General features: G+C 45.5%; 43 protein-coding genes, 1 tRNA gene and 1 riboswitch (1 of these 45 running past the window's edge). Of the genes, 33 read left to right on the plus strand and 11 right to left on the minus strand.

Features of this window, described 5'->3' with window-relative positions; translation table 11 throughout:
- The first annotated feature begins 26 nt into the window (after positions 1-26).
- Positions 27-103: transfer RNA gene (locus NB504_RS07790), tRNA-Asp, on the plus strand.
- 533 nt (positions 104-636) lie between these two features.
- Here the strand turns inward: NB504_RS07790 and NB504_RS07795 are convergent.
- Complete coding sequence (locus NB504_RS07795; protein ID WP_081265549.1) at positions 637-1,917, minus strand: sodium:proton antiporter; 1,281 nt, start codon at positions 1,915-1,917, stop codon at positions 637-639.
- A gap of 182 nt (positions 1,918-2,099) precedes the next feature.
- Here NB504_RS07795 and metH point away from each other — a divergent pair, with 182 nt between their 5' ends.
- A complete protein-coding gene (metH, locus tag NB504_RS07800) occupies positions 2,100-5,777 on the plus strand; it encodes a methionine synthase (protein ID WP_258428595.1) in 3,678 nt (1,225 codons plus the stop codon).
- A gap of 66 nt (positions 5,778-5,843) precedes the next feature.
- On the opposite strand, the gene lysC is transcribed toward metH, so the two are convergent.
- Complete coding sequence (lysC, locus tag NB504_RS07805) at positions 5,844-7,196, minus strand: lysine-sensitive aspartokinase 3 (protein WP_017043419.1); 1,353 nt, start codon at positions 7,194-7,196, stop codon at positions 5,844-5,846.
- Between the two features lie 109 nt (positions 7,197-7,305).
- Positions 7,306-7,481, minus strand: a riboswitch (Lysine riboswitch).
- 183 nt (positions 7,482-7,664) lie between these two features.
- On the opposite strand from lysC, the gene NB504_RS07810 reads away from it, so the two are divergent.
- From NB504_RS07810 to mgtE, 3 genes are all read left to right on the plus strand, one after another.
- Positions 7,665-8,786, plus strand: a complete 1,122-nt coding sequence (locus NB504_RS07810; protein ID WP_258428596.1) for an alanine--glyoxylate aminotransferase family protein — start codon at positions 7,665-7,667, stop codon at positions 8,784-8,786.
- Between the two features lie 852 nt (positions 8,787-9,638).
- Positions 9,639-10,034 (plus strand): hypothetical protein, encoded by a 396-nt coding sequence (locus tag NB504_RS07815; RefSeq protein WP_017046639.1) that lies wholly within the window; start codon positions 9,639-9,641, stop codon positions 10,032-10,034.
- Between the two features lie 166 nt (positions 10,035-10,200).
- Positions 10,201-11,577 (plus strand): magnesium transporter, encoded by a 1,377-nt coding sequence (mgtE, locus tag NB504_RS07820; RefSeq protein ID WP_088731551.1) that lies wholly within the window; start codon positions 10,201-10,203, stop codon positions 11,575-11,577.
- 114 nt (positions 11,578-11,691) lie between these two features.
- Here mgtE and NB504_RS07825 read toward each other — a convergent pair whose 3' ends face one another.
- The 4 genes from NB504_RS07825 to NB504_RS07840 form a co-directional block, all read right to left on the minus strand.
- Positions 11,692-13,452, minus strand: coding sequence for a PglL family O-oligosaccharyltransferase (locus NB504_RS07825; protein ID WP_199871756.1), 1,761 nt, complete (start codon positions 13,450-13,452; stop codon positions 11,692-11,694).
- Positions 13,453-13,519: 67 nt separating this feature from the next.
- Positions 13,520-16,342 carry an excinuclease ABC subunit UvrA gene (gene uvrA, locus NB504_RS07830; protein WP_258428625.1) on the minus strand — a complete coding sequence of 941 codons (2,823 nt, stop codon included), beginning with the start codon at positions 16,340-16,342 and terminating at the stop codon, positions 13,520-13,522.
- A gap of 166 nt (positions 16,343-16,508) precedes the next feature.
- Positions 16,509-17,378, minus strand: coding sequence for a UTP--glucose-1-phosphate uridylyltransferase GalU (galU, locus tag NB504_RS07835; RefSeq protein WP_013857894.1), 870 nt, complete (start codon positions 17,376-17,378; stop codon positions 16,509-16,511).
- A 117-nt stretch (positions 17,379-17,495) separates the two neighbouring features.
- Complete coding sequence (locus tag NB504_RS07840; RefSeq protein ID WP_026027842.1) at positions 17,496-18,143, minus strand: LuxR C-terminal-related transcriptional regulator; 648 nt, start codon at positions 18,141-18,143, stop codon at positions 17,496-17,498.
- Between the two features lie 285 nt (positions 18,144-18,428).
- Here NB504_RS07840 and NB504_RS07845 point away from each other — a divergent pair, with 285 nt between their 5' ends.
- From NB504_RS07845 to tldD, 26 genes are all read left to right on the plus strand, one after another.
- Entirely contained in the window at positions 18,429-18,965 is a 537-nt protein-coding gene (locus NB504_RS07845) for a single-stranded DNA-binding protein (RefSeq protein WP_064624271.1), read from the plus strand.
- 129 nt (positions 18,966-19,094) lie between these two features.
- Positions 19,095-21,083 (plus strand): RNase E specificity factor CsrD, encoded by a 1,989-nt coding sequence (gene csrD, locus NB504_RS07850; protein ID WP_258428597.1) that lies wholly within the window; start codon positions 19,095-19,097, stop codon positions 21,081-21,083.
- Between the two features lie 12 nt (positions 21,084-21,095).
- Positions 21,096-22,538 carry an MSHA biogenesis protein MshI gene (locus NB504_RS07855; protein ID WP_258428598.1) on the plus strand — a complete coding sequence of 481 codons (1,443 nt, stop codon included), beginning with the start codon at positions 21,096-21,098 and terminating at the stop codon, positions 22,536-22,538.
- Positions 22,535-23,179 (plus strand): type II secretion system protein GspM, encoded by a 645-nt coding sequence (gene gspM, locus NB504_RS07860; protein WP_258428599.1) that lies wholly within the window; start codon positions 22,535-22,537, stop codon positions 23,177-23,179. The genes NB504_RS07855 and gspM overlap by 4 nt, the downstream gene beginning before the upstream one ends.
- Positions 23,169-23,495, plus strand: coding sequence for an MSHA biogenesis protein MshK (locus NB504_RS07865; protein WP_258428600.1), 327 nt, complete (start codon positions 23,169-23,171; stop codon positions 23,493-23,495). The genes gspM and NB504_RS07865 overlap by 11 nt, the downstream gene beginning before the upstream one ends.
- Before the next feature lie 14 nt (positions 23,496-23,509).
- Positions 23,510-25,138 (plus strand): pilus (MSHA type) biogenesis protein MshL, encoded by a 1,629-nt coding sequence (mshL, locus tag NB504_RS07870; RefSeq protein WP_258428601.1) that lies wholly within the window; start codon positions 23,510-23,512, stop codon positions 25,136-25,138.
- Between the two features lie 5 nt (positions 25,139-25,143).
- Entirely contained in the window at positions 25,144-25,989 is an 846-nt protein-coding gene (locus tag NB504_RS07875) for an ExeA family protein (RefSeq protein ID WP_026029164.1), read from the plus strand.
- The gene (locus NB504_RS07880) at positions 25,986-27,131 is read left to right on the plus strand and encodes a lipopolysaccharide assembly protein LapB (RefSeq protein WP_258428602.1); all 1,146 of its coding nucleotides are present in this window, start codon (positions 25,986-25,988) and stop codon (positions 27,129-27,131) included. The genes NB504_RS07875 and NB504_RS07880 overlap by 4 nt, the downstream gene beginning before the upstream one ends.
- Positions 27,121-28,845, plus strand: a complete 1,725-nt coding sequence (locus NB504_RS07885; protein WP_064624286.1) for a GspE/PulE family protein — start codon at positions 27,121-27,123, stop codon at positions 28,843-28,845. The genes NB504_RS07880 and NB504_RS07885 overlap by 11 nt, the downstream gene beginning before the upstream one ends.
- Before the next feature lie 12 nt (positions 28,846-28,857).
- Positions 28,858-30,075: a type II secretion system F family protein gene (locus NB504_RS07890; protein ID WP_013857883.1), complete on the plus strand. Its 1,218-nt coding sequence runs from the start codon at positions 28,858-28,860 to the stop codon at positions 30,073-30,075.
- Between the two features lie 10 nt (positions 30,076-30,085).
- Positions 30,086-30,547: a hypothetical protein gene (locus NB504_RS07895; protein WP_017046652.1), complete on the plus strand. Its 462-nt coding sequence runs from the start codon at positions 30,086-30,088 to the stop codon at positions 30,545-30,547.
- Between the two features lie 95 nt (positions 30,548-30,642).
- Positions 30,643-31,218: a prepilin-type N-terminal cleavage/methylation domain-containing protein gene (locus NB504_RS07900; protein ID WP_013857881.1), complete on the plus strand. Its 576-nt coding sequence runs from the start codon at positions 30,643-30,645 to the stop codon at positions 31,216-31,218.
- A 37-nt stretch (positions 31,219-31,255) separates the two neighbouring features.
- A complete protein-coding gene (locus NB504_RS07905) occupies positions 31,256-31,723 on the plus strand; it encodes a type II secretion system protein (protein WP_258428603.1) in 468 nt (155 codons plus the stop codon).
- A 145-nt stretch (positions 31,724-31,868) separates the two neighbouring features.
- Positions 31,869-32,369 (plus strand): prepilin-type N-terminal cleavage/methylation domain-containing protein, encoded by a 501-nt coding sequence (locus NB504_RS07910; protein WP_258428604.1) that lies wholly within the window; start codon positions 31,869-31,871, stop codon positions 32,367-32,369.
- Positions 32,359-32,916: a prepilin-type N-terminal cleavage/methylation domain-containing protein gene (locus NB504_RS07915; RefSeq protein WP_258428605.1), complete on the plus strand. Its 558-nt coding sequence runs from the start codon at positions 32,359-32,361 to the stop codon at positions 32,914-32,916. The genes NB504_RS07910 and NB504_RS07915 overlap by 11 nt, the downstream gene beginning before the upstream one ends.
- Positions 32,916-33,686 carry a PilW family protein gene (locus tag NB504_RS07920; protein WP_258428606.1) on the plus strand — a complete coding sequence of 257 codons (771 nt, stop codon included), beginning with the start codon at positions 32,916-32,918 and terminating at the stop codon, positions 33,684-33,686. Before NB504_RS07915 ends, NB504_RS07920 begins: the two co-directional genes overlap by 1 nt.
- A complete protein-coding gene (locus NB504_RS07925) occupies positions 33,658-34,116 on the plus strand; it encodes an MSHA biogenesis protein MshP (RefSeq protein WP_258428607.1) in 459 nt (152 codons plus the stop codon). The genes NB504_RS07920 and NB504_RS07925 overlap by 29 nt, the downstream gene beginning before the upstream one ends.
- The gene (locus NB504_RS07930) at positions 34,113-38,525 is read left to right on the plus strand and encodes a DUF6701 domain-containing protein (RefSeq protein WP_258428608.1); all 4,413 of its coding nucleotides are present in this window, start codon (positions 34,113-34,115) and stop codon (positions 38,523-38,525) included. The genes NB504_RS07925 and NB504_RS07930 overlap by 4 nt, the downstream gene beginning before the upstream one ends.
- Positions 38,526-38,695: 170 nt before the next feature.
- Positions 38,696-39,739, plus strand: a complete 1,044-nt coding sequence (locus NB504_RS07935; RefSeq protein ID WP_013857874.1) for a rod shape-determining protein — start codon at positions 38,696-38,698, stop codon at positions 39,737-39,739.
- A 51-nt stretch (positions 39,740-39,790) separates the two neighbouring features.
- A complete protein-coding gene (mreC, locus tag NB504_RS07940; RefSeq protein WP_013857873.1) occupies positions 39,791-40,678 on the plus strand; it encodes a rod shape-determining protein MreC in 888 nt (295 codons plus the stop codon).
- A complete protein-coding gene (mreD, locus tag NB504_RS07945; protein ID WP_013857872.1) occupies positions 40,668-41,156 on the plus strand; it encodes a rod shape-determining protein MreD in 489 nt (162 codons plus the stop codon). The genes mreC and mreD overlap by 11 nt, the downstream gene beginning before the upstream one ends.
- Positions 41,153-41,719, plus strand: coding sequence for a nucleoside triphosphate pyrophosphatase (locus NB504_RS07950; RefSeq protein WP_029189914.1), 567 nt, complete (start codon positions 41,153-41,155; stop codon positions 41,717-41,719). The genes mreD and NB504_RS07950 overlap by 4 nt, the downstream gene beginning before the upstream one ends.
- Before the next feature lie 22 nt (positions 41,720-41,741).
- Entirely contained in the window at positions 41,742-43,211 is a 1,470-nt protein-coding gene (gene rng, locus NB504_RS07955) for a ribonuclease G (RefSeq protein WP_019281135.1), read from the plus strand.
- Between the two features lie 10 nt (positions 43,212-43,221).
- Complete coding sequence (locus NB504_RS07960) at positions 43,222-47,106, plus strand: YhdP family protein (RefSeq protein WP_258428609.1); 3,885 nt, start codon at positions 43,222-43,224, stop codon at positions 47,104-47,106.
- A gap of 10 nt (positions 47,107-47,116) precedes the next feature.
- Positions 47,117-47,950, plus strand: a complete 834-nt coding sequence (locus tag NB504_RS07965; RefSeq protein WP_258428610.1) for a carbon-nitrogen hydrolase family protein — start codon at positions 47,117-47,119, stop codon at positions 47,948-47,950.
- Positions 47,947-49,392, plus strand: coding sequence for a metalloprotease TldD (tldD, locus tag NB504_RS07970; protein WP_013857867.1), 1,446 nt, complete (start codon positions 47,947-47,949; stop codon positions 49,390-49,392). Before NB504_RS07965 ends, tldD begins: the two co-directional genes overlap by 4 nt.
- A gap of 117 nt (positions 49,393-49,509) precedes the next feature.
- On the opposite strand, the gene arcA is transcribed toward tldD, so the two are convergent.
- Positions 49,510-50,730, minus strand: a complete 1,221-nt coding sequence (arcA, locus tag NB504_RS07975; RefSeq protein ID WP_170901019.1) for an arginine deiminase — start codon at positions 50,728-50,730, stop codon at positions 49,510-49,512.
- A 686-nt stretch (positions 50,731-51,416) separates the two neighbouring features.
- Between arcA and rraB the strand changes: the two genes are divergently transcribed.
- The gene (gene rraB, locus NB504_RS07980) at positions 51,417-51,851 is read left to right on the plus strand and encodes a ribonuclease E inhibitor RraB (RefSeq protein WP_199867796.1); all 435 of its coding nucleotides are present in this window, start codon (positions 51,417-51,419) and stop codon (positions 51,849-51,851) included.
- Between the two features lie 163 nt (positions 51,852-52,014).
- Positions 52,015-52,818 (plus strand): glycosyl hydrolase 2 galactose-binding domain-containing protein, encoded by an 804-nt coding sequence (locus tag NB504_RS07985; protein ID WP_258428611.1) that lies wholly within the window; start codon positions 52,015-52,017, stop codon positions 52,816-52,818.
- A gap of 11 nt (positions 52,819-52,829) precedes the next feature.
- On the opposite strand, the gene NB504_RS07990 is transcribed toward NB504_RS07985, so the two are convergent.
- The 4 genes from NB504_RS07990 to NB504_RS08005 all read right to left on the minus strand — a co-directional run.
- Positions 52,830-53,222 (minus strand): DUF2061 domain-containing protein, encoded by a 393-nt coding sequence (locus tag NB504_RS07990; RefSeq protein ID WP_258428612.1) that lies wholly within the window; start codon positions 53,220-53,222, stop codon positions 52,830-52,832.
- A gap of 168 nt (positions 53,223-53,390) precedes the next feature.
- Positions 53,391-53,828 (minus strand): universal stress protein, encoded by a 438-nt coding sequence (locus NB504_RS07995; protein WP_013857847.1) that lies wholly within the window; start codon positions 53,826-53,828, stop codon positions 53,391-53,393.
- Positions 53,829-53,912: 84 nt separating this feature from the next.
- Complete coding sequence (locus NB504_RS08000) at positions 53,913-56,486, minus strand: TRAP transporter permease (protein WP_258428613.1); 2,574 nt, start codon at positions 56,484-56,486, stop codon at positions 53,913-53,915.
- A gap of 287 nt (positions 56,487-56,773) precedes the next feature.
- On the minus strand, positions 56,774-57,671 hold the 3' portion of the coding sequence (locus NB504_RS08005; protein ID WP_026027829.1) for a TAXI family TRAP transporter solute-binding subunit. The gene runs 71 nt beyond the window's last position; only the last 898 of its 969 coding nucleotides appear in the window; its start codon lies off the right edge, out of view — the gene reads right to left on this strand; the stop codon is at positions 56,774-56,776.

Consider the following 57,671-nt stretch of genomic DNA (forward strand, 5'->3'; position numbering starts at 1 on the left):
GAATATTGTCTAACCAGACACGCTGCGGAGCGGTAGTTCAGTTGGTTAGAATACCGGCCTGTCACGCCGGGGGTCGCGGGTTCGAGTCCCGTCCGCTCCGCCACTTATTAAGAAGCCCTGCTAGTAATAGCAGGGCTTTTTTCGTTTGAGCAAAAGAGCATTTTATTTTTTATCACTCTCACTGCCGTCTTCTAAAAATCAATTCCACACATACTTACATATTCACTCCTTGTAATCCGTAACACTCTGATTAGCTAGGGCTCGCTTACCGGTCCGTAATTTTACTTGGCGCCCTTCTTCAATAATCATTGAACCTGTTTGTTCAAACTTGTTCGGTTGACTTTAAGCTATTGTGTGATTATTTGTGTATGTGAATGACTTTCTTTGGGGTGTGCGAGAGCCATCATCACACCTTCATTTGAATAGGGTTCGCCAGCTTTTTAAATAGGTGTTACTAAAGCTATTCATAGTGATATTTCACCATAGTTCAACAGCCTTAATTAGATCATATTTTTTGAATTGGTATTACAGTAGATATAGAGAGGAGCAACAAAGTAAAGATAGCAAAAGCCGATGTTCTAGAACATCGGCTAGGGATAAAATTGATTTGATCAGTTATTACTGACAGTTTTCTTTCTACACTGACGACTTTTCAGCTTGTTTTGCTTTGTCTATCAATGGGGTAATTGTTGAACCTTGAATAAGTATTGAGAACACCACGACAGCGTATGTCATAACAAGGATTATCTCTTTTACATCAATAAGCTTGTCTGGGATAACTAATATGCCAGATGGGATAGAAAGTGCCATTGCTAGTGCTAGCCCACCTCGTAGCCCTCCCCAAGTTAGTATCTTTATTGACCATGGGTTGTAGGAGCGGTAACGCTTGAAGCCGATGTAAGAGAAAAAAACGCTTAGATAGCGAGCAGATAAGACAAGAGGAATGGCGAAAGCCATCAATATCCAGTCCTCTTCATGGAATTTGAAGAGTAGCATCGACATACCGATAAGTAGAAAGAGCACACCATTCAAAAATTCGTCAACCAATTCCCAAAAGTGGTCAAGGTGTTCTTCACTTTCTTTTGAAAAGCCAATGAAGCGTGTCCAGTTGCCGATCATTATCCCTGATACAACCATAGCTAAAGGCCCGGAAACATGAATAACATCTGCAAAAACATAGCCAGCAGTCGGTATACCAATGGTTAAAAGCAGTTCCATTGAGTGATCATCGGTGGCGCTGATGAGGTAGTGGAATAATAGCCCAAGAGCTAGGCCATACAGGATGCCCCCCATTGCCTCTTGAATAAACAACATAGTTACACTACCTATGGTTGGTGCTTCTGTACCAAATGCAATAGTGAAAATAGTGACAAAGATAACCAAACCAAAACCATCATTAAAGAGCGATTCTCCCTCGATTTGGGTTGAAATACGTTTTGGTGCATTTAACTTTTTAACAATAGCTAATACGGCTATTGGGTCTGTTGGTGATATGAGTGCACCAAATAGTAGACAGTAAACGAGATCGAAGTGAATACCGATAAATTGACAGAAGGCGTATAGCCCAAAACCGATGAAGAAGGTTGAAAATAGCGTTGCGCCTAGCGCAAGAACCGCGATTTCCCATTTCTGATCTTTTAGGTTGGGTAATTTGATGCCTAGGCCGCCAGCGAAAAGTAGAAAACCGAGTATTCCTTTGAGCAGAAAATTTTCAAAGTTAATACTGTTGACGGTTTCTGTCGCTATTTGAGTTAGATGAAACCAATCATTTTGACCTGCAACTAAGATCAATAATGACAACATCATCGATCCTGCTGTAATGGCGATAGTGGTTTGCATATTGCCTATCTTACTGTTTAGAAAGGCAATCAACATTGCTGCTCCTGATAGGAAGCATAAAGTGTAATAGACAGACATTGTTTTCTCGTCGTGTAACAAAATATGAATGAAATTCTCCTTGGATGATGTACAAATAGCAAACACTTTTTGGCCATGATTGTAGATGTATCAAACGATAATTAAAGTGAAGTTTAGACGTCTAGATTTCTAATGGTTATATGATAGGATGAGCGAATAACCAAAAGGAATGAGGCTGTACTGTGGGAAGAGAAGTTAAAAGTCAAATTGAAGCTCAATTGCAACAGAGAATATTATTGATTGATGGTGGCATGGGCACCATGATTCAGAGCTATAAATTGGAAGAGCAAGATTATCGCGGAGATCGCTTTGCCCATTGGCCAAGCGATCTGAAAGGAAATAATGACCTTCTCGTCTTGACGCAGCCTCAGTTAATCAAAGAAATTCATAGTGCTTACTTGGAGGCCGGTGCTGATATTCTCGAGACGAATACCTTCAACGCGACGAGCATCGCAATGGCCGACTACGATATGCAAGCCATTAGCGATGAGATCAATTTCGCTGCTGCAAAACTTGCACGCCAAGCTGCTGACGAATGGACGGCGAAAACGCCTGATAAACCTCGTTACGTGGCGGGAGTGCTAGGGCCAACAAACCGCACTTGCTCGCTCTCCCCTGACGTGAATGACCCTGGTTTTCGAAATATCAGCTTTGAGCAATTAGTTGAAGCTTACTCAGAATCAACACGTGCTTTAATTCGTGGTGGCAGCGACTTAATTTTGATTGAAACCATTTTCGATACTTTAAATGCTAAAGCCTGTGCCTTTGCGGTAGATTGTGTGTTTGAAGAGTTGGGTTACAAACTGCCCGTGATGATCTCGGGGACAATCACCGATGCCTCTGGTCGAACGCTTTCTGGGCAAACAACCGAAGCCTTTTATAATGCACTGCGACACGTTGAGCCTATCTCATTTGGTTTGAACTGTGCACTCGGTCCGGATGAATTGCGCCAATACGTTGAAGAGCTATCACGTATTTCCGAATGTTATGTCTCGGCTCATCCCAATGCGGGGTTGCCTAACGCATTCGGTGAGTATGATCTTGAAGCCGATGAGATGGCGCAGCACATCGGGGAATGGGCGCGAGCAGGATTCTTGAACCTTGTTGGTGGTTGTTGTGGAACCACTCCTGAGCACATTAGACAAATGGCAAAAGTGGTCGAAGGTGTGAAACCAAGAGCGTTACCCGATATTCCAGTGGCTTGTCGTCTATCCGGTCTAGAGCCGCTGACGATTACCAAAGAGAGCTTATTCATCAACGTAGGTGAGCGAACTAACGTCACTGGTTCTGCGCGTTTTAAGCGTTTAATCAAAGATGAGCAGTATGATGAGGCGCTGCATGTTGCTCGAGAGCAGGTCGAAAACGGTGCACAAATCATCGATATCAATATGGATGAAGGGATGTTGGATGCGCAAGCTTGCATGGTCCGCTTTCTCAATTTATGCGCTTCTGAGCCGGATATTTCCAAAGTACCAATCATGGTTGATTCTTCTAAGTGGGAGGTAATTGAAGCAGGTCTCAAATGCATTCAAGGCAAAGGGATTGTGAACTCGATTTCCCTCAAGGAGGGAAAAGAGAAGTTTGTTGAACAAGCTAAACTCATTCGCCGCTATGGTGCTGCTGTGATCGTGATGGCGTTTGATGAAGTAGGCCAAGCGGATACCCGTGAGCGAAAACTTGAAATTTGTACCAAAGCTTATCGAATTTTGGTTGATGAGGTTGGTTTCCCTGCTGAAGATATCATTTTTGATCCGAATATTTTCGCGGTTGCGACTGGTATTGATGAGCATAATAATTATGCTGTGGACTTTATCGAAGCCGTGGCTGATATCAAACGTAATTTACCCCATGCGATGATTTCCGGCGGGGTTTCCAACGTCTCTTTCTCTTTTCGCGGTAACAACTATGTGCGTGAAGCGATCCATGCTGTATTCCTTTATCACTGTTTTAAAAACGGCATGGACATGGGTATCGTCAATGCCGGTCAGCTTGAGATTTACGATAACGTGCCAGAGAAACTGCGTGAAGCAGTCGAAGATATCATTCTCAATCGCCGCAGCGATGGCACTGAACGCTTACTGGATATTGCGGCTGAATATGCGAACAAAGGTGTCGGTAAGGAAGAGGATGCCAGTGCGCTTGAATGGCGTTCATGGCCAGTCGCAAAACGTTTAGAGCATGCGTTGGTCAAAGGTATCACCGAGTATATTGTTGAAGATACGGAAGAAGCTCGTCAAAATGCCACTCGCCCATTGGATGTGATCGAAGGGCCTCTAATGGATGGAATGAACGTGGTCGGCGACCTCTTTGGCGAAGGGAAAATGTTCCTGCCGCAAGTAGTGAAATCGGCGCGCGTTATGAAGCAAGCCGTTGCGCATTTAGAGCCCTACATCAACGCGCTTAAGCAAGCGGGTTCCAATAATGGCAAAATCCTTCTTGCCACAGTTAAAGGGGATGTACACGACATCGGCAAAAATATCGTTGGCGTCGTTTTGCAGTGTAATAACTACGAAATCATTGACCTCGGCGTTATGGTGCCATGCGAGCAGATCCTCAAAGTCGCGAAAGAACAGAATGTCGACATCATTGGGTTATCCGGCCTCATCACTCCCTCTTTAGATGAAATGGTGCACGTCGCCAAAGAAATGGAGCGACAAGGGTTTAAATTACCGCTTTTGATTGGCGGAGCAACCACCTCTAAAGCACATACCGCAGTTAAAATTGAGCAAAATTATCACCAGCCTGTTGTGTATGTGAACAATGCTTCGCGCGCAGTAGGCGTTTGTTCTTCGCTTCTTTCTGATGAGTTACGTCCTGCTTTTGTTGAAAAATTAAACCTCGATTATGAACGCACGCGTGATCAACATCACCGTAAAACCCCCCGTACTAAACCCGTCTCATTAGAAGTGGCAAGGGCAAATAAAGCGGTTATCGATTGGGATAACTATACGCCGCCAGTTCCGGCTAAATTGGGCGTACATGTGTTTGATGATTTTGATGTGGCTACCCTTCGTCGTTACATCGACTGGACACCATTTTTCATGACATGGTCATTGATGGGTAAATATCCGACGATTTTTGAACACGAAGAGGTGGGAGAGGAAGCACAAAGTTTATTCCATGATGCTAATGCATTGCTTGATAGAGTTGAGCGAGAAGGGCTACTCAAGGCTCGCGGTATTTGCGCTTTATTCCCAGCCGCGAGTGTGGGGGATGATATCGAAGTGTATCGCGATGAATCGCGCACCGAGGTTGCTCATGTTCTGCATCACTTACGCCAACAAACCGAAAAGCCCAAAGGTTATAACTACTGCTTGTCCGATTACATTGCACCAAAGGAGAGTGGTAAACGAGATTGGATCGGCGCATTTGCCGTGACAGGCGGAATTGGTGAGCGAGAATTAGCAGACCAATATAAAGCGCAAGGCGATGACTACAACGCCATCATGATCCAAGCGGTAGCTGATCGTCTTGCTGAGGCTTTTGCGGAATATTTGCATCAGCAAGTTCGTAAAGAAATTTGGGGCTATGCTGCTGACGAAGAGTTGTCGAACGATGATTTGATCCGTGAGAAATACCAAGGTATACGCCCAGCGCCGGGCTATCCAGCGTGTCCTGAGCATACGGAAAAAGGCACCTTGTGGGAGATGTTACAAGTTGAGCAAACCATCGATATGTCTTTAACCACCAGTTACGCTATGTGGCCGGGTGCTTCGGTGTCGGGTTGGTACTTCTCGCATCCTGACTCTCGTTATTTTGCCATTGCACAAATTCAACAAGATCAGATGCAAGATTACGCACAACGTAAAGGCTGGAATGCGCAAGAAGCGGAAAAATGGCTTGGGCCGAATTTAGATTAAGTAATAAAAAACAGGTTGGCTAAGCCAACCTGTTTTTTATTCAGCGTGTTACTACTCAATGTGGTTTTATCGTTCAAACAAGTCTTGATGAAGTTTCTGAATTGCCGCTTTAGAAACCGACTCGTGTAATAAAAAGCAGAGGTTGTGCGGGCTGGCACCATAGCAAATCATACGCAAATTGAAATCTTCTAAGGTGCTAAAAACTTGTTTTGCATAGCCTTTGCTTTCACTCATGTTATTGCCGATCAGCGCAACTAAACACAGATTATGTTCGACTTCAACTTTACACAGCTCTTCTAATTCTAAGCGCACCGCTTGAGGCAGTTCAGGCGCTCCACCTGAGGTATCGGTTTTATCTAATGTTAATGAGACGCTGATTTCAGAGGTGGTGATCAGATCCACCGAAATTTTGTGTTTGGCTAAAATTTCAAACACCTTCGAAAGAAAGCCGTATGCGTGAAACATGCTAGCGCTGCGTAGCGTAACCATGGTTTGATTGCAGCGTAGGGTCAAGGCTCTAAATAGAGGTGAGCTTTCCACACGTTTACGGATCCAAGTGCCGCCTTTTTCAGGCTCTTTTGAGGAGCCGACAAACACAGGGATATCGTGGCGAAGCGCGGGCAGCAACGTCGATGGATGCAAAATCTTAGCGCCAAAGTTTGCCATCTCCGATGCTTCGCTAAAGCTTATTTCCGCAATCGGAGCGGCTTTAGGCGCAATGCGTGGGTCGGTCGTATAAATCCCCGGTACATCAGTCCAAATTTCTAAGCCAGAAGCTTGTACTGCTTCGGCGATCAAGGCCGCAGAATAATCACTGCCGCCTCGGCCCAATGTGGTTGTATTCCCTTGTTCATCAGCGCCGATGAAACCTTGAGTTACCACTACGTGTTGCAGGCAAAGTGGTGTTAACTTCTCTTGGGCTAATTGCTGGATCTGCTCTAATTGCGGTTCCGCCCGACCGTAGTGGTCATCAGTACGCAGCACTTCTCGAATATCAAAACGGATCGCATCCATGCCACGTTCACGCAGTAATTGCGTCAGAATGAAGGTCGACATTAACTCGCCACAAGCAACTAAGTGATCGGTCAGCTTTTTACTCGCTTGAAAAGAGGCCGCTTCTGCGACACTGGCCACCATATCTAAAATTGAGTGTACCTCTTTTTCAACTTGTAGCGGGTCGGCAAGTTTATCAATAATCGCATGATGAATATCAGCTAACTGTTTGATAATACTTAAGCGTTGATTGGCATCTTGTACGCCATTGGCTAATTCAACCAATAAATTCGTCACGCCAGAGCAGGCACTGCTCACGACTAATTTGGTCTCTGGATTATTTTCGATCACAGCGGCACAAAGGCTCATTGCTTCAAAGTTAGCAACGCTTGTTCCGCCAAATTTGGCGACATTGAATGCGCTCACGGCATTTCTCCCACGACTTCCTGAAATAAAAATAGTGTTGGTGTACCAACGTCCAATGTTTGAAGAGAGTTTTTCTAGAGCAAATAAAGAGGTGTTTTTATGATTGGTTTACCTCAGAAGCTCTTCATCAGGGTTGCTGATGACAGTTGAAGGGATTCAGCCCATTCAACCGATAAACCAAATCCACAACCTTGGTTTATCTCGGCACTGCTCCCCATTAATGTTTTGTATTGGAGTTGAGGCTCCACAAAACATCTGCCTGGGCAGTGCTCCTCTTCTGCTAGATAGCTCATTCATTGAACGTTTTTGAACTGTTAATGTCAATCGCTAATTAAGTCCAAATGTAAAATAAAATTAACCAGAGTGTGACACTGGTTTGACCTCTAGACTTCGGTCGAATTGTTGCTTCAGCGGATTTGTTTTACTCTGGGTATTCTATTCGCATTTGGCCACAAGCAAGGAGCAACTATGTCCATTACCAGTTTTAACCCACCTCAGCGAATTTTGATGGGGCCAGGCCCGTCAGATATTTACCCCCAAGTATTACAAGCGCTGAGCAGGCCGACCGTTGGCCACTTAGATCCGCTTTTTATCCAGATGATGGATGAGCTAAAGCAGCTGCTTAAATACGCTTTTCAAACGGAAAATGAGTTTACCATCGCGGTTTCGGCGCCGGGCAGCGCTGGTATGGAGGCGTGCTTTGTCAACCTGATTGAGCCAGGAGATAAGGTCATCGTGTGTCGCAATGGCGTTTTTGGCGAGCGTATGCGCGAGAATGTAGTGCGCTGTGGCGGAGAAGTGGTGCTGGTGGATGATGAGTGGGGAGCCCCCGTTTCGCTCGATAAAGTCGAGCAAGCCATACAGGCTAACCCTGATGCTAAAATTCTCGCATTTGTCCATGCAGAAACGTCAACTGGTGCATTGAGTGATGCGCAAGCATTAGGTTTGCTGGCTAAGCAAAACAACATGCTGAGTATTGTAGATGCGGTGACATCCTTAGGCGGCGTGCCACTTTATGTGGATCAATGGCAGCTCGATGCCGTCTATTCTGGGAGCCAAAAGTGCTTATCGTGCCCTCCGGGTTTATCGCCACTGACTTTTTCAGCGCAAGCGATTGAAAAAATTCAATCTCGCACAACCCCCGTTCAAAGCTGGTTTTTAGATCAAAGCTTAGTGCTTGGTTATTGGAGCGGCGCAGGCAAGCGCAGTTATCACCACACTGCGCCAGTTAACAGTTTGTACGCATTGCATGAAGCCTTGCTGGTGTTGAAAAACGAAGGTCTAGAGCAGGCGTGGGCACGTCATCGTGTGATGCATGACAAATTAAAGCAGGGCCTAGAAAAATTAGGATTTGAATTTGTCGTTGCTGAAGATTGTCGTTTACCGCAATTGAATGCGATCTATATTCCAGAGGGGGTTGATGAGGCTAAAGTGCGAGCGCATTTGCTCAATCAATACAACTTGGAGATCGGCGCAGGTCTTGGCACTTTAGCGGGTAAAGCGTGGCGTATTGGTTTAATGGGGTATGGGGCGCGCAGTGAAAACGTGGCCTTATGTTTGCGGGCGTTAGAAGAGTCATTAACAAATTAGCAAAAAAAACACATAAGGGAGCATTTGCTCCTTTTTTTGTGGTGCTGATGCCGAACGTTGTTCGTCTCAGCATCAATCATAAAATTCATTTTTATTGTTAGCTCTTCCCTAGCGTGAGTGGAATACTCGTGATTGATATCTTAAGATAAATTTTGTCGTTAATGGTTTAATTACTCGTATGAATAATAAGTGGCATTTTGTGTATTTATAATAAATATACGATGAAAAAGTTTGTGGCCTAAATATTAGAACCGGTTTGGATGCTACTTTTTATTGTCATGGTATTGTAAAAAATGAACATTGTTCGATTGTTTTTGTTGACCATTATTTTATCTGCGTTAGGATAACCGCGCTGAGAAAGCATACTTATTATTAACTTTTTAGAGGTGCAATAGAAATCTATGGACTCGTCGAGTAGTCGATTATCCAAGTGTGGTATTTTCTGGTTAGTAGAAAAGCCTACGTTTTGTTGCCAACTTTTCATTTAAAGCCTCGCTTTTGCTAAGTTGGTATTCATACTAACGAAGCTCCTTTTCTTGTTCTCTCCTGTCAATATCACACTCTTTTTATAGAGTATCGTGTTTGTTTAAGTCGATCATATGATTTATTCAATACAGCGTTTCTACTGGCTAGAGCGTGAATGCTTTTGAATTTCTTGCGTGTCATTTGTACACCGCTAGAACTTTCGCAAGTACACGGCTTCTCTATTTGACTGACTTTATCTTCTCCTAACTTGCTTGTTCAAGGCGGGGAATGCTTGAGCTTGATGGTATAAGCTTATTGCAGTTCAGTTTCGTGGATTTTCTGCATAATTTGGTTTCTTTGCCTTGATAGTTTCAAGGAGATACAAAGATGGTTATGTACAATACATCATTAGCTATGGGCAACCGGCTACCTGCTGCTCACTCTATTCAAACCGAAATGGATAACAACTTTATTTGTGTAGGCGCATCGCTATCTGTAGAAGCAGTGATTGCGATTCTACGCTCATCGTCCTTAACCGATAAGCGCTTAAACCTTATCTTTATCTCTGGTGATGCAGGTGAATACTTAGGATTTGTTTATTTAAGCAAGGTGGTGGTATCACAGATGAATATCATCATGAAAGATATTATGCACAAAAGCGATATTGCCATATCGGCCTTAATGGATAAGGTTCAAGCTAGAAAGTTATTATTAGACAGTCATTTGCCTATGATTCCTATCATAGATACTCGGAATCGAGTGATTGGCGCCTATTCTATATAATAAATATTAACAAACTTTAAAATAAGTCGCTCAACTTCACTAAATGAAATTTTAGTGAGATTGGAACAGTGTGCTTAAAATTTAAGTCATTCATTGAATACATTGATTATAGAAATAAGCTTTAAAATTATTATGTTTATTTTTAAAGTTAAATATCGGCTGAGATATGATAATGAAATTACAAAAAATAGCGTTAGAACTCGCTGCGATTAATTTTAATCGTGACCCATTAAACTTAAATCAATTAATGGAACAGTATCCCATCGCTGATATTGCTCAAGTCTTCGCTGAGCAGTTGGCTAATCAGACCTTGAGCGAAGAGGATGTCTTTGAGCTGGTGCAATTGATGCCAATCGCTCGTCAAGCGGCGCTATTGGGGTATTTTTCTGAGCCTATCAGAGAAAAAGTGGTGGAGAGAATGCCGCTCGAAGCGCTTGCGAAAGTGCTTCAAGTTATGCCCCATGATGAAAGGGCTGACTTATATGCTCACTTGGATGAGACGCGCCAACCGCCGCTACTTGCTCTACTGGATCAACAAGAGCGGCAAGATGTACAACAACTTGCAGCCTACCCTCAAGGCTCGGTCGGCTCTATCATGACGACAGATTATGCGACGTTAAACGCCGATGATGATGTGCAGCAGGCGATTGCGCGTTTACGTGAAATGGCCAACGAGAGGGAAACCATCTATCAAGCGTATGTGATTGATAAACAGAATCGCTTACTTGGTACACTTTCGCTTAAGGATTTAGTGCTGGCGCAACCGACCTCGCTTGTCTCTGATATCATGACCAAAGAGACAGTGTTTGTTCGAGCCGATGAAGATCAAGAGTGTGCAGCGCAAGCCATCAGTAAATACGATTTACTTGCGGTACCTGTTTTTGATGAGCAATTTCGTTTGGTCGGTATAGTGACTTATGACGATGCGATGGACGTGGCCGAGCAGCAAGCGGATATGGATTTTCATAAAGTCGCTGCGGTTGGTTTTACCGGTAACCTTAAAGAAGCCAGCGTATGGCTAATGTACAAGAAACGTGTGTTTTGGCTGGTGTTGTTAGTCTTTGGTAATCTTTTTTCTGGTGCCGGAATTGCGTACTTTGAGGAGACGATTCAAACCTATGTCGCCTTGGTCTTCTTCTTACCACTGTTGATTGATAGCGGCGGTAATGCAGGATCCCAGTCAGCAACGTTGATGGTTCGAGCCTTAGCCACTGGTGAAGTGGTGATGAAAGATTGGCTATCCATGTTGGTGCGAGAGTTAGGGATTGCGGCGTTATTAGGGGCAACAATGGCCATTGCTGTCTCTTTATTGGGTTTTTGGCGAGGCGGCAGTGATATCGCTTTTGTCGTTGCGGTAACGATGCAAATTGTGGTGATTATTGGCTGTATTGTTGGAATGCTCCTTCCGTTCATTCTGAATAAGTTTAAGCTCGATCCTGCGTCAGCCAGTGCTCCGTTGATCACGACCATTGCGGATTCTATCGGGGTGATCATCTATTTCAGCGTTGCTACCATGGTGTTGGATTTTCCACCAGTGACGTAAGCCACTCATCCGGTAGTGAGATCTACGGGTTGGAGTGTGAAATAAGCCCAACGGTCAGAAGCTTTCTCTATTTTTGGGAAAGCTTTTTTTATGAATAAGGCTCATATGCTCGATTTAATTGGCAGACGAACGATCAGCCGAACTGGTTGGCGGGCTATATTGCACCTCACTGAAATCCATATTGGGGAACAAAAATGCGGCTTCGGAGCGAATTTGCTCGGCGCGGCTTTCGTCACCAATGCCTTGGTAAGCCAAGATCAGATTATTGTAAAAAGCAGGACGCGGTTTATGTTTTATGATGGCCAATGACCAGTCGATGTATGGCGTAATCAATTTAGGATCTTGATTATACAGGCCAATGTTGAGGTAAGTGCTGTAGACATCCCAATCAAAACGGTCTTTCCAAACCACAGGGTTCGTCACCTTTTGTAGGATATCCGGGTTCTTGGGTTGAGATTTCTCAAATTGGGTAAGCACGTAATTACTGTGCAGTGCGCTGAGCATATAAAAGCCAGTCAAAATCGGCACTACTAAACTCAATACTCGAAACAGGGATTTACTGATAAGGCCAAAAGGGGCCGAACGGTATTTAGCCACGCGTTGATCAACCCAAAAAAGCAGAATAATGAAGGTTATCCAATGAATGGCAGAATGGTAAAATGGGTATTCGAGTTGGCTGTGCAACACGATAGGAATGAAAAGGGCGAACATCGCAAGCCTAGTCCCTTTCTTTGCCGAATACATCCGCATGAGCACGAAAAGCATGGCCAGTGTGATCCCTAGCACAGGTAACAAACCGCCTTCCACCGCCCAGAATAGTAATTCATTATGAGGATGATCCATCGACGCCAACCCCGGTTGGTAGCTAGGGTTTAATTGGTGTTGCCTTGCGGTATAAAGCAAATATTCAGATTCAAACTTGCCATAGCCATAACCCGTGAAGGGTTTTTCTATGACCATATCGATGGTTTGAGGAAAGGTATAACGACGAGGGCTCTCTAAATCAGCCTTATTCTCTAGAAAATCGCCCGAGCCTTGGGAATAGACAGCGACAAACCCTAAAGCAATACCCAATAGCGTTGCAGCGCTCCATCCCCAAAACCGTTTAGGCGTCGAAAATTTAAATAGGTAAGGCAGAACAAAAAGCGTGCCGAGTACCGCGCCAATCCAGCCAGTGCGCGAGGCTAATATCACCAGCAACGGTGCAGTGAGCAGTGGAGTGACATAAAGTAGGCTCACTTCGCTAACATGCTGATTGTACTTTTTCGGTTGACGAGCCAGTAAATAGCCGGACATAACCAGCCCTGTCGCGAGAAAGCTTGCCATCACATTCGGTTGCTGAAAAATGCCGTAAGGGCGGTTGATGAGGGTGTTGTAGCCAAAAATATTATCGGGTGAAAGCAAAAAGTATTGGTACAGACCAAATAGAGTTTCAATCAATACCGCGAGTACGATAAACCAGAGTAATCGCTGCTTATGTTTGTTACTAAAACGAAATTGTTGCAGCAATACAAAAAAAAGCAGCCCAGTCCATAGTCCTAACATTCGACTCAACGACGACTCAATTTGAGCATTCGTATAAAGCAGCGGAATCGTCATGATGGTACAACTGATGAAAAGACCGATGGTCAGTTTGGAATAGCGTAACCTACGGTTAGATGCGAGTTGATACAGACCTAATGAGAGCGTAAAACTAAGGGCAAGCCAAGTGGTTGGATTAAAAGATAAAGCTAGACCTGAGCCACCAGGGTTGGGCATAAAAAAATGCATTGCCAGTAAATAGAGAATGCCAATCGAAAGCAAAAAGGGTTTGTTTAAGGGGATGGCGGGTGTTTGTGCTTCAAGTTGTGTACCGCTTAGATGCAATGTTGCCATAGGTCTCGCGTTCCAATTAAAAGAAACCAGCAACCACTTGCTGGTTTCTTTACTTTACCGTTTTTTTCTATTTCAACATAGGCTTAAGAAAGCGTGCTGTGTGTGAACCTTCGATCTGCGCCACATCTTCGGGCGTTCCTTGAGCAATAATTTCGCCGCCGCCTTGTCCACCTTCTGGCCCTAAGTCGATCACCCAGTCTGCGGTTTTAATCACATCTAAGTTGTGTTCAATCACCACCACGGTATTGCCGTGGTCGCGTAGGCGATGCAGTACGGTCAAGAGCTGTTGGATATCATGGAAGTGTAAGCCTGTCGTTGGCTCATCCAAAATGTACAAGGTTTTTCCTGTATCGCGTTTTGATAGTTCACGAGCCAGTTTGACGCGTTGAGCTTCGCCCCCTGACAATGTCGTCGCCGCTTGTCCGAGGCGTATGTAGGATAAACCCACGTCAATCAAAGTTTTGAGTTTGCGAGCGATCATCGGTACGGGCTCAAAAAAAGCGTAAGCATCTTCGACGGTCATCTCCAACACTTCATCAATCGCTTTGCCTTTGTAGCGGACTTCCAATGTTTCACGATTATAGCGTTTGCCCTTACACACATCGCATGGCACGTAAACATCGGGTAAAAAGTGCATTTCAACCTTAATCACACCATCACCTTGGCATGCTTCGCAGCGTCCACCGCGAACGTTAAAGCTAAAACGACCCGGTTTATAGCCTCGAGAGCGAGACTCTTGAGTGCCCGAGAATAGCTCACGGATCGGTGTGAAAATGCCCGTATAGGTGGCCGGGTTTGAGCGGGGAGTTCGGCCTATCGGGCTCTGGTCAATGTCGATGACCTTATCAAAATGCTCTAACCCTTTGATTTTTTGATATGGAGCAGGCGTTGCTGTGGTGGCTCCATTTAAGGCCGTATGAGCAATTTTAAAAAAGGTATCATTAATTAAGGTTGATTTACCGGAGCCTGAAACTCCGGTTACGCAGCTAAATAAGCCAACAGGAATTGATAAATCAACCGTCTTGAGGTTGTTACCCGACGCGCCGATAAGCTCCACCGTTTTCTTGGGATCTCTCGGGGTACGCACGGTAGGAATCGCAATTTTTTTCGCGCCGCTCAGGTACTGTCCTGTGAGCGAATTAGGGTTGGAAATTATGTCATTCACATTCCCTTCTGCGACGACTTGCCCACCATGCACACCAGCGCCAGGGCCAATATCAATTACATGATCGGCCATACGAATGGCGTCTTCGTCATGCTCTACAACTAATACCGTGTTGCCTAGATCGCGCAAATGCGTGAGCGTTTTTAATAGCCGTTCGTTATCACGCTGGTGGAGCCCAATCGATGGCTCATCTAAGACGTACATTACCCCAACGAGTCCAGCGCCAATTTGGCTCGCTAAGCGAATCCGTTGTGCTTCGCCTCCTGACAGGGTTTCAGCACTCCGAGAAAGGTTGAGATAATTCAACCCAACGTTGACGAGAAAATGCAAACGGTCATTGATCTCTTTCATTACTTTGTCAGCAATTTGTGCTCGTTGGCCTTCTAAATCAAGAGATTGGAAAAATTGCAAGGCATCGGCAATGCTCAGTTCCACCACTTCCGGGAGCGCGGTGTCATTGATAAATACGTTGCGAGCTTCGATGCGTAAACGGGTGCCATTACAACTGGTACAAGGTTTGGTCGAGATGTATTTCACCAAATCTTCACGGACAGAGTTAGATTCTGTATCGCGATAACGCCGTTCAAGTGTATTGAGAATGCCTTCAAACGGATGGCGTTTAACCCGAATATCACCACGATCGTTAATGTAGTTAAACTCAATCTCAGTTTTCCCCGAGCCTTTCAAGATGATTTCCTGAACCTTTTTGGGCAGTTTGTTAAATGGGGTATGTAAATCAAAATCATAATGCGCAGCGAGTGACGTGAGCATCTGGAAGTAGTAGTAATTTTTCTGATCCCAGCCACGAATCGCTCCTTGCGCGAGGCTGAGTTGGCTATCTTGGATAACGCGTTCAGGGTCAAAATATTGTTGTACGCCTAAACCATCACAGGTGTGGCATGCGCCCGCTGGGTTATTAAATGAGAACAGCCGAGGCTCTAACTCCTGCATACTGTAGCCACAGTGTGGACAAGCAAAATTGGCTGAGAATACAATCTGTTCGCCTTCACCATCCATATCAGTAACCACAGCAATACCGCCTGACAACTCGAGCGCTGTCTCAAAGGATTCGGCTAGGCGCTGCTGTAGGTCAGGACGAACTTTAAAGCGATCAACCACCACTTCAATGGTGTGCTTTTTGTGCAGCTCAAGGGTTGGTGGATCAGTCAGATCGCACGTTTCACCATCAATGCGGGCACGGATAAAACCTTGCGCGGCCAAGTTTTCCAGCGTTTTAACGTGTTCACCTTTGCGCTCTTTCACAATCGGTGCAAGCAGCATCAGTTTTGAGCCTTCAGCTAATTCCAACACCTTATCAACCATTTGGCTGATGGTTTGAGCGCGAAGTGGAACTTTGTGCTCTGGGCAGCGCGGCTCACCGACTCGCGCATAAAGCAGACGCAAGTAGTCATAAACTTCAGTAATGGTGCCAACCGTAGAGCGAGGGTTATGCGAGGTTGATTTTTGTTCAATAGAGATAGCCGGTGAAAGACCTTCAATATGGTCAACATCCGGTTTTTCCATCAAAGATAAAAATTGGCGTGCATAGGCAGACAGCGATTCAACATAGCGGCGTTGGCCCTCTGCGTAGAGTGTATCAAAGGCGAGAGACGACTTCCCCGAGCCTGATAGCCCTGTAATCACCGTTAATTTATCGCGTGGAATGGTCAGGTTGATATTTTTCAGGTTGTGGGTTCGAGCGCCCCTAACTTCAATTTTGTCCATCATCTAGGCTCTATGTAACACAAGTTAAGCAAGTATTGCATAGTGTGAGTTTTGTGCAAATAGGTACTGGATAAAAAAACAGTAAATAAAAACCACGGGACTTGCCGTGGTTTTTATTGGGGAGGCGCTAGGTTACTAAGGCTAGGTGACTAACGCATTCGGTTACTTAAGCTTTATGAGTCGAATGTTTATCCAACGCGACTTTTTGTTCGTTCTTTTTGTACATGTTTTCAAAGCAGTAGTTAGTGGCTTCGATATAGCCTTCTACGCTACCGCAGTCAAAGCGTTGGCCTTTGAATTTATACGCCAATACACAGCCTGATTGCGCTTGTTTGAGTAGCGCATCGGTAATTTGAATTTCGCCACCTTTACCCGGCTCGGTTTGCTCAATCAGATCAAAAATATCTGGGGTTAAAATGTAGCGACCAATGATGGCTAAATTGCTTGGTGCGGTGCCTGGTTCTGGTTTTTCAACCATGTCATCCACTCGGAACAGATCGTCTTTGATCATTTCACCGGAAATAACACCGTATTTATGTGTTTCATTTTCAGGCACTTCTTGAACGGCAACAATTGAGCAGCGGAACTGTTTATACAGAGCGACCATTTGTGCCAAAACCCCTTTTTCTTGATTGACACATAAGTCATCGGCCAGCACCACCGCAAAAGGTTCATCGCCGACTAACTCTCGACCCGTTAAAATTGCATGGCCTAAACCTTTCATTTCACGTTGGCGAATGTAGGTGAAGTTGGCGGTATCAATGATTTCACGAATATCAACCAGTAGCTCTTCTTTGTTGGTACCACTAATTTGATGCTCTAACTCATAGTTTTTATCGAAGTGATCCATGATCGAGTGTTTTCCACGCCCAGTCACAATACACATCCCGGTCATTCCAGCTTGAATCGCCTCTTCAACACCATATTCGATCAAGGGTTTATTGACGACTGGCATCATCTCTTTAGGCATTGATTTGGTCGCTGGAAGAAAACGTGTACCGTAGCCAGCGGCTGGGAATAGGCATTTTTTGATCATGCTATAACCTTATTTTTATTTGAATTGTTAATTGATGGCGCAACCTTATCATGCTTTATGAAACGCTATCACCACTAAAGCGGTGAACTCAGTTAAATTCTGCGTGAAAGCACATAATTAAGACAGAATATTTTGATTGGCCCACGCAATCGCTTGGACCCTATTTTTGACCGATAGCTTTTTGAATATTTGGTAGAGATGTGATTTGACCGTGAATTCACTGATGAATAAATCTTCCGACATTTGGTTATTCGATGCGCCAGTTTGTAAGCAGCGGAGGATCTGTATTTCGCGGGCGGTTAAGTCTGTAATCACTTGAGCAGTATGGGATTCAAACGCGTAGCGATAGTAGTGCAGTAACTGGCTTACAGCGTGTCTGGGTAGCCAATTTTGTCCGTTAATGATTTCACCAAGCCCAAATGCAATTTTATCTAGGGTGTCATTTTTATAAAATAGCCCCTTTAAATGCCCAAAGGTTAATAAGTCATTCGTGGTTAATCTTTGCAACACATTGATAAGGATCGTTTCATGGTGCTGACTGCTTAATGGGCAGTTTCCCAAGCGTTGCTGCAGTAGCGCATAATCGGCATGGTCAATCATCAATATTTTGTGTTTATCTGGACAATACGTTTGGCGCAGGATTTCAGGCTCAATTTTCGGAATGGGCAGTCCAAGCCGATCGGTTAAATGGTCAATATAAGGGTGCTCTTGCTCTTTATCTAAGCAAAGAAAGTAAATGGTGCGGGTATAGTTTGCTTTTCTCATGGTCACTTCCTGTTGACGAGAATGTTAGACAACTGTCTAGAAAATGACGGAAATTAGGTTATAAAGCCAACGAGATAAATAAAATTGCGCTTAGTTTCATATAGTAAGGTAACTGAGTGTTTTGTCATCCTTAAATTAGAGGTAGTGGTTCTAAAAAATAGGAAATTGAGCAAGATTGTGAGATGAATTTTGACAACTATTTCTGTGAAGATTTGTGCCTCGCATAAAGCGTGGTATCCTAGTCAGCTATTTAAAGAACACTCATGATGGAAGACGGAGCAAAACATGGCAAGCCGTGGAGTAAATAAAGTTATTTTAGTGGGTAACCTAGGTAACGACCCAGAAATTCGTTATATGCCTGGTGGCGCTGCTGTGGCAAATATCACCATTGCAACGTCAGATTCATGGCGTGATAAAGCAACTGGCGAGCAACGCGAAAAAACCGAATGGCACCGTGTTGCGCTGTTTGGCAAATTAGCCGAAGTTGCTGGTGAATACTTACGTAAAGGTTCACAAGTGTACATTGAAGGTCAGCTACAAACTCGTAAGTGGCAAGATCAAAGCGGACAAGATCGTTACACCACCGAAGTTGTCGTACAAGGGTTTAATGGTGTGATGCAAATGTTGGGTGGCCGTGCTCAAGGTGGTGCTCCAGCACAAGGTGGAATGCCACAACAACAGCAACAAGGTGGCGGATGGGGGCAACCTCAGCAGCCTGCGATGCAAAAGCAACCACAGCAACAGCAGCAGTCAGCTCCTCAACAGGCTCAACCTCAGTATAATGAACCACCAATGGATTTTGATGACGACATCCCATTCTAAACGTTCGAATGTCGAAAAAAGCCGCGAAAACCGCGGCTTTTTTATATAGTTATCACTATTAGCATTTTCTTATTTGTCAGCACAGCTTAGTGATCGACAAAGTTTACGTTGAAAAGGAATTCAGCATTCATGCGGTATACACCAACACTGAAACTGAGTACTCGGTTAGTAGCTTTTGTTACGCTCATCGTAACCAGTGCAATGTTCATTTTGTTTATTGGTGGAACTTTGTCTTTTCAACGGCTTGGACAAGAATATCTCAATCACTACCTAGCAGGAATTGTGGAGGTAGTCGATAAAGAAATAGAAGATCCTGATGCCGCTTATTCATTGCAACGTTGGATGCCCAAAATGTTGCAAGCCAGTAGCATTGTTGAAATGCAGCTCTCTTCACCAGCTGGCGTTATTTACCGTTTTAAAGATACCTCGTCCAAAGTCGACCCTGCCCGTTTGTACCATATTGATATTATCCTTGAACGTAATCCAGGCTACAGCATCAGCTTTAAAGCAGTTCCTCCCTATCTCAGTTATAGCTACTCATTGGGTGCCATGTGGTCTATTACGTTGGCAGTTGGTCTCATCGTGTTTTGTTTGATTCGTGGGGTAAAGTGGCTTAAAGAGCAATTGCTTGGAACTGAATTGTTGGAGGAGCGAGGGCGAATGATTCTCGCCGGTCGAGTGGAGCAGTACGCCAAAGGTGATCACCGCGAGTGGCCTTATACGGCGAGTGAGGCGCTTGATGTCCTGATTGATGAGCTGCAAGATGCTCGTCAAGAGCGTAGCCGCTTTGATACTTTTATCCGGACCCAAACCTTCTTAGATAAGTTGACGGGTACGGCCAACCGTGTCCTTTTTGATAGCAAATTGGAATCAGCCTTGTTAGAGAATGGCGCGCGTGGTGGCGTTTTGTTAGTGCGTATCGATGATTGGGATTCTCTGTGCGAAGAAAATGATAAAAAAGCAGCGGATGATCTCGTTGTGGAAGTCGGAGAGAACATCTCCAACGTCATACAGCGTTATCCAGATGTGATTTTATCGCGTTATTACGATAGCGATTTTGCCATTTTTGTGCCGCACCAAGGGGTAAAAGAGGTCGCTTCTATTGCTACACAATGTTTGAAGCTTTTAGCGCGCATATCGCCTCCTGAGCCGCTCGATAAAGAAAACTGGTGCCATATAGGTATCAGTATGTACAGCGAAGGCGAGCGGCGTGGTCGAGTGTTGGATGAGGCAGAAACGGCTTTAAAAAGTGCTCAGTTACAGCGAGTGAACACGTGGAGCCGCTTTAAAAAGAGTACCTTTTTCCAAGAGGAACGGGGCAGTGTGCGTTGGAGAACTTTGTTTGATCAGGTGCTGACGCCTGAGAAAATAATTTTATTCCGTCAACCTTGCTATTTGCTTGAAAAGACGAATGATTTAGTATGGCTGCACGATGAGTTGTTTGCGCGTATTGATGATCCAGAACAAGGTGTTATAAAAGCCTCTCGCTTTCATTCTGCTTTAGAAACTGTAGGTTATGAAATGGTGATGGATCGAGCCGTGTTGCTGCAGGTGGTTCGTTTGCTCAAACGCTCTGAAGTTAAGGTCAATGTGTCAGTGAACTTGCATGTCGTCCCATTCGCCGATAAGTCGTATTTTAAGTGGTTTCGACATGAATTGCTGCAACTTACCTCGAGTAGCCGATCGCAGCTCTCTTTTGAGTTTCCTGAAGGTCGGTTAGTACAGCATCTCGATTATATGCGCCCCGTTATTAAGATGATCTCCGGCCTCGGTGCTAAGGCAATCGTAGGGCAGGCTGGCAGAACGATTGTCAGCACTCACTACATAAAAGATCTTAAGATTGATTTCCTTAAGTTACACCGCAGTTTGATGAAGAAAATAGACCAACGGCATGAAAATCAGCTGTTTGTTCGTAGCATGATCGGTGCTTGTGGCGGTACTCAGACTCAAGTTATTGCGGTCGGTGTCGAAACAGAGCAAGAGTGGCAAACGCTAAAAAACCTAGGCATTCATGGTGGGCAAGGCCGACTGTTTGAAGAAGAACAGCCTTTGTTACCTGAGAAAATAATTAGCCCTAGCGTGACCTTAGGGCGAAGAAATCGTTGGCGTAAAAAATAAAAGCGAACCTATATGAATCTTCAGTCACTGATTGATAAATTAACACCATCTAAAGCGACGTTGCGGCAATTGTTCGTTGTCGTAAGACCTGATGCTCTCTATTTCTCGGCTTTGGATGATGCGACTTTGCCGGCAGAGATCCCGCTTGATGGTGCAACGTGGCAACAGGTACTCTTTCACGCACTCAAACCGCTCAACATCAAGGGTACGGTAATTAACCTTGTCCTCCACGCTCATTTTTATCAAACTTATCAAATAGAAAAACCGCAGTTACCCAAAGAAGAGTGGTCAGTCGCCCTGCCATTTTTATTGAAAGATCTGGTGACAGAGAAAGTCACTGACATCATCGCTGATGCTTTTCCGTTACCCGCAGATAATAAAATTCAAGCCTACGTGGTCTCAAAACGCACGGTATTGGAAGTGGCGTCGCAACTGAGTGCGATGGGTTTAGAGTTAGGCAAAGTCATTCCCGAAGATGAAGTGTGGGCGAGAAGTGCCGGTGATCTTGAGCATTTTTTTCTGCTACAGCGCAGTAAAAACAGCAGTTTTAAGTTTGACGCATTTGTGGATCGAAAATGCTGTTTTCAACGAACTATGAGAGGTGTTGTCTCTCCCATTACTGGCGTCGCCAGCTCGGTTTTACAGCTCGATGGCTTAGCGTTAGAACTGCAACGTTCGATCGATTACCTTTCCTCGCAGCTTAAAGGGGCCTCATTACATCAGCTAAAAGTGCTGTGTGATGAAGAAGCGCAGCAAGAGTTGGTCGATGCATTAAATGAACGTCTAAATGTCAAAGTTTCCCTGCTTGATGAGCGGTTACCGAGTTCGGCTCATCTGCTGGTGGAGCAAGTGACTCGCATTGACGATTCAATGCTCAACTTATACCCGGCGCATCTTAAGCCGAAGAAAGAGTATTTTTCACTCTCCATGGTCTGCGCGATTTGGGGCATTGTCGCTTTAGTGATGCTATTGGCCTATGCCAGTTATCAATGGCAAAATAGTCAATTGAAACAGCAGCTACAAGCTAAACAAGCGCAAAATAAAGTCCTTGCTGCTGAATTAGAAACGACCAAACAGAAAGTTGATAAGCATAAGCCATCGGTTGAAAAAATGGCGGCGATTGAGCGTTTGAAGCAGCAAATTAAGGGCAAACAAGCCACATTGGATTCGATTAATGAGTTTGATCAATCACAACAGGTCGGTTACTCAGGAGTCATGCGTTCGCTAGCCACACTCAGCCGTGATGATATTTCATTAACGACCATTACCATCCATCATGAGCAGCTCGATTTGCAAGGCTTGGCTAGAGAGGCGAAAGATATTCCAAACTGGTTAAGTCAGTTTAAAAGCGAACTGAACCTAGTGGGACGTAGTTTTGAAAAGTTAAAAATTGCGCGCAATGAGCAAGGCATTCTCATCTTTGAGCTTAAAACTAAAGCGGAGGATAGCCAATGAATTGGCAGAGCATCAGCAACAAATTTTTAGCCATCAGTTCGCGTGAAAAAATGTTGATCGCCCTGTGTGGCTTAGTGGTGATTATACTGCTCTTGTTTAGCTTGTTACTTGAACCCGCGATGAAATCGGTGGCGGCTAATCGGTTGCAGCTTCAGTCTGTTGAGCAGATAAACCAGCGAATGCAAGGTGAAATTCTGTTATTGACTGCTAAGCTTAATAAAGATCCTAATCAAGAGATTAATCTAGAATTCAAACAGTTAATGGCGCAGAGCCAAACTCTCTCGCTTGAGCTGGCAGCATTGGTTGATTCACTGATTACACCCGCAAAGATGGCGCAATTGCTTGAAAGTGTTTTGGCAACCAGCCCAGAGTTGACTTTGGTCTCCATGGAGTCATTAGCAGCAGAGCCGATTGCAAATAACAACCAATCATCTGAATATTCAGGCTATTATGTTCATCCTGTGAGATTGGAGTTCACCGGTAATTACTTCGCGATATTGAATTATTTGACCAATTTAGAAAGTTTACCGATGAAGTATTATTGGCGTCATTTCCAATACAAGGTAGAAAATTACCCCCAAGCCAGAGTCATTATGGAAGTGTACACATTAGGCATTAGACAGGAGTTTATTGGTGGTTAGATCCGTTTTTTCACTGCTGTTGATGTGTTTTGTATGCAGTAGTTGGGCAGCGCAAGATCCTACCGCGCCATTAGGTTGGGCGAGTGAGAGCGCATCACCTGTCAATAAGATAGAGAGTTACCCGCTACCTAGGTTGCAAAGTATTGTATGCCAACAAACCATACCTTGTGTGGCAGTGCTTAACGATCAAGTGGTTGGCATCGGAGAGTCGCTATTTGGCTACACAGTAGAAGCCATTGAACCACAGCAAGTGACCCTTTCTCGCAGAGGAAAGATGTGGGATTTAGGCCTCTTTTCTCTGGACATCAAGCAGTAAGGTATAGAAATCGTATGCGTAAAATCGTATTAGGCGTAGTCATCGTATCCTTAATGGGCTGTTCTATGGGACATCGCGATCCAGTTGAGATGAAACAGTCTTTGAATCAGGCGATTAATGAAGCCAACAGCCGAAATCTAGCCGTTCTACCGGCCTCCGTAGAAGCTGACTTGATGCCTGACATTGAGGGAATCACAGCGCGCAGTCAAGAAACGGTTAAACGCTTTCGTATCCAAGCTGATAATGTGGATGCAAGGGTATTTTTTGCCAGTTTAGTGAAAGGAACTGAGTTTAGTGCCGCCATCCACCCTGAAGTTACTGGAAGTGTAACGGTAAATCTAACCGACGTGACTTTGGATGATGTATTGGCCGTCGTTCGTGACATGTATGGCTATGAAATTATCAAAAAGGGTAAAGTGATTCAGGTTTACCCATCAGGCCTGCGTACGGTGACTATCCCGGTCGATTATTTACAACTTAAACGTACGGGCCGTTCTTTAACTTCCATCACCACCGGTACGATCACTAATACGGATACCGGTTCTAGTTCTTCGAGTAGTTCTAGCTCAAATTCCAGTTCTAATTCCAATTCGAGTAACTCATCCAGTAATTCGAAAGGTGGGACTGAAATTGAAACCACCAGTGAAAGCGATTTCTGGCCGCAGCTTGAAAAAGCCGTTGCACAGCTGATTGGCTCGGGCAAAGGTCAAGGCGTTGTTGTCACGCCACAAGCGAGCGTAATCACTGTTCGAGCCTACCCAGATGAAATTCGCGAAGTGCGTAACTTCCTTGGCATTTCTCAGCAACGTCTACAGCGACAAGTGATCCTTGAAGCGAAAATTTTAGAAGTCACCTTGAGTGACGGTTACCAGCAAGGGATCAATTGGTCAAATATGTCCTTTGGCAATGGTGATGTTGTGATTAATAAGGTCGGTAGTGCGGCTTCGTTACTGCCGGGGATGGATGCGATTGGCACTCTGCTGCAAGGCCAAACCAATGTCACCATTTCAGATGGCAGTTTTAAAGCAGTGCTTAATTTTATGGGAACTCAGGGTGATTTGAATGTCCTATCCAGCCCAAGAGTTACCGCTGCTAACAACCAAAAAGCGGTGATCAAAGTCGGCACTGATGAATACTATGTCACTGACGTGACGGGTGTGGTTGGTAATGGCGATAACTCCAATGTTGCACCAGATATCCAACTAACGCCATTTTTCTCGGGTATCTCGCTTGACGTGACGCCACAAATTGATGACCAAGGCAATGTGCTATTGCACGTGCACCCCGCTGTGATTGAAGTCGACGAGCAGACGAAACAAATTGAATATGCAGGCAAGCAAATTGTGTTGCCATTAGCGCGCAGTACGATCCGCGAATCAGACTCGGTAATCCGCGCACAAGATGGTGACGTGGTGGTGATTGGCGGATTAATGAAATCCAACACCTCCAATCAAGTATCTAAAGTCCCTTTTTTGGGGGATTTACCCGGGTTAGGATATCTGTTTCGTAACACCTCTGAGCTGACTGAAAAAACCGAATTGGTGATTTTGCTGAAACCAACGGTTGTGGGTGTTAATACCTGGCAAAAAGAGCTCGAACGCTCGCGTGAACTACTACAGGAGTGGTTCCCAGACGAAGAATAAACATCATGTATCTTGAGCACTTTGGTTTTGAGCAACTGCCTTTTCATCTCACGCCTAATACATCACTGTTTTTAGGCTTAGCGCCACATTACGAGGCGATTCAAACCGTGAGTGCCGCCATTGATTTAGGCGAAGGGGTGATCAAGATAACCGGAGAAGTCGGAACCGGAAAAACCATGGTGTGTCGTATGTTGATCAATCATTTACATGATCATATTGCACTGATTTATTTACCCAACCCAGCGCTTAATGGTCGAGAACTTCGCCAAGCTGTCGCCAGCGAACTAGGCCTTAGTAAGCAAGATGATGCGGATATTGTTGATCGTATTCAGCAACAATTGATTGTGCTAAAGCAGCAGGGGAAACGAGTAGTCGCGATTGTTGATGAAGCACAAGCGTTACCAGACGATGCATTAGAAGTGCTACGTTTATTCGGCAATTTAGAAACAGAATACACAAAGTTGTTGCAACTGGTGTTGATCGGCCAACCAGAGCTCGATGAGCGTTTAGCGCAGCACCATCTGCGCCAATTTCGCCAACGAATTACTTTTAGCGCTTATCTGCGGCCGCTCTCTTTAGATGAAACAGTCGCTTATATCGAGAGCCGCTTGAGCAAAGCCGGAGGTGATGCGCAACTGTTTAATCTTGAACAGAAAAAAGCGTTGTGGCGAGCCAGTTATGGTACCCCTCGTTTGATTAACCAAGTGTGTCACAAAGCTCTGTTGCTGGCTTTTACGCAAAACGACAGCACAATTCGCAATCAGCACCTATTTACAGCGATTCACGATACGTTTGATACCTGTAAGCCTAAGTTTAAACGCCCTTTTATGTGGGGATGGAGTCAATCATGAGTGCGATGAACGATGCACTATCAAAACTGGCACAAGCGCAACGCCAATCGGTGGTGAACTTGCAACCAGCGCAAGTTGCGAAAGTAAAACGCAGCCGCGCTTGGTTGTGGATGGTAGCCGGGTTTGCTGCCAGCTTAGCGGTCGGTGGATGGGCGGTGTCACAGCAGCAAGCTATGGTTGACCAAGCTACGGTTAACCAAGCTGCGGTTGACCAAACTATGGTCAGCCAAACAGTAGCCAGTCAAACACTGGCCAATCAAGCGATAGTGAATGAACCTAAGAGCCTGTTGTTAGAGGTTGATGAGCGAAGCTCTTCGCCTGCGCTTGTTTCTCCGACCACCAAAATTGTCCCAGTTCATCGTCCCGTTTATCAAACTGCCGTTGTTGCAGTGGACAAAAAAACGGCAAATTCAGCAACGCCCACAGTGACGGTTAAACAGGATTCGGCCTTAGCCAATCAACAGCCGTTGCATTCTAACCGTGCGGTCGCGCTCGGTGCTGAAAGTGGCCAAAAAATCTCAAGTGTTTTGATTGAACAAGTGGATTTGACGCCAGAGCAACTGGCGGTAAAAGCAATGAGCCGCGCTGATAAAGCCGTGGACAGCAATGAGCTCAAAGAGGCATTGGATGCCTACAGTGAAGTGCTACGCTTTACTCCAGATAATGAACTTGCCCGTCAAAAATTATCCGCGCTCTATTACGGCAAAGGTGATGCACGCAAAGCTTTTGAAATTTTACAAAGCGGTATAAAGCTCAATCATAATGGAGAAAGCTTGCGGATCGCGTTAGCTAAATTGCTGATTAAAGAGAAGCAGAGTGAAGCGGCGTTAACCCCGTTAGTTCATTTACCTGACAATGCTTCGATCGATTATCTCTCGCTAAGGGCCGCCTTGGCACAAAAAGCCAAGCAAGATTCACTCGCATTAGAAAGCTATCAACGCTTAGTCAAGCTTGATGCTGAGAACGCACGCTGGTGGTTAGGGCTTGCGATAGCACAAGAGCGTACGATGGATTTTCAGGCGGCTAAATATACCTACCAACAAGCGCTTGCGAAAGTTGGCCTCTCGAGTCAGTCACAACTGTTTATTCGTGATCGCCTAGTCGTACTAAGCAGTTTAGAGGAGAGTGCGAGTGCAAATTAAGCTACGAAAACGCTTAGGTGATCTGCTGGTTGAAGAAGGGATCATCACTGAAAATCAAGTTGAACAAGCGCTCGCTGCGCAAAAACGCAGTGGACGTAAACTGGGTGACACGCTGATCGAACTCGGCTTTTTGTCAGAGCAGCAGATGCTTAGCTTCTTATCGCAGCAACTTTCGCTGCCGCTGATCGATCTCAGCCGAGCCAATGTCGATATTGATGCAGTGCAGATCCTCCCGGAGGTACATGCACGCCGTTTACGCGCCTTAATCATTGGCAAAAATGGCGACACGCTGCGCATCGCAATGAGTGATCCGGCGGATCTGTTTGCGCAAGAATCTCTGCTCACTCAATTACCCCAATACAGTTTTGAATTTGTTATTGCTCCAGAAAAACAATTGGTTGAAGGGTTTGATCGTTACTATCGCCGCACCAAAGAGATTGCGTCCTTTGCCGAGCAGCTACAACTGGAACACCAAGGCAATACCGCCTTTGATTTCGATATCGGTGATGATGATAGCGATGAAGTGACCGTTGTTAAGCTCATCAACTCTCTATTTGAAGATGCGATTCAGGTTGGGGCGTCTGATATTCATATCGAACCTGATGCCAACGTATTGCGTTTGCGCCAGCGGATTGATGGGGTATTACACGAAACCCTACTCAATGAAACCAACATCGCTTCGGCTTTAGTGCTGCGTTTAAAATTGATGGCCAATCTTGATATCTCAGAAAAACGCCTCCCACAAGATGGCCGTTTTAATATCCGAGCCAAAGGCCAATCGGTCGATATTCGTATGTCGACCATGCCAGTACAATACGGTGAGTCGGTGGTGATGCGTTTGCTCAACCAATCATCCGGAGTTCGTAAACTGGAAGAGTCAGGTATTCCCGATGATATTTTACAGCGTTTACGTCATCAACTTAAACGTCCACACGGCATGATCTTAGTGACCGGCCCAACCGGCTCAGGGAAAACGACGACGCTGTACGGCGCGTTATCAGAGCTCAATGTTCCCGGTAAAAAAATCATTACCGCAGAAGATCCGGTTGAGTACCGATTGCCACGCATCAGCCAAGTGCAGATCAACCCTAAAATTGACCTTGATTTTTCAACGGTGCTGAGAACCTTTTTGCGTCAAGACCCGGACATTATTCTAGTCGGCGAGATGCGTGATCAAGAAACGGTTGAAATTGGTTTGCGCGCGGCCTTAACCGGCCACTTAGTGTTGAGCACCTTACACACCAATGATGCTGTTGATAGTGCCTTGCGCATGATGGACATGGGCGCGCCAGGTTATTTAGTGGCCAGCGCCGTGCGGGCGGTGGTTGCCCAACGTTTAGTGCGTAAAGTTTGCCCCGATTGTAAAGCGGTGGATGAGGTTGATGAAGCGCGCAAACAGTGGCTGACGGTGCGTTTCCCAAATCAAGTTGAAGCGGCTTTTACACGTGGGCGTGGGTGCCAGAACTGCAATTTGACGGGGTACCGTGGGCGAATTGGGGTTTTTGAAATGCTCGAACTTGAACACGAGATGATGGATGCGCTGCGCGCCAACGATGCGGTTAGTTTTGCGCAAGCCGCTCGTCAGTCGAAGCAGTACAAACCGCTGCTAGCTTCGGCGATGGAGTTGGCGCTACAAGGGGTTGTCAGTTTAGATGAAGTGATGAGCTTAGGTGAAGGTGATTCATCCGGCATCATTCAAGCCATCTATCTATAGTTAAGGTTACTCATGCCAACGTATCGTTATCAGGGTCGAAATTTAGATGGTAGCAAAACCTCTGGGCATGTTGATGCCCCGACAGAAGAGCTCGCGGCGGAAGCGCTATTTAACAAGGGTGTGATTCCGACCTTAATTTCGTCAGACCAAGGGGCTGATTTTTCGATTGATTGGAAATCGCTGTTTACCCCCAGTGTGCCACTTGAGGTGTTGGTAATCTTCTGTCGTCAGCTTTACAGCTTGACCAAGGCGGGTGTGCCGCTGCTGCGCTCGATGAAAGGACTTATCCAAAATTGTGCCAATAAACAGCTTAAAGAAGCATTGGAAGCGGTTAGTAATGAGCTAACCAACGGGCGCAGTTTATCGAGCTCAATGCAGATGTACCCGAAAGTCTTTAGCCCGTTGTTTGTGTCGATGATCCACGTCGGTGAGAACACAGGGCGGCTTGATGAAGCCTTGTTGCAATTGTCTCATTACTACGAGCAAGAAGTCGAAACTCGTAAACGGATTAAAACGGCGATGCGTTATCCGAGTTTTGTTATCAGCTTTATTTTGGTCGCGATGTTCATTCTCAACGTTAAAGTGATCCCACAATTTACTAGCATGTTTAGCCGTTTCGGGGTTGATTTACCGCTGCCAACTCGCATTTTAATTGGTATGTCAGATTTCTTTGTCAACTACTGGCCGATGATGATAGGCGTATTGCTTGGGTGTTTATTTGCTTTCAGAGCTTGGTTGAGCACAGCCGCAGGGCGTCAAAAGTGGGATAAGTTTCGCTTAAGAATGCCTATTGTCGGCGGCATAGTGAACCGAGCGCAATTGGCGCGTTTTTCTCGAACTTTTGCCTTGATGTTGAAAGCGGGGGTGCCGTTAAACCAATCGATAGCATTATCTGCCGAAGCGTTGGATAACAAATTTCTAGAATCTCGCCTGTTAGAAATGAAAGCTGCCATTGAAGCGGGAACAAGCGTATCCACCACCGCCGTAAACGCCAATATTTTTACGCCATTAGTTATTCAGATGATTTCGGTGGGTGAAGAGACAGGGCGCATTGATGAGTTGCTACTTGAAGTCGCGGACTTCTATGATAGAGAGGTGGATTACGATCTCAAAACCCTCACCGCGCGCATAGAGCCGATTTTATTGGTGATTGTTGCCGCTATGGTGTTGGTGCTGGCACTTGGCATCTTTTTGCCAATGTGGGGAATGCTCGACGCGATCAAAGGATAAAGGTTGTCAGATGAAAACGGCGATAGAGCGTTCTCAGTTCGTAATTTGGGGGTTGATTGTCTTTGTTCTTTTGATGGCTTTGCTATCAGCATGGCAGTCGATAGAAAAAGAAGCCAATCAAACCGCATTAGCGATGGCGAGCAGTAAAATCGTAGAAAGTGCCAATTTTTATAAGCAAGATTGGTTATTAAAGGGGCGGCCCTCAACTTTAATCGCGAATGGTCGATTACTCAATATGAGTACAACGGGCTGGGTATTACCATTGGCTGAGAATGAATCAAGTATAGATTGTCGTTATTGGTTAAGCCTGCTATACCCAGATGAACAACTACTTGAAAGCAAAGTGATTTCAATTGAGTCGGCACATCAAGCAAATCAGTATCAATGTCGCTATGTTTACAGTCAAAAACAGGTGATAACCATTGAACTTTTAAGGGATAAGTTTACAGTAAGCGTCGATTTTTCAGCATGAGTTTTCGACATAAGCAGTGAAATGGGCACTCGCCCCGTAGCGATGCGAGAACAAGTGCGTATAATACACGGTAATAACAAAGAGATAGGTAGAGCATGGATAACAAACAAACGGGCTTTTCCTTAGTTGAATTAGTCGTAGTGATTGTGGTTGTCGGCTTATTAGCCGTTGCAGCGCTACCCCGCTTTTTAGATGTCACCGATGAAGCGAAAAAAGCCAGCATCGAAGGGGTTGCCGGTGGTTTTGCTACTGGTGTTCTATCGGCGCGTGCTCAGTGGGAAGCTCAGGCAAGAACCTCTGTGACTTTGGGCTCGGAAAAACAAAACACCGTCAACTATGATGGTGTCAATTTCTGGTTGACCCGCTCTACAGATAGTAGCGGCGCCGCGACCGGTTTTAGGGACGGTTATCCGTTGGCGCTCAATACCGATAATACCAGTTATCCAGCGGCGATTACGGATCAGTCATGTATTGATTTAATGGATAATTTGCTGCAAAACCCACCAAAAGTTGACACAGTCGCTAATGCAGCCAATAACGCTAATGTAAAATATTCAGCACAAGCCGATGACGGTCAAGCCACTTGTACTTATGTGCAAAAAGAGGGCGGAACCGCGCACCAGTTTGTGTATGAGATAAAAACTGGTCGTGTGACCGTCACTTTGCAGTAAGTCTGCGCATTGATTAAAACATAGAGAGAAAGTAACTATGAAAAGACAAAACGGTTTCACCCTAATCGAACTTGTGGTTGTGATTGTTATTCTCGGCATTCTCGCCGTCACCGCAGCACCACGTTTTTTGAATTTACAAAATGATGCTCGTGAAGCTACATTGCAAGGTTTAGCCGGTGCAATTCAAGGTGCTGCAGGCATCGTTTATGGAAAAGCAGCTATAGAAGGCATTGAAGCAACTTCTGGAGCGGTTAGCATCAGCGGCCAGGCTATCAATACAACATTTGGTTACCCGAATGCCACCAAAGATGATATTACTAATATCGTACAAGGTATTGGTGATAATGCCGATTTCCGTTTTATTCAAGAAGTTTCTGCTGCAACTCCTGCTGCTACATTTGGTATTCCAAACTATACAACACAATGTGTTACCTACACACAAGCAGCTGATGCGAATACTCCGGCAACGGCAGTGGTTGGTACTACAAACTGTACAATACCTTAATATTTCATTTAAAGGCCAGCATTGCTGGCCTTTACTTTATCTATAACGAGAGTTATTTCTCATCCACAAAAGTCAGTAAAACTTAAGCCCACTACGGAAATTTCTTATATACTTTAAGCACTTGTTTTTTCGCTAGAGGTATAAAATGCAGCAACATTTAGCAGCACGGCGTGGTTTTACGTTGATCGAACTGGTCGTGGTGATTGTGCTGCTGGGCATTGTGGCTGTGTACGCAGCAAGCCGTTATACCGGCATATCCTCCTTTTCAAGCGTGACCACACAAAGCGAAGTATTAGCCTCACTGCGTTTGACCCAAAACCGCGCCATGCAGCGCACCGACCTCTGTAATCGCTGGTTGGTCAGCAATAATCAAGCGCAGCAAGTTTTCCCTCAAACTATTTCTTCTGCTGTCTGTACTACTTCACTGTCTAACCCTGCAACCGACAGCAGTTTTGTTGACGCGGCGGCGAACGATATCACCCTGACGTTAACCAATAATGATGGTAGTCATTTTTTAGATTTTGATAGTTTAGGTCGCGCCGCGCAGTGCTTAACGGCAAACTGCACCGTTACCTTAAATAATCTGCAATCGGGTGAATCTCGCCAAGTGTGCATCAATAGCGAGGGGTACATTTATGCGTGTTAACGCGCCGCGCGGGTTTACTCTCATTGAGATGATCATCGTTATCACGGTAACGGCAATAGCCATGACAGGCATCACGGCCGCGCTTTATCCTCGCTCGCAACAAAGCGCTGAACAGGTGCTAGCAGTAAAAGCCGCCGAGTTAGGTCGCGCGGTTATGGATGAAGTGATGGGTCGAGCCTTTGACGAAAACTCCGGCCCCAATGGTGGAGTGCCAGAGTGTTTACTTAGCGGAGCTGTAGAGGAAATGTGCACTGCCCACGACGATCTGGGTAAAGATGGCGAAGCGAGCATTAACCAATACAACGATGTCGATGATTTTATCACGGCTCAGCCAAGGCCAATTGAAGATGTGCTCGGCACACTGTTAGATACGACCAGTTATCGAGGCTTTGCTGCGGCGATCAATGTATTTTATGAACAGGACAGTGGTGGGCAACTAAGCGGAGTGAACGCTAACCAACTGACTCACTATAAACGCGTATCTGTGGTGATCATTGACCCGAAGGGTAATCGTTACCCGTTTGCGGCGATTAAGGGCAATTTCTGATGCGTGGTTTTACCCTGATTGAAATGGTGATTACGATTATTCTGTTGTCGGTGGTCGGGCTATTTTTAGGCTCTGTGATCCGCCAAAGTATGGGTATTTATGTTGATACCACCGCCCGCGAAGCTTTGATCCAACAAGGGCGCTTTATTACTGAGCGGCTGAGCCGAGAACTGCGTGAAGCGGTGCCAAACAGCGTGTTGGTGGAAAATGGTTGCATTGAGTTTTTACCGATCACTGACAGCGCGATCTACAGCGAGCTGCCAACCGTGCAATCGCCTTCGGCTGCGGTGCGTTTATTGCCGATCGACAAAAAGGTACTCAATGGCGATCGTCTGGTCGTGTTTCCAACCAACGCCGCTTCGCTACGCCAAACGCCAAGTGCCAGCGGGCAAACAGCGCAAGTAAACGCAGATGTTGATTTTACGCCACCCAACGACGCGATCATGGTTGATGTTGCCTTGGCACAACCGACTGGGTTTGTAATTCAATCGCCAGCTAAGCGAGTCTATTTTTATCGCACGCCAGTGGCTTTTTGTTATCAGAACAACCGGATCTATCGTTACGCTGATTACGAACTGGATCGCGAGGCTCTAGAGCCTCGCGAGCTCGGCACCGGAATATTAATGGCGGAAAACCTTAGCCAAGCTAATTTTTACGTCACACAGCCAGAGCTACAACGCAACGGCTTAGTGAAAATTGAACTGACATTTTCCGACCGCGGCGAGGAGGTAAAGTTTGACCATGATGCGCTTATCTACAACACGCCGTAAACAGCAAGGCAGCGGCTTAGTATTGGTCATCTTTATCATTGTGGTGGTCGGCTTTGTTGCATCGGTCGCTAACCGTAATCAACAGCGCAATAGCCAGCAATTGGTTTCGATGGTGTTAGGGACAAGAGCTGAAATGGCGGCGCGATCGGCAGCTAACATTGCTATTAGTCGCTACTACCAAAATGACGCCAATAGTAGCTGTCGCGGGGTTGAGCAAAATGTTCAGCTTGTTCCACCGGATTACACACCGGTAACAAGGAACTTCGTTTTTCAAGGCGATGGGTTGGACCAATGTAGCGTGACGCTTAGCTGCCGATTTATTGGTAAAGTGGATGATGCTGGCGCTGTCTATCAACTGACTTCAACCGGGCGTTGTCAGGCTGGCGATTGGACGTTGCAGCGAGTTATTGAAGTGGGGGTAAAAAAGTGATCCACTATAAATGGCTGATTAGCTTACTGATCATGAGCGGTGGGGTTTGTGCCCAACAATATAATTTATCCAATAATCAATATCCTCCTTGTAATACCTCGTGGCAAAAATCTGGCAACAGTTATACCTGTAGCGGTAATGGTCAAGTGACGTTAAATGATGGTGATGTGATTGTCGCCGATGTTGACTCAACACTGATCGCCAATGACGGTTTTTATTTGATTAATAACCAAGTGGGTAACGCATCAAATAGTATAAGTCTGCAAGCGAACTACGGAGCGATAGCCAGCCAAGGCTCTCAAAATACGATTTATGGGGATGTTTCAGCCAACAGCAGCAACGTAACTTTCAATAACACCAATTTAATTGGTAATGTTACGACGGGAGGAAACGTCACTATCAACGGTGGTAGCGTGCAGGGTAATTTAACCAGTAATGATCGAACGGTTGTTATTACTGGAGCAAACGTGGTTGGTAATATTACGGCGCAATCAGGCATTGTCATTACAGGAAGTGTGTATAGCGGTAATATTACGATGACCTCTAATAACTCTGTGACCTTTAATTCGGTGGATATGACTTCCGGTTCAGTATCTGGGGCAAGTCATTTCACGGCAAACAATAGCCAGCTAGGAAGGCCTGATTCTCAGGTCAGTATTAGTACTACCTCTAACGATATCACCTTAAATGACTCAACGGCTTATGGTGATTTTAATGCGGCAATTAATAATGCTGGTGGCCAAGTTAATGTCAACAATAGTTCAATTACTGGTACATGTTCCCCCATATCTAATCCATTGAATGCTTGTGATCCCTCTCCTGTAGCGCGCTATCATTTTGATGAAGTGCAATGGAGTGGGGCTGTCAATGAAGTCAAGAATGCGTTTGGCTCTTCTCTTAACGGCCGCGCAATGAATGGTGCGCTTACCAGCTCTCAATCACCGGCGCTACCCGCCAATATTAATAATTACGGTACTTGTGGTTATGGCGAGTTTGTTGCCAACCAAAACCAATATGTACAAGTGGCTCATGATAGCCAGTTATCCTTCTCGGACCAGCTAACGATATCTGCGTGGGTGTACCCCGTCAGTCGCCCGGCGAATGGTGGCTTGCATACCATAGTGGCGAAAGATACTAACTACGAATTCCACCTTGATAGCCAAGGGCGAGTTTTTTGGTATTGGGAGAGAAGTTCTGGCGGTGCCAATACACTAACCACATCCAATGTTATTCCGCTAAATACTTGGACTCATATCACCATTCGCTATAACCGCTCAGCAAGTAGTAATGAGAGACAAAAAATCTATATTAATGGTGTGGTTGCGGCGACAAACAGCGATAACCAACCACTCAAAACCAATACAGTGAATTTGGAGATTGGTCGAGATTACAATTCCGACAACAGAACTTTCTCCGGAAGGCTTGATGAGGTGGCTATTTATAATAAAGCTCTCACTGATATTCAGATTGTCAATCTGTATAACGAACGTCATCTGTGCCAAAGTTCAGGGCTGCAATGTTTTAGCGATGATTTCCAAAGTCAGCCATTGGATGAGCAGTGGCGAGTATTCAGTAGCAGTGGCAACTTTACGCCTTCAATCATCAATAATCGTATGCGACTAACACAAGCTGCGCAAAACCAAGCCACAGCCTCAACATTCCAACGTATTTTTCCCGCCGCAGGGAACCGTGTAGAGGTTGAATTTGACTATTTTGCCTATGGCGGTAATGGTGCTGATGGGGTGGCGATTGTCTTTTCTGATGCCTCTGTCACCCCTCAAGTTGGAGCATTTGGTGGTCCTTTAGGTTTTGGTTATAAAGTCAATGAGCAAAAACCCGGGTTTGCGGGCGGCTGGCTAGGCATTGGATTGGATGAATATGGTAACTATTCGATCGAAGGTGGCGGGAATGGCCCAGGTCGTAGGCGGCAAGCTGTTGTATTAAGAGGTTCTGGTTCCGGCTATAGCGGTTATAACTATTTAGCAGGCACGTGTAATAACGGCACAACCAATACCAATGGAGATTGCCTAAATCCGAGGGTAGATAATACCAATGGTAATCCTCAGCACCGCTACCGAATTGTTATTGACTCAACTCAAGCTTCAACGTCGCTGGTGACCGTAAGCCGTAAAGTTGGCACTGCCAGTTGGAAAACTTTAATTGGGCCAGTTGATGTGATGTCATTTGCGGCGCAACAAAATGTTCCTACGGATCTGTTTATGTCCATTACAGGTTCTACAGGCTCTTCGACTAATAACCATGAAATTGATAATTTCGAAGTCTGTGCGCTCAATTCTCGTCCAGTTGGCGAGCAAATTAATCACTTTCGCATCTCTTTGCCTGCACAAGGTTTAACTTGTGCAGCTTCTGACGTGTCTGTGACGGCGTGTGCCGATGAAAGTTGCAATAACTTATTTACCGATCCGGTTATTGCTTATTTAGTCCCTAACTCTCTACCTAGTGCAACGGGCGGTTGGGTGAATGGTTCAACTATCTCATTTAGTAATGGGGTTGGTAACACCCAACTTAGGCGTAACAGCGCAGGTAATGTCACCGTTGATGTTTCTGGTTCCGTTCCCACGGCTATGTCTTTCAATAACACTTTATGCAGCCACAATGGGAATGCTGGCCCCTTTTTGACCAGTAACTGCACGATGAACTTTGCTGACAGTGGCTTCATTTTGGATGTACCCAATTCCTACGCCAATCAATCGGTAACTGGGACCATTAAAGCGGTACGAAAAGATAACGCTTCACAACTGTGTTTGCCTAGTTTTCAAAATGTACAGAAACCCATTTCCTTTTGGAGTGATTACTTGAGCCCTAATGGGGGACAAGGTTTTAGCGCTTTATCGGTTGGAGTGAATAGTGTGGCGGTAGGGCAGTCATCCAATACTGCGACGCCAGTGGTGCTCAATTTCAACCAAAATGGTGAGGCGAGCATTAACGTATCCTATCGTGAGGCTGGTAGCCTTGCTTTGAATGCTCGTTTAACGGGGAGTGGTGATGAGCAGGATTTGCAACTAACAGGTCAAACGACTTTTATACGAGTTCCTCGTGCTTTAGTACTCAGCGCGACCAGTTATTATGGTGTTAGTGGAGCGTGTCCTAATGCCGATATTAGCTGTGATATTTTTGCTAGGGCGGATGAAAACTTTAATCTCAATATCAAAGCGGTTGCGGAGGCACCGATTGAGGATAATGATTTCACTAACAATTTAGTAGTGACAAATTATCAACAAGCAAACATTGAGCTTAAACATACTCTAATCGCACCAGCGACAGGCGTGCCGGGTAATCTTGGCGAGGCGGAATATAGTCATCAAATGGGCAGTTTGACGACTGTACAACAAAGAGTGAGTGAGGTTGGGGTGTTTGATTTCTCGCTGAACGCGCCAACGACGTATCTTGGACTCGATTTAGCGAGTGAGAATCTGCCGATTGCCGTTGCCTCAACGGGCCAGATAGGTCGTTTTATCCCAGCCTATTTTTCTCCTTCTTCGGTGGTGACCAGCTTACAGGCTGAGTGTGAGGTGACTTCTCCGAATGACGAATCGTTCAGTTATTTAGGACAACCGTTTGGATATAAAGACAATCCGGGTATTTACTTACACCCAAGATCCGCGTCAGGCAGTGAAACGATCAATTATTTCGACAGTGCTTGGTGGCGTTATGATCGGCAGTGGGACAACCGAATATATAACGATACTGTGAATAGTTTACCAATCAGCTTTGATAGCGATTTGACGAGTGTGAACCGAGTCAATGGCGTTGATTCTCGCATTGAACTCTCTGGGGAGATATTGATCTACCAAAAGCCACCACAACCAATAGTGCCTTTTAACAGCAAGTTAGATCTTACCCTCTTGGTATCCGATCTTACAGACCTTGATGGAGTTTGCTACCGAGAAACGGCCAGTGATCCTTGCCTAAACTATACGATTACAGATATTGATGATGAGATGAAATTGCGCTGGGGAAAACTGGTGATCCACGACACTTACGGCCCAGAAACGAGTGCGTTAAGTCAGCCAATTACGAGCGAATACTTCACTGCCAATGGCTTTGTTACCAATAGCTTTGATCGCTGTACAAGGTTACCAGATCTTGCGAATTTCACTTTAACGCCGACCGATCTAACTTTAGGTTCCGGTGGGGCTCCTGAAGTTTATCCTACTTTAGTCAGTCAAACGCTCACTTTGGGTACCGCGAATATCAACTTTACGGCTCCGGGAGCGGGTCATCAAGGATTCATTGATACTTTGCTTGATCTCAATGCTCATGGGTTGCCTTGGTTGCGTCTCTACAATGATCAAAATAGCGCGTTTGAAAATGAAGTCTCAGGCCGAGTACAGTTTGGATTGTACCGAGGCAGCGACCGGGTAATCTGGTGGCGTGAAAAAAATTAACCGGATAATTCACACAAATTCATAGAGATTTTTCTACCTAAGTTAGGAATCTGTTAGAAATTGCGTGTTTCAGTCCATGTTTATGCGTCAACGCCTTGCTGTGATCGCAAGGCATTGGTACATTTAGTGCAATTTTCTATCTTCTAATTCTTGCAGGACGAGCGAAGAATATGTTCAAAAAACTGCGTGGCATGTTTTCCAACGATCTATCGATCGATTTAGGTACCGCCAATACTCTTATATACGTTAAAGGACAAGGTATTGTCCTCGACGAGCCTTCCGTTGTTGCTATTCGCCAAGATAAAGGTCGTGGTGGAAAAAGCGTTGCTGCTGTCGGTCATGCCGCTAAGCAGATGCTTGGTCGTACGCCGGGGAATATTTCTGCAATTCGTCCTATGAAAGACGGCGTGATTGCGGATTTCTACGTGACCGAAAAAATGTTGCAACACTTCATCAAGCAGGTGCATGACAACAGTGTACTCAAACCAAGCCCTCGCGTTCTGGTGTGTGTGCCTTGTGGCTCCACCCAAGTTGAACGCCGTGCGATTCGTGAATCAGCACTCGGTGCTGGTGCGCGTGAAGTGTATTTGATTGATGAGCCTATGGCGGCGGCCATCGGTGCTGGTCTGCGTGTTTCTGAACCAACGGGTTCAATGGTGGTCGATATCGGTGGCGGTACGACTGAAGTTGCCGTTATTTCCTTGAACGGTGTGGTTTACTCTTCCTCTGTGCGTATCGGCGGTGACCGTTTTGATGAAGCGATCATCAATTATGTGCGTCGTAACTACGGCAGCTTAATCGGTGAAGCGACCGCAGAGAAAATCAAACATGAAATTGGCTCGGCTTACCCCGGCGATGAAGTGATGGAGATTGAAGTTCGTGGTCGTAACCTTGCTGAAGGGGTTCCTCGTAGCTTTACTCTTAACTCCAATGAAATCTTAGAAGCACTGCAAGAACCGCTTTCCGGTATTGTTTCTGCGGTGATGGTTGCGCTTGAACAGTGTCCGCCAGAGCTTGCTTCTGATATCTCAGAAAATGGTATGGTATTAACCGGTGGTGGAGCGCTGCTCAAAGATATCGACCGCCTCTTGACCGAAGAAACGGGAATACCAGTCGTGGTTGCCGATAATCCTCTAACCTGTGTTGCCCTTGGTGGCGGTAAAGCGTTGGAAATGATCGATATGCACGGTGGCGACCTATTTAGCGAAGAATAATGGCTTTGGGAGCCGTAAAGCTCCCATCATGACATCTAGGATTTTTATAGAATGAAGCCAATATTTGGTCGAGGACCATCTCTTCAGCTACGTCTCTTTTTTGCCGTGATTTTATCAGCCAGTCTTATGCTGGCTGATAGTCGTTTAGGTGCTTTTTCCAACGTTCGTTTTTTTCTTAATAGCTTAGTGGCTCCCATTCAATACATGGCGGATTTACCGCGCAGCATGTTTGATGATCTGTATGAGCGATTCGCCACTCATCAAAAACTGATTGAATCGAATCAACGTTTAAAACGAGAAGCGATCACCTTGAAAAGTGATTTGATCTTGTTTGATCAATACCGCGAAGAGAACCAACGGTTACGTAAATTGCTTGGATCTTCTTTTGTTCGTGATGAAAAGAAGGTTGTCACTGAGGTGATGGCGGTCGATACCTCACCTTATCGTCACCAAGTTGTGATTGATAAAGGGCGAACGGATGGCGTTTACGAAGGGCAACCCGTTATCAACGACAAAGGTATTGTTGGCCAAGTGACTTTTGTTGCGGCTCATAACAGCCGGGTGTTGTTGCTGACTGACACCAATAGTGCGATTCCAGTGCAAATTATCCGTAATGATATTCGAGTGATTGCTTCAGGGAATGGCCAGGTGGATCGTATTCAATTGGAACACATTCCCACCAGCACCGATATTGAAGTGGGTGACTTGCTCGTCACATCAGGTTTAGGGGGCGTATATCCTGAAGGTTACCCTGTCGCACACGTTTCGGTGGTCGACAAAGATACTCAGCGTGAATTTGCGTCGATCACCGCCGATCCCGTGGTGGATTTTGATCGTCTACGCTATTTGTTGTTGATCTGGCCTAACGAAGATAGGCAGCAGAAAGTATTGCAAGTTACGCCAGAGAAAATGTTAGAGGAAGCAACCGATGGCCAGTAGTGTCGTGAAAAGTAAATTGGTGATTGGTGCATCATTTCTCTTTGCTCTGGTTTTACAAACTATCCCTTGGCCGGGTGAGCTGGATCTATTGCGCCCATCGTGGTTACTGCTGGTGACATGCTATTGGGTTTTAGCGTTGCCGCATCGAGTCAACGTAGGGTCGGCTTTGATCCTTGGTTTGTTATGGGATCTGCTGCTTGGTTCAACATTGGGCATTCGTGGCATGATGATGGCCATTGTTGTCTACTTAGTGGCGATTAACTTCTTAGTGCTGCGTAATATGGCGTTATGGCAACAAGCTGTAATCATTGGCGTGTTATCTATGTTGCTTGAAGTGCTGATCTTCTGCGGCGAATATTTAATTCAAGATGTGACATTTAACCCGCTCTCGCTATGGGTTGGTATGATCAATTGCATATTATGGCCTTGGATGTTCCTACTGCTTCGTCGTGTGCGACGCCACTGGCACCTTAGATGATGAATAAAAAAATTGTATTAGCTTCTGGCTCGCCAAGAAGACGAGAGTTACTGACTCAACTGGGTTATCAGTTTGATATTGTGGTGCCCAACGTTGAAGAGTGCCGTAATAAGCATGAAGCCCCAGCAGCCTATGTTGAACGTTTATCACGTGATAAGGCACTGGCTGGTGTTGCTTTATCCAACCCTGCTTCGATAGTTATTGGGTCTGATACCATAGTCGTGCAAGGTGAAACAGTACTTGAAAAACCTGCTGATTTTGCTCAAGCACAACAGATGTTACGCAGCCTATCTGGTACAAAACATCAAGTGATGACGGCCGTAACCGTAGCAACACATGATCATTCTAAATCCGTCGTGGTAACGACGGATGTATGGTTTAAACCTTTGTCAGATGAAGAAATAGAACAATATTGGCAATCGGGTGAACCTTGCGATAAGGCTGGCAGTTATGGCATTCAAGGATTGGGTGGACGATTTGTAACGAAGATCGAAGGCAGTTATTACGCTGTTGTAGGATTACCATTATTCGAAACTGACCAGCTCTTGCACGAATTTATATAATTAAAAACATTGAGGTGTACTCATGAGTGCAGAGTTGCTACTAAACGTCACCCCGAGTGAAACTCGAGTGGCGATGATTGAAGGCGGAGTTCTTCAAGAGGTCCACATTGAGCGAGAAGCGAAACGCGGCATTGTGGGCAATATTTACAAAGGAAAAGTCAGCCGAGTTCTTCCCGGAATGCAGGCCGCTTTTGTCGATATTGGTTTAGACAAGGCCGCTTTTCTTCACGCTTCTGACATTGTTCCTCATACTGAATGTGTGGCTGAGAACGAAAAACAGCAGTTTCAAGTTCGTGATATTTCAGAGCTAGTTCGTCAAGGCCAAGATATCGTGGTGCAAGTGGTCAAAGATCCATTAGGCACTAAAGGCGCCCGTTTAACGACAGATATTACCCTACCTTCGCGCTATCTCGTTTTTATGCCCGGCGCAAGTCATGTTGGTGTCTCACAACGCATTGAAAGTGAATCAGAGCGTGATCGTCTCAAAAAAGTCGTGTCTCATTATTGTGATGAGCACGGTGGGTTCATTATTCGTACCGCTGCTGAAGGGGCTGATGAGAAAGAGCTTTCACAAGATGCCGCCTTTCTTAAACGGCTATGGCTGAAAGTGTTGGAGCGTCGAGTTAAATACAAAACACGCTCGACACTGTATGGCGAATTGGGTTTAGCTCAGCGTATTTTACGAGATTTTGTCGGCACCGATTTGACGCGGATCTTAGTCGATTCGCGCCTTGAATTTGAGAACCTCAAAGAGTTCACCTCAGAGTTTGTGCCTGAGTTGACCGATAAGCTTGAACTGTATGAAGGTGACAAGCCTATCTTTGATATGTACGACACCGAAAACGAGGTTCAGCGTTCTCTCGAGCGTAAAGTGGAGCTCAAGTCTGGTGGATACCTTATCATCGACCAAACCGAAGCCATGACCACGATTGATATCAATACTGGCGCGTTTGTTGGCCGTCGTAACCTCGAAGAAACCATTTTTAATACCAATGTTGAAGCGACCCAAGCCATTGCCCGTCAGTTACGTTTGCGCAACTTAGGGGGCATCATCATTATTGATTTTATCGATATGATGTCTGAAGAGCACCGTAAGCGAGTGCTCAACTCCTTAGATGCGGCCCTGGTTAAAGATCGCGTCAAAACGAATATTAATGGTTTTACGCAGTTAGGCTTGGTGGAGATGACGCGTAAGCGCACCCGTGAAAGTATTGAACACGTGTTATGTTCGAGTTGTCCAACCTGTGAAGGGCGCGGCAGTGTGAAAACCGTTGAAACCGTCTGTTTCGAAATCTTACGTGAAATCACGCGTGTCAACCGCGCTTACGATGCGGATAAATTTGTGGTTTACGCATCCCCTGCGGTGGCAGAAACCTTGCAAGGTGATGAGTCTCATGCTCTTGCTGAGTTGGAAGTGTTTATTGGAAAAGAAGTGCGCATCCAAGCGGAGCCACTTTATATTCAAGAACAATTTGACGTTGTGATGATGTAGTAGGGCTTTTGTGATCTCAACTTTTACGCGCCTTTGGCGAATAGTATTGTGGTTTATCGTTAGCGTGCTAGTGGTGCTGGCTGTTGCTGTCACCACCTTGCGTGTGTTTTTGCCACAAATGAATCGTTTCCAAGGCGAAATACAAACGTTGATCAACCAAAATTCAGGTTTTGAATTTGAATTAAGTGAGGTCACTGGTTTTTGGCGTAATACTCACCCGTCAATTGCACTTAAGGGGCTAAAAGCAAAGCTACCTGATGGATCGCAAATTCACTTTTCTGCGCAGCAAATCGATGTTGAATTTGACCTCATTCAGTCAATACTGCAAATGCAACCTGTGGTCGCGGATCTCAGTATTCATCAACTCAAATTGGATATTCGCTCGGTAAACTGGCTTGAGCTACAGGCTGAAGATAACCAACAGAGCCGCACTCAAGGCAATGTCATTCAACGTTTAGACAACCTACTGTTGCGGCAATTGGATGATTTTGCGCTACTCGACTCGACGGTTTTCTATCAATCTGTCGCGGGGGAGATTCGCCAGTTAGATATTGAACGTCTTCGGTGGAAAAATAACGCTCAGCAACATAAAGCTGAAGGCGTGGTGAGCATCGCTGATACCAGTATTAACTCTCTGTTAGTGAGTGCTAACTTTGAAGATCATGGTTCACTACGCGATATTTCAGGTCGCTTCTATGTTAGCGCTGACAATATCAAAATAAACCCGTGGTTGACTCGTTATCTCAAAGATGAAACCGGTATTAAGAAAGGACAGGTGAGTTTTAATGCCTGGCTGACGTTAGAGCATAACCAACCCAAAGATGGTTATGTTGAACTTAAGCCATCGGAGCTGATTTGGGATGAAAAACGCCAGCATGAACTGCTGTTAGAGTCAGGGATCATTAAACTCTCACCAATCGAAAAAGGATGGCAAGTTAATGCTTACTCACTTCAGTTGCGCACGGATGACGAAGTGTGGCCTAAACTTGATGCCGCGTTTGAATGGCAACCGACGCAATGGCGTTTGAACTTGTCGCAGTTAGACATAAAAACTTTGCTTCCCTTTGTGAAAATGATGCCCGATTCCAGCAAAACGAACGAGCTTTTGCAGCAATTGGATTTGGGGGGCACCTTAGAAGATATTCGGCTCAGCAAAGGAGATAGCCTGCAATCGCTTCGTTATTCTGCCGAACTCAGTGATGGCGCCATGGCGCAATGGCAGTTATTGCCACAAGTACACCATCTCAAAGCTTCCATTGCAGGTAGCATGGAGAGTGCCCGCGCCAAAGTGACGCTGATTGATGACGTGTTACCTTATGGTGATGTTTTCCAAGCACCATTGAATATTCGTCAAGGTGAAGCTGATGTTGTGTGGCAAAAGCAAGCCGATGGCTGGTCATTGTGGGCCAGTAAAGTGACTGCGGCGACGCCAGACTTACAAGTGCTTGGATCATTTCGTCTCGATTTTCCTGAAAAACGCAGCCCTTTACTTTCATTTTATGCGGAAGCGGACTTATACAATGCAGGTGAAACTTGGCGTTATTTGCCCACCTTAGCATTGGGGCGCAAGTTAACAGACTATCTCTCTACTGCGATTCAAGGTGGTAAAGCCAACACTGCTAAACTGCTTTGGTATGGTGAACTTGGCGATTTTCCCTACCAACAAAACAATGGCGTATTCCAAGCTTGGGTTGGTTTAAAAGAGGCGAAATTTAGTTTTGATACGGCGTGGCCGCCGATCACCAATTTGCAACTCGATCTGCTGTTTGAAAACGATGCGATGTACCTTGATTCACACTCTGCGACCTTAATGGATGTCACTGCCCAGCGGATCACAGGGCGAATACCTGAGCTAGCCGAAGGTGGACACATCGAAATCGAAGCCAGTGCAACAGCCCAAGGCAATGCCGTACGCGACTATATGACCTCAACGCCTTTAGTGGATTCGGTGGGAGCGGCGTTAACGGCGATCCAAGTCAGTGGCGAAGTGCAATCTGAATTTCAGCTTCGTATCCCTTTTGATAGTGAACAGGAACCCCGAGCATGGGGTTGGGCGAATTTAAATAATAACCACGTGGAAATTGATGCACCGCCAATGGTGCTTGAGGGTGTCTCTGGCAAAATTGAATTTGATAATGACGTTGTGACGGCAGCCGGTTTGTCGGCTGATCTGCTGACTCAACCGATCGCGATTGATTTTAAAGGTGAAAATGCCAGCCAAGGTTACGCGGTGAATATTGATGTGGTGGGAGACTGGGATATTAAACCCCTGACGCCTTTTGTCGGTGAGCGCTGGCTAAACCGTTTAAAAGGGCATGCTCCTTGGCAAATGGGCGTTGATATTCAGCTCAATGATGTCGGTTTCACTTATCAAATCGACACCTTAGCCGATTTAAAAATGGTAGAAAGTGATTACCCTTACCCGCTAAAAAAAGCCTTCAACGTGGCAGGCAAAGCTCACTTGCAAGCATCGGGTAACCAAGAGTCGATCACCGCTCGCCTACAATTACCACAAGCGAAATACCAAGCTGAAATCGATATCACATCGAAAAAACCACGCCTGACAGCCACCAATCTCATAGTAGGGAGCGGCAATTTCAAAATCAGCCCAGTGGTTGGCCACCATGCGCAGATCCGCAGCGATACCTTTAATTTGGATGAATGGTTGAGTTTGGCCAATGAGCCTCAGCCGAAGAAAAAATCAGCTCTAGCGGAGATGAATACTCCCGAGATCCCACCACCAGAGAGAGTGGACATCAACGTCAAAGCACTTCTACTGGCGGGCATTGAGTGGCACGATGTTGATTTTAATGCCAGACGTAAAAATCTCGGTTGGTACGCACAACTCGAGAGCCAAGAAGCAAAAGGCCAAGCGAGTTATATTGAACCTTATGATTTGTCCGTCTCGCTTGAACGTTTGCACGTTTACATTCCTGAGCTGGAGGACCGCTCCAAAAAATCACTGTTGGTTGATCAAGATCGCCAGTCTGAGCCGCTTATTAGTGATTTTGACCGACAGTTTCATCGATTGGTGCCAAACTTAACTTTGGCCATTGATGATTTTTGGTTGCAGGGTTACAAGGTGGGCAAGATGAATATGGACTTCCAACGGCAAGGTGATACTTTGCAATGGAAGAAGATTGATATCAGTAGTGGTTCAAACCAAGTCAATATCAGTGGTGCTTGGACGTTGAATAAAGACGCACAAGGTGATGAGCGTAGCCATACCCAACTGAATCTCACCATGAAAGGTGACAATAATAGCGATTTGATGGAGCGCTTTGGCATCAGCTCCGGTATCCAAAGAGCGCCATTTGAAATGTCGAGTCAAACCGAATGGGATGGCGCGCCTTGGTCAATGAAGATCGACAGCTTAGAAGGCAAGATAGAGACTACTATGGGTAAAGGTGTCGTTTCTGATGTCAGCGGTGCCGCTCGTTTACTCGGATTATTCAGTTTAGATTCCATTATCCGTAAAATGCAGCTCGATTTTAGTGACGTGTTTGATAAAGGAATGGCCTTTAACTCAATTACGGGCAGTGGTGAAATTTCGCAAGGGATTTTTGTTACCAACAACATCAAAATGGATGCCGTTGCCGGTGAAATGACCATTAAAGGCTTAGCGGATCTCAATAGCCGTACTGTTGATGCTGAGGTGAATTTTGTACCAGACATCACATCAGGAATTCCCGTCTTGACGGCTTTTGCGGTGACGCCGCAAACTGCGCTGTATGTCCTAGCCATTACGACCGTGATTGCACCTGTGGTTGAGGTCTTTACCCAAGTCAATTATGAGGTTAAAGGACCAATTAATTCACCGGTTGTTAAAGAGCTTTCACGTAGTAGGGGCGAGTTTAAATTGCCAGAAAAGTTGAGAAAATTGACTGAAAAATAAGGAAGAAAGCATGGATCGCGTTGGACTTATTCAAATGACGTCAAGCTCTGAACCTGCGCAGAATTTGGCCTATATTGAACAGCAAGTATCACTACTTGTGGCGCAAGGTACGAAGTGGATTGTCACGCCGGAAAACGCACTGGTGTTTGGCACGCGACAACAGTACCACCAATATGCCGAGCCATTGGGGCAAGGCCCTTTGCAGAGCCAATTGGCTGCCATAGCCCGCTTTCATCGGGTGTGGTTGTTGGTGGGCAGTATGCCTATCCGTCGTGAGGTTGGGGTAACGACTACCTCCTTGCTGTTTGACGCCAATGGCGATCTTGTCGCGCACTACGACAAATTACACATGTTTGATGTAGATGTCGCTGACGGCCACCAGCGCTATCGAGAATCGGAAACTTTTACCTGCGGCACAAAGCTGAGTGTTGCGTCGACGCCATTTGGTCAAATTGGCCTTTCCATCTGCTATGATGTGCGCTTTCCGCACCTCTATTCCCAATTAAGAATGCAGGGTGCTCAGATATTAGTGGTTCCTGCGGCCTTTACGGCGGTGACCGGAAAGGCACATTGGGAAGTCTTGTTAAGAGCCCGAGCGATAGAGAATCAGTGTTGGATTGTTGCGGTTGGGCAAACTGGGCTTCATCCATGTGGGCGCGAGACATGGGGTCATTCGATGGTCATCAGCCCTTGGGGTGAGGTTATTGCAAGCTTAAACCAGCAAGTGGGGAATTTAGTCGCCGATATTGACTTGGCTTACGTTGAGCAAGTTCGACAAAAAATGCCCATTGCTGCACACACCCGATTCACGAATCAGTTTATAGATAATAAGAGCAAACTATGAGTATTAACCGCATTGAAGATGCACTATTAAAACCTGCAGGATTAACCGAGCAAGATATTGCGGATACACTAGCGACAATTGCCACTCGTCAAATTGATTATGCCGATATCTATTTTCAGTCGAGCTGGCATGAATCTTTAGTGCTCGAAGACAGCATTATTAAAGACGGCTCATTTAATATCGATTGCGGTGTTGGTGTGCGCGCCATCACAGGTGAAAAAACGGGTTTTGCTTATTCAGATCAAATCCAATTAGAAGGTTTGAAACAGAGTGCAATAGCCGCACGAGGTATTGCGCAGCAAGGTAAAAGTGGCTGTGTTCAAGCCTTTAAACGTAGCGATAATCAAGCCTATTATGCGGCGGATAACCCACTAGCCAGTTGGGAAAAAAAGCAAAAAACAGAATTACTGCAAGAGCTGGATGCTTACATTCGTACCAAAGAGCCTTTGATCCAAGAAGTCTCGGTGAGCTTAAGTGGTGTGCATGAACAGATGTTAGTTGCTGCAACCGATGGGACTTACGCAGGCGATATCCGCCCGTTGGTCCGTTTGTCGATCAGCGTGTTAGCACAAAAAGGTGATCGCCGCGAGCGAGGCAGCTCTGGTGGTGGTGGTCGTTTTGGTTATGACTTTTTCCTCACCGAACAAGATGGCCGTAAAGTTGCGTTTCAGTTTGCCGATGAAGCTATCCGACAAGCCTTAGTCAACCTTGAAGCTGTCGCAGCTCCTGCTGGCGCGATGCCTGTTGTGCTCGGTTCTGGTTGGCCGGGCGTCTTGCTTCACGAAGCGGTAGGGCATGGCTTAGAAGGTGATTTTAACCGCAAAGGATCTTCTGTTTTCTCCGGTAAAATTGGCCAGAAAGTAACCTCAACGCTTTGTACGATTGTTGACGATGGCACACTGAAAGATCTGCGTGGCTCGCTCAATGTCGACGATGAAGGTGTCAATGGTCAATACAACACCTTAATTGAAAATGGCGTGTTGAAAGGCTACATACAAGACAAACTCAACGCACGTTTGATGGGGGTGAACCCTACGGGTAATGGGCGTCGTGAATCGTACGCACATTTACCGATGCCGCGCATGACCAACACTTATATGTTGCCGGGTGAACATACGCCAGAAGAGATCATTTCAACAGTGAAGAAAGGCGTTTATGCGCCCAACTTTGGCGGTGGCCAAGTGGATATCACCTCGGGTAAATTTGTGTTCTCTGCCTCTGAAGCCTATATGATTGAAAACGGCAAAATTACTTATCCAATCAAAGGTGCAACCTTGATCGGTTCTGGCATTGAGGCAATGCAACAAGTCTCGATGGTGGGTAACGATTTGAGCCTTGATCGCGGCGTTGGAGTGTGCGGTAAAGCAGGACAAAGTGTGCCTGTTGGAGTAGGGCAACCTACGCTTAAGCTAGATTCGCTCACTGTTGGTGGCACCGAATAACGTTGTTACTCGCTCAGAGCTGACATGGTTTGTATCGCGCAGCGTAAGCAAATAAAAAGCGGCGTTTTGATGCGCCGCTTTTTTATCTCTTTTATTCACTGCGTTGAATTGAAAAGGTTAAATATCATCTCGCTCGATCGGGCAGCTCATGCAGCGCGCGCCGCCTCGGCCTCGGCCGAGTTCATTGCCGGGGATGGTTAATACTTTGATGCCCGCCTTATCGTATTTCTCGTTAGTGTAGACATTGCGCTCGTAGCCAATCACAACTCCGGGTTTAACCGTTAGCACGTTGTTGGCGTCATTCCATTGCTCGCGCTCAGCCTCATAGCTATCACCACCAGTGGTGATGATTTTGAGTTTGTCCAAACCTAACGCGCGTTCAATCGCATTAACGTAACTTGGCATTGAATCGACGTTCATCCCGCCATCGCCTTTCGGCGTTAAACGCCATGTTTCTAAATCATGACGCATAATTTCGGGGTAAACAGAAAAGGTGTCGACATCCATATGTGTCATCACCGTATCTAAATGCATACAGGAGCGGTGTTTAGGCAGGTTAACGGCAATCACCTCTTTGGCCTGCCCATGTTTAAATAAACTCGCAGCAAAATTTTCTACCCCTTGCACCGTCGTGCGTTCGGAAATACCAATCAACACCGCACCTTTACCGATCACCAGTACGTCGCCCCCTTCAATATTGGCATTATCGTAGTGCAGATCTTCATCACCGAAATACTTGATAAAACTCTCTCCTGCAAATACAGGATGCCAACGATAAATGGCGCGTAAATGGTTGGTTTCACGTTGGCGTGCTGGTTTCATCATCGGATTAAGTGATACGCCGCCATACACCCAACAAGAGGTATCGCGGGTAAAGAGATGGTTGGGCAACGGTTCAATCACAAAATCTAACGGACGATGCATTTTAGGTAGCATCGAAGAGGAGTGGATGGGCAGTTCGGAATAAGCAAGACCACCGAGTAGCAGAGTGGCGAGGTGTTCGTTATCCATGTCAGCTAAATAGCAGCGCAGATCGCGCGCCAAAGTGGGACCATAGCGAAAATCAGAAATTTGTGTATCGAGCAACCACGCTTTGGCATCGGCAACGGCTAAGGTTTCGACTAAGAGATCATGCAGCAACAGCACTTCAACATCTTGGTCCTTCAAAGTGTTGGCAAAGGCATCATGCTCTTTTCCTGCATCTTCTACGGCAAGCACATCATCAAATAACAGTTCATGACAGTTCGACGGTGTGAGATGAGTTAAGGCTCGCTCTGGCCGATTGAGTAATACTCGGCGCAGTTGCCCAACTTCAGATCCAACGTACAGCTTATTCATTTTGTATCCCTACTCTTATTTATCATGTTCTTTATGACAAGCTTAAGCGAACGATGCAAGTCTACTTAGCGGTGGTATTAGCTGTTATTTTGTTAAGTTATAGTTGTATATGCTTTAAAGTGTGCGCTTATTAAAAAATAACTCCAAAACTAGCTAAATAAACCTAATCACGACAAAGTGCTTTGTTATGCGTTTTGGGCTCAGAGGAAGTTGAATTAAGCATGAAGAATAAGTGATTTTCTATGCGGTTATTTACATAAAAAGTGCATAATATGGGCAGGTTTAGCCAAAGTAACCTTTTTTGCTATGCATGAATGTTTGATAAACAGGCAGTTTAATGTGGTGAAAGAGCAAATCATCAGGCAGATAATCTACTGAATTAGCAAAATGAAAATAAATTGTTAAATTAAAGTGTTTTTTATTTAATCTGTACTTGATTGAGCAGTGATCCTTTAGAAAGATAAAGATCGCGGTACGTTGTTGGTGGCAATTTTAGGCGAACCATGCCATATTTCGTCGAAATTCATTTATACCCTTCCGACGTGAAGTTGCAGCGGTGCTGGCTACGTTTGCTCACCCCAGTCACATAGTTTATCTATGTTCATGGGAATGAACTTAATTGCCGCCTATCTGCAACGCCAAGTTGATGGAGTATAGTCTACATTTAGCCAAATCTGGAGCACCTTATGTCTCAACCTCAGCAAGATGACTACGTATCCGTTGAAGAGTTAATCGAAATTCAAAAAGAAGATACTCGCGACATCATTCAAGCCCTGCTCGAAGATGGCAGTGATCCAGATGCGTTATATGAGATAGAGCACCACCTATTTGCTGAAGATTTTGACACGCTAGAAAAAGCGGTTGTTGAAGCCTTTAAAATGGGCTTTGAAGTGCTTGAAGCAGAAGAAACAGAAGATGAAGACGGCAATAAGCTATTGTGCTGTGACGCGACTATGCAATCGGTACTGAAGGCCGAAGCGATCGATGAACAGGCAGAGAAGCTTATTCAACTTGCTGAAAAATATGACATTATTTACGACGGCTGGGGCACTTACTACGAAGGCGAAGATGCTCTATACGACGATGAAGAAGATGAAGAAGATGAAGACGACCAAGAGTGATTAGGCGTTATTTACCTTAATGTGAGATACCAGCCCTTTGGCTGGTATTTTTTTCGCTATGCAAAGCTAACAGAGTACTTTAGTGACGAATCATTATTTTTGTCAGCACATCTTTATTTATTTTGTATATAATCGCTCAACATTGATCTAGCTCAAGTTTATTATGCGAATTTCTCTTGCTGGCTTTTGGCAGCTTTCATCGTTGACTGATTTATCGATCCCGCAAGATGATCTTTGTTTTCCTGCGCCTCTTAGCCAAGTATTACCTCACGATATGACAGAAGCACAAATTGCCGAGCAAGAGTGGCATTTGATGCATGATGTTGAGGTGGATGAAGTGATGCTTGGTTTTGCTGCAATTGATCTTGTGCTTGAGGGGATCGATTTTTATGCGGAAATACGTTTAAACGGTGTGGCACTATTTGATTGTGATGGCAGTCAAGCGGTGTATAAAAAAGACATTCGGCCTTTGCTGCAACTCGGCCGCAATCGATTCGAAATTTTGTTTGTTGAGCAAGAAGAAGAGTGGTTGCTGGAGGATCAAGATTTACCGCAATTATGCCCATTGGGACACCACTCGGTGAAGAAATACGATGAGCGAATGGGTATTTGGCAAGAGCCTTATCTGCAATGCATTCGTCATGTTCGTTTAGAGCATGTTACCACTGAGCAAATCTGGCACTATGGTGGTGGCTGTGAGTTTTTGGTTCACTTACATTATCAAACCTACGCACCAGGATTAGTTTCCGCGGTGGTGAAATTTAATGGTATGAGCTATCAGTTACCTATTGATGTACGTCATCAGCATGCCAGTGCTTTATTTCAAGTGGAAGCGCCGAAGTACGCAGATCTTACACAGCTTAACCCGAATGATTTGTATACCTTATCGGTGCAACTTGATGGTCAGCAGCAATCCTTCCATATCGCGTTAAGCGAAGATCTCTGTGTTACCCATTTTCCTATCTGATCAACGTACAGTTAATGAGAGCATTTCATTGGTGACCATTCTTGCGGATGCCTCTTTTGCCAAAACTTCTCGTAGAAGTAGTAAGCACACGTATTAATGCTCGGTTCGATCATGGCTAAAACACCACCGATGACAAAACTTCCGGTCATGATATATGCCACGCTAAATGCAACACTGAAGTGCACTACAGCAAAGCTACCTGTTTTAATTTTGGCCGATTGTGAGTAGCTGCGCAGTGGGGGGTAGTGCGCCCATACTTTTTCGTGAAAGTAAAAAGCAACGGTATTGACCATCGGCTCAAGCATGGCAATCAGACTACCAAGAATAATGTCGCCCGTAAGTAGATAAACGACGGTAAACGCAATACTGAAATGGATCGCGGCAAAGCTAAGCGTTTTTTTCATAATGTTCACCTAAACGGTTATCGGGTTGATGCAAACATTATTGATAATTATTCTCAACAAGTAAAGATAATTGAGCCTATTAGTTTGATAGCCAATTCCTAACTGAGGCGCTTATCGTTGGCATAAAAAAAAGCGCCTCATGCGCTTTTTTATGACGATGCAGGGTTTCTATCCTTGCGGCTTGACAACCAGTACATTGATTGGCGAGTTTTGCACTACTTTACTGGCCACCGATCCCAGCATCACTTTATCGATCTTCGATCGTTTATGGCTTGGCATGATAATCAAATCAGCTCCGAGCTTTTCTGCGTAATCTAAAATGGTGGTGTAGGCTTTACCTTCCGCTACATGCAGTTTGTAGATTATTTCGTCAGCGATATGTTGATCAGCAAACTGTTTTAGCTGTTGCTTGACATCTTCTTTCATTTTCGCCGCGGCATCTTTCGGGAAGTATGTGGCGACCATCGACATGTGGATACCAGGTAATACATTTAAAAGATGAATTTCAGCATTGGAATGTGTCGCGTGCCAAACAGCAAGTTCAACGGCTTTGTCAGAAAAGCCTTTTTCATTAAGGTCCACTGGAACAAGGATGTGTTTATACATTATGGATTATCTCATCTACGATAGGGTGCTTTAGAGCACCTTGTTTCCGTAAAGTATATGCCTAGCTCGTGCTAGGCATATTGATTAAGCGCGTATTTCTTGTGTTCTCATACGGCGTTTTTGATTCCAAGCTAGCGTCAGCACTAATAATAATGCAGGTAAGAAAACCCACTCTTTCATTGGCCGCTGGCTTTCCAACACAACTGAGCGGATTTCCCAATCAAAATCTATGCCTGCAGCTTCAGCTGGACTGCCAAACTCAATCATATCCACCAGCATACGATTACTGGTTTCTTTCAGGGTTAGCCCCATTGATTGAATACGCTGTTCTGCCGTTGACGCTTGATCATCAAAAGGGAGTAGTACTGTTTTTGATAAGTAATCACCTTCAATGGTTTCACCAGCGACGATAAGCTCTATCGATTGACCCACATCGAGGTTTTCTACAATTTGCGCTATCTCTGTGCCTGGGTGCAGCTCGCTCGCAGGATAAATCATGTCCCACCAAAAACCGGGTCGGAAGAACGAGAACGTCAGCACCAACAACAAGACGGTTTCCCACCACTTATTGCGAGTGAGCCACCAACCTTGAGTCGCAGCAGAAAACAGCAGCATTGCGGTAATGGCCGAGAAAATGGTTAACGCTAAGTGCCACCATGTATCAATTCCCATTAGCAGTAGTTGAGTGTTGAATACGAACATAAAGGGCAAAATGGCGGTACGAATATCGTAAGCAAACCCTTGAATACCTGTACGAATAGGGTCTGATTTAGCGATAGCAGCTGCGGCAAATGCCGCCAAGCCAACTGGTGGGGTGTCATCTGCCAAAATGCCGAAATAGAACACAAATAAGTGTACGGCAATCAATGGGATGATAAGACCATGAGCGGCTCCCAGTGTCACAATGACGGGAGCCATTAAGGTTGATACGACGATGTAGTTGGCGGTGGTCGGTAAGCCCATACCAAGAATGAGGCTGATCACGGCGGTAAAAATCAGCATCAGTATGACGCTGCCACCGGAGATAAACTCAACAAAATCGGTCATCACTAAGCCAATGCCAGTCAAGGTGACGACACCAACGACGGTTCCTGCGGCGGCGGTTGCCACACCAATGCCAATCATATTCCGCGCGCCTGAAACCAAGCTTTCGGCAAGATCAACAAACCCAGCCTTCACTTGCGTGTTCAAATCGTTGCTCTTATTGAGTAACGACATGATTGGTCGCTGAGTGATCAAAATGAAGACCATAAATATCGTGGCCCAAAAGGCGGATAATCCGGGCGAGAAGCGCTCAACCGTCAAACACCATACTAGCACCACAATAGGTAGCAGGTAATGAAGCCCTGATTTTACCGTCGGCCCAGGGTCGGGTACTTCTTGGATATCCATATCCATTGCATTTTCTGAGGCGTAGCGAGACGAAATTTTAATCAGAGCGACATAAGTCAGTAAAAGCGCGACCGTAACAATTGGAGTAGCGGCGTCACCAAACACCTCTTTGGTCCAACCAATGCCGTAGTAAACAACAGCGCTGAGAACGCAAAGCCCTAAAATAGTACCCGTAAATGAAAGTAAGCTTTGCACCCATGTCGGTGTATGACGGCGAGGTAGGCCTTTCATTCCTGCTTTGCAGGCTTCCAAATGGACAATATAAATTAAGGCAATATAAGAGATAAGCGCTGGCAGTAGCGCCGCACGGATCACTTCAACATAGGAAATACCGACATATTCCACCATTAAAAATGCGGCAGCACCCATGATAGGCGGGGTTAATTGGCCATTGGTGGAAGCGGCTACTTCAACAGCACCCGCCTTTGTTCCGGGAAAGCCGACACGTTTCATCAAGGGAATGGTAAAAGTACCGGTGGTAACTACGTTTGCAATCGATGAGCCAGACACTAGCCCCGATAAGCCTGAGGCTACAACCGCTGCTTTCGCGGGACCGCCTCGCATGTGGCCCAGCAGTGAAAAGGCTACTTTGATAAAATAGGAACCTGCGCCAGCTCGTTCAAGCATTGCGCCAAATAGAACAAACAAGAACACAAAAGAGGTGGAAACCCCAAGAGCCACCCCAAAAACCCCTTCAGTGGTCAGCCATAAATGAGACATCGCTTTGTTTAGGCTCGCTCCTTTATGAGCGATCACATCCGGCATGTAGGGGCCACCAAAGGTGTAGAGCAAAAAGAGTGCTGCGACCAACATTAGCGGTGGCCCTAACGCTCGACGTGTTGCTTCAAGTAATAGCACCATTCCTGTGACGGAGACCGCTATATCAATCAAGGTTGGCGCACCAGAGCGACCAGCCAACTCATTGTAAAATAAATAGATGTAAGCAGCAGAGAAACTGCCCGCCAATGCCAAAATCCAATCAATCAATGGAATGCGATCGCGTGGTGAGTTCTTTAACGCAGGGTAGGCAGTAAAGGCGAGAAAGACAGCGAATGTGAGGTGAATGGCTCGTGCTTGCGTATCGTTTAAGATGGCAAAGTTAAAAATAAAGGGCAGCGGTGAAGCATACCAAAGTTGGAATAGTGACCAACATAGTGGGACAAACCACAAAATGCGCCCCGGCAAGCCGTGAGGGTTTCTTGCGCCGGTATCAGATTGCGCTACCATTTCCTGCACATCGGTTGACGGAGTAAGTGTCTTCGTCATGTACGTTATCCTTATTATTGGCTGCCTACGTCTCGGTTGGTCACAGGGTCAATTCACTGCTAATGAGAAGTGGGCTATTGCGGAACAGAACAAAAGGTGGGTTGTTAAATCATTTAAAACCCAAATGTGCCCAGAGAGTCGTTGTGAACGTAAGAGGACAGGCCATCATCGCTGACCATAACGCAAAGGGATAAAGGGCATATCGCTCGTGACTGAAAGGGCAATCAAAGGAGACGTTCAGCCTCCTTTGATTCGGTATCGCTATTGTTGGTTTTCGCGATGCGAAATTATTTTAGCAGACCGATTTCTTTGTAATATTTTTCTGCGCCAGGATGAAGAGGAATGGAGATCCCCGCCTTCACCATGTCTTCTTTTTTCAAGTTAGCAAAGGCAGGGTGAAGACGTTTAAAGGTATCAAAATCTTCAAATACCGCTTTGACCAAATTGTATGCGACTTCATCAGACACATCAGTGCTTGATACCAAGGTCGCAGCCACACCAAAACTGGTTACATCTTTATCTGTTCCACGGTACATGCCAGCAGGAATCGTGCTGTAAGCGTAGTAAGGGTTATTGGCAACAATTTTTTCAATTTCAGGGCCAGTAGCAGAGACGAGTTTTGCATCGCATGAGGTTGTTGCTTCTTTGATTGAACCATTTGGATGGCCAACCATATAAATAAAGGCATCTATTTTATTGTCGCACAATGCTTGAGAGCGCTCAGAGCCTTTGAGCTCAGAAGCCAGTTTGAAGCTGTCATTGGTCCAACCAAATGCATCCATCACAACAGCCATGGTTGCCCTGTCACCAGAACCTGGGTTACCAATGTTGACACGTTTACCTTTCAAGTCAGCCACGTTTTCAATGCCTGAATCGGCGCGGGCAATGATATTAAAAGGTTCGGTATGAAGGGAAAATACTGCGCGCAGTTTTTTATTCGGGCCTTGCTCGGCAAATTCACTGGTACCGTTATAACCATGGTACTGCCAGTCAGATTGAACAATACCGAAATCGAGTTCACCTGCACGAATCGTGTTCACGTTGTAGATCGATCCGCCTGTTGATTCTACTGAGCAGCGAATGTTGTGATCTTTACGCCCTTTATTAACCAGCTTACAAATAGCACCACCTGTCGGGTAGTAAACACCAGTGACGGATCCTGTACCAATCGTAATGAACTCTTGT

The sequence above is a fragment of the Vibrio sp. RM-69-4 genome (assembly GCF_024743775.1).
Classification (GTDB): Bacteria; Pseudomonadota; Gammaproteobacteria; order Enterobacterales; family Vibrionaceae; genus Vibrio; species Vibrio anguillarum.

Coding starts and splice junctions, on each gene's coding strand:
- NB504_RS07890 (WP_013857883.1), top strand. CDS start 28,858: ATGCCAACGTATCGTTATCAGGGTCGAAATTTAGATGGTAGCAAAACC.
- NB504_RS07915 (WP_258428605.1), top strand. CDS start 32,359: ATGCGTGTTAACGCGCCGCGCGGGTTTACTCTCATTGAGATGATCATC.
- arcA (WP_170901019.1), bottom strand. CDS start 50,730: ATGAATAAGCTGTACGTTGGATCTGAAGTTGGGCAACTGCGCCGAGTA.
- rng (WP_019281135.1), top strand. CDS start 41,742: ATGAGTGCAGAGTTGCTACTAAACGTCACCCCGAGTGAAACTCGAGTG.
- NB504_RS07895 (WP_017046652.1), top strand. CDS start 30,086: ATGAAAACGGCGATAGAGCGTTCTCAGTTCGTAATTTGGGGGTTGATT.
- NB504_RS07840 (WP_026027842.1), bottom strand. CDS start 18,143: ATGAGAAAAGCAAACTATACCCGCACCATTTACTTTCTTTGCTTAGAT.
- NB504_RS07920 (WP_258428606.1), top strand. CDS start 32,916: ATGCGTGGTTTTACCCTGATTGAAATGGTGATTACGATTATTCTGTTG.
- tldD (WP_013857867.1), top strand. CDS start 47,947: ATGAGTATTAACCGCATTGAAGATGCACTATTAAAACCTGCAGGATTA.
- NB504_RS07845 (WP_064624271.1), top strand. CDS start 18,429: ATGGCAAGCCGTGGAGTAAATAAAGTTATTTTAGTGGGTAACCTAGGT.
- NB504_RS08000 (WP_258428613.1), bottom strand. CDS start 56,486: ATGACGAAGACACTTACTCCGTCAACCGATGTGCAGGAAATGGTAGCG.
- NB504_RS07825 (WP_199871756.1), bottom strand. CDS start 13,452: ATGGCAACATTGCATCTAAGCGGTACACAACTTGAAGCACAAACACCC.
- NB504_RS07965 (WP_258428610.1), top strand. CDS start 47,117: ATGGATCGCGTTGGACTTATTCAAATGACGTCAAGCTCTGAACCTGCG.
- NB504_RS07935 (WP_013857874.1), top strand. CDS start 38,696: ATGTTCAAAAAACTGCGTGGCATGTTTTCCAACGATCTATCGATCGAT.
- gspM (WP_258428599.1), top strand. CDS start 22,535: ATGAATTGGCAGAGCATCAGCAACAAATTTTTAGCCATCAGTTCGCGT.
- NB504_RS07880 (WP_258428602.1), top strand. CDS start 25,986: ATGAGTGCGATGAACGATGCACTATCAAAACTGGCACAAGCGCAACGC.
- mreC (WP_013857873.1), top strand. CDS start 39,791: ATGAAGCCAATATTTGGTCGAGGACCATCTCTTCAGCTACGTCTCTTT.
- NB504_RS07910 (WP_258428604.1), top strand. CDS start 31,869: ATGCAGCAACATTTAGCAGCACGGCGTGGTTTTACGTTGATCGAACTG.
- csrD (WP_258428597.1), top strand. CDS start 19,095: ATGCGGTATACACCAACACTGAAACTGAGTACTCGGTTAGTAGCTTTT.
- NB504_RS07950 (WP_029189914.1), top strand. CDS start 41,153: ATGATGAATAAAAAAATTGTATTAGCTTCTGGCTCGCCAAGAAGACGA.
- NB504_RS07985 (WP_258428611.1), top strand. CDS start 52,015: ATGCGAATTTCTCTTGCTGGCTTTTGGCAGCTTTCATCGTTGACTGAT.
- NB504_RS07795 (WP_081265549.1), bottom strand. CDS start 1,917: ATGTCTGTCTATTACACTTTATGCTTCCTATCAGGAGCAGCAATGTTG.
- uvrA (WP_258428625.1), bottom strand. CDS start 16,342: ATGGACAAAATTGAAGTTAGGGGCGCTCGAACCCACAACCTGAAAAAT.
- NB504_RS07875 (WP_026029164.1), top strand. CDS start 25,144: ATGTATCTTGAGCACTTTGGTTTTGAGCAACTGCCTTTTCATCTCACG.
- NB504_RS07815 (WP_017046639.1), top strand. CDS start 9,639: ATGGTTATGTACAATACATCATTAGCTATGGGCAACCGGCTACCTGCT.
- NB504_RS07900 (WP_013857881.1), top strand. CDS start 30,643: ATGGATAACAAACAAACGGGCTTTTCCTTAGTTGAATTAGTCGTAGTG.
- NB504_RS07855 (WP_258428598.1), top strand. CDS start 21,096: ATGAATCTTCAGTCACTGATTGATAAATTAACACCATCTAAAGCGACG.
- NB504_RS07990 (WP_258428612.1), bottom strand. CDS start 53,222: ATGAAAAAAACGCTTAGCTTTGCCGCGATCCATTTCAGTATTGCGTTT.
- mgtE (WP_088731551.1), top strand. CDS start 10,201: ATGATAATGAAATTACAAAAAATAGCGTTAGAACTCGCTGCGATTAAT.
- mshL (WP_258428601.1), top strand. CDS start 23,510: ATGCGTAAAATCGTATTAGGCGTAGTCATCGTATCCTTAATGGGCTGT.
- NB504_RS07810 (WP_258428596.1), top strand. CDS start 7,665: ATGTCCATTACCAGTTTTAACCCACCTCAGCGAATTTTGATGGGGCCA.
- galU (WP_013857894.1), bottom strand. CDS start 17,378: ATGATCAAAAAATGCCTATTCCCAGCCGCTGGCTACGGTACACGTTTT.
- rraB (WP_199867796.1), top strand. CDS start 51,417: ATGTCTCAACCTCAGCAAGATGACTACGTATCCGTTGAAGAGTTAATC.
- mreD (WP_013857872.1), top strand. CDS start 40,668: ATGGCCAGTAGTGTCGTGAAAAGTAAATTGGTGATTGGTGCATCATTT.
- NB504_RS07925 (WP_258428607.1), top strand. CDS start 33,658: ATGATGCGCTTATCTACAACACGCCGTAAACAGCAAGGCAGCGGCTTA.
- NB504_RS07995 (WP_013857847.1), bottom strand. CDS start 53,828: ATGTATAAACACATCCTTGTTCCAGTGGACCTTAATGAAAAAGGCTTT.
- NB504_RS07905 (WP_258428603.1), top strand. CDS start 31,256: ATGAAAAGACAAAACGGTTTCACCCTAATCGAACTTGTGGTTGTGATT.